We start from the raw sequence: 56,814 nt of genomic DNA on the forward strand, positions 1-56,814 counted from the left end.
ACGCTGTCGATCACCGGCCGGATGCGGCCGCCCACGGCCAGCCCCACGAGGGTTTCGAGATCCTCGCGCCGTTCGTCGGCAGGTCCCGAAATGGCCCGCCGTCCCTGCCAGGGCCGCGCGATCATGTCGCCGATGCCCCCCGCAATGGCAAGAAACCGTCCGCCATCCTTGAGCAGGTGGCGCGTTGTCTTGAAGCTGGTCGCGCCCACGCAATCGGCGATGATGTCGAACCGGTCGGGCAGGGCGGCGAGATCGGTCTGGGCATAATCGAGCGTCCGGCTGGCGCCCAGCCCCGCAACGAGGTCGCGATTGCCGGCGCTGGTCAGCGTCGTCGTCGCAAGACCTCCATCCACCGCCAGTTGCAGCAGCAGCGATCCCACCGCGCCCGAGGCGCCGATGATCAGCATGGTCTCGCCCGGCCGGGTCTCGGCGCGCCGCATATAGGAGAGGGCGGTGCTGCCGCCAAAGGGCAGGGCGGCCGCTTCGGTAAAAGAGAGCGCCTCGGGCAGCCGCACGATCCGCCCGTCGGCCGGCATCAGGCGAAACTCGGCATGGCAGCCCATCTCTCCGCCCGGAAAGCCCAGCACCCTGTCGCCGACCTTGAACCCTTTAACGCCATCGCCCAGCGCCGCCACCTCGCCGGCAAAATCGGTGCCGAGCACCCCCTTGCGCGGGCGAAACAGCCCCAGCGCCGGCCGTCCGAACACGCCCATGCCCGGCGGCAGGATCAGCGAGCGCACCCGCCAGTCGCCGGCCGATACGGTGGTAGCGCGAATGCGCACCAGCACCTCGCCACGCCCGGGCCTTGGCGTTTCGCGCTCGATCAGCTCAAGCACCTCGGGCCCGCCATAGCCCTTTGCGATCCACGCCTTCATCTTGGCTCCTCGCCCTCTGCGGGCCGGTATGAAAACACCGCGGTCAGCGGCACCCCGAAGGCTGCGGCGATGCGGAACGCCACTTCGAGCGAGGGCGAGTAGCGCCCGGCCTCGATGGCGATGATGGTCTGGCGCGTCACGCCCACGGCGTCGGCCAGCGCCTGCTGGGTCATTTCGCCATGGCTGAAGCGCAATTGCCGCATGACGTTCTCGATGCGCGGTTCGCCCTTGCCCATCGTGTCACTGCGTCCGGTAATAAAGGAGCAGCGAGGCCGCCTCGGTGCCCCCCGCGAGAAGGAGCGCCCCGAACAGCCCGTGGATCGCGAGAACCGGCGAAACCCCGAGCGCGATGGCCAGAAGCGTCAGCGCTCCGCCGGCCGAGGCGATGTAATAGGCATTGCGCATGGCCTTGGCGGCAATCAGCAGGTCGCGCTCGTCGGCCTTTTCGTCACGCAGCTTTTCGCGCGTCGCGATGCCGACCCCGATCACGGCGGCGATGATGCCGACGATATTGACCCCCACCAGCACCCCGATCGCGATCACCATCTGCATGGCGGCCGGGGCCAGTTCCGCGGGCAGGCCGGCCAGAACCGTGAAGGCCAGCCAGCCGAGCCCGGCGAGCGTGCTCACCAGCGCCACCACCGCATTCCACTCCCGAAACCCCATGGGGCACCCTCCATCCCTCGGGGAATGGATATCGAGGCACTGGACGGAGATGTAAAGTATTCCTTACATCGTGTCGGGTTTTTCTGACGCTACCCCCGCCGCCCCGCTGGGCTCTCCTCGGGCCGGAGCAGAAGCCGCCAGATCGCGGCGCCGAGCGCGCCTCCGGCGAGGGGGGCGAGGAGGAAAATCCAGACCTGCCCCAGCGCCTCGGTCTGCGCAAAAAGCGCGGCCACGAGCGAACGCGCCGGGTTCACGCCCGTCCCGGTCACCGGCAGGAGCACGAGGTGGATGGCAATCAGCGCGCCGCCCACCGCCAGCGGCGCCGCGATCCGGCTCTCGCGCCAGCAGGCGGAGAGGAAGACCAGCGCGAGCATCGCGGCGCCCGTCATCTCGGCGATCACCGCAGACGTCAGCCCATATCCGCCGGGCGAATTGATGCCATAGCCATTGGCGGCAAAGCCCCCAGCGACGAACCCCGGCGTACCCGATGCGATGAGGTAGATCGTCCCTGCGCCGGCCAGCGCCCCCAGCGATTGCGCCGCCCAATAGGGCAGCAGCCGGTTGCGCGGCAGGTGTCCGCCTATCGTGGCGCCGAGCGAGAGCACGGGGTTGAAATGCCCGCCCGAAACTTGCCCCAGCGCCAGCATCGCGCTCATCTGCGCCAGCCCGAAGGCCAGCGCGATGCCGCCATAGCCGATGCCGATCTCGGGCAGGGGCGCGGTCAGTACCGCTGCGCCGAGCCCGATGAAGATGACGAAAAAACTGCCCAGCCACTCGGCCAGAAGGGCCCTGAACATCGCGTTCGCCCCTCCCGGCGCCGCCTCAGCGCAGCCCGGTTTCCTCGAGCAGGCCGAGCCGCTTGGCTTCGTAATAATAGCCCCGCGAATAATGCCGGATCGCGGCATTCTCGTTCTTGCCGCCCACCAGCCACGCCCCGCGCAGGTATTTCACCGCATAGCGCAGGTTGGTGTCTGCATCGAGGAGCCCGCTCGCCGGCCCGCTATAGCCCATCGACCGCGCCGTATCATGGCGGATCTGCATCAACCCCCAATAGGGGCCGTTGCGCGCCTTGGGGTTGAAGGTGCTTTCGCGCTGCACCACCCGGCGCACCAGCGAGACCGGCACGCCATAAAGATGGCTGTAATGGCCGATGAGCCGGTCGATCTCGCCGCGTCCGCTCGTGGAGGGCGTGGCGGCGAAGGCCAGCGGTTCGGCCGATCGCGTTGCCGGCGCGGGCGCCAGCGATGCCGTGGCGATGCGGGCGGCGCCCGGCCCGAGTGCGGCCGTCTTGCCCTGCGGCATGGCAAAACCCACCGGGAAACTGGCCGAACTGCAGCCCGAAAGCACGATGGCAAGGCCGCAAAGGGCCGCCAGTGTCGCCCTGGACGAGCGCTTTGCGCGGGACTGCGCTGTGGATAACGAAGCAGAAACCATGCTGCGTTGTAGCAGAGGCCGAAGCGGACGAAAACTGTGACAGAATCGCAGCACTGCCGTTGTGCCCATGGGCGCGATTTCCCAATGGCGGCAACCTCGTGTATGAGTGTCCAGACCTCTCGTCTCAAGAACCCCTACCTCTTGTTTGAAGAAACAGTGTGCGACGCATCAGGACCGGACCGGGTTTGAACGTTTTGGGATGGGCCGGCCCGCGCCTCAGGGGTAGCCTCGGCAAGGCGCGCGGCTTTCTGCCCGCCCCGCGCCGCCCCCGCGAGCATGCCCCGGGTGCCGGTCCGCTCCTGATCGTGGGCTGGTCCGAGCTCGTGCCGGCGCTGCTGCGCCAGTTTGCCGGCAATGCCCGCCCGGTAACCCTTCTCGCAGACCGTCCTGCCGCCGAGCTGCGCGACAGCCTTGCGCTGCGCCTTCCGCCGCGGCTTCTGGCGCAGGTGCAGCTGGCCTCGGGCGATCCGGGCGATCCCGCCATCCTCGCGCATCTCGATGTCGAGGCGGCCGAGACCATCCTCCTCCTTCGCCCCGTCGCGCGCGATCCGCTCTCCACACAGTTGCGCACGCTTCTGGCGCTCTTGCCCTTGCGGCGCGGCAAGGCCGGCATCCTCGCCGAAGTCGATGGCGCCGCCGCCTCCGATGCGGTGCGCGGGCTGGGGCGCGGCACGGTGCAGCCGGTGCGCGCCCGCGCCCTTGCCGCCCGCATCGCCGCCCATGCCGGCAGGGTGCCGATGCTGGGCGAAGTCTACCAGACCCTGCTCGGTGCCGGCCTGCCGGCCATCAGCGTCGGCGATCATCCTTCGCTCGAGGGCATGCCCTTTTCCGAGGCGACGCTGGTTTTTGGCGAGGCGGTGCCGCTGGGCATCCTCGATGCCTCGGGCCGCGCTTTCCTCAATCCCTCCCCCGGCACGCCGCTCGGCGATGGGCTCAGGCCCATCCTGCTGGCCTCGGGCGAGGGCGATGCGCATGTCTCGGCCCTGCCGCTCGATATCGACCGGGCTGCGCTGCGCGCCCAGTCCACCGCCCCGCGCGATCCCGAGCGCATCCTGCTCCTGGGTTGGAGCGATGATGTGCCAGCCATTGCGCGCGATCTGCGCCGCGCCGTGCCGCCGGGCTCGGTGCTGACGGTTGCCGCCGATGTCGAGGGCCTGGCCGACAAGGTCGCCGCCCTGCCGCTCAGCGACGGGCCGCTCTCGGTCGAATATGGCCGGCTCGATCCCACCGATCGCAGCGTGGTCGCGAGCCTCTCGGCGGGCGGCTACAGCCGCATCATCGTGGCGAGCGAAGAGGGCACCGCCGATGCCCGTGCCCTTGCCACGCTCCTTGCACTGGGAGCCCGGCCGGCGCCCGGCGTCGTCGCGCTCTTTGCCGAGGAGCGGCACGAGCCCCTCGTCGAGGCCACCGGCTCGCCCGCCGAGCGCATCTATCGCGATCGCCTCGCAGCATTGGCCTTTGCCTTTGCCGCAAGGCCCGGCCCCGCTGCCGCCATTCTCGATGATTTGCTTGATGCCCATGGCATGCAGATCGCCCTGCGCGATCCGGCCGAACTGCTCGATCCCGACCGCCCGGTCAATTTCTTCACCGTCACCGAAGCCTGCCGCCGGCGCGGGGAGCTGGCCATCGGCCATTTCATCCACCGCGATCCCGATCCCGATGTGCCGCCCACCCTCGTGCTCAACCCGATCAAGGCGCGCCGCGTCAGCTATCGGGCCGGCGACCGCATCGTGGTCTTGCTTCAGGGCTCGGTATAGCCCGAGACCCTGACGCTGAGCCCATCGGTCGGCGCGGGGAAGACGAGGATCACCGGCTTGCTGCCGCCCGCGGGCAGAAAGTCGAGCGTCGCCGTCGCCGTCGTCTCCCCGAGCGTGCCCTCGATCTCCACCCCGATGGCCGCCTTGCGCCCGATATTGTGCGCCTCGACCGTCACCGCCTCGCCGGCAGCCGTTTGCGTCCGCTCGGTGATCGCAAGGCTGATCGAGGCATGCCCCTGCCGCTGCATCAGCCCCTCATGGATGAGGTGAGAGCAGAGCCCCAGCACCAGGAGGGCCGAAAGCGCCGCCGCCACCCATTCGATCCGCCGCCCCATCCGCCGGGCGCGGTCGTCGGTCGATCGGGTCGCCTTGTTGTCGGTACCGCCTGCCATCATCGCCTCACAGGATCAGCCGCGCCGCCGCCGCCCCGATGGCGGCGGGAAAGCCCAGCACCACCACGGCGCGGATCGTCGCGTCGAGCCCCAGCCCATCGATGCGTCCGAAGGTCCAGAGCACGTAGAGGGAAATGGCGAGCGCCAGCCCGTAGCCCACGAGGGTGAAGCGCAAAAAGGCGCTCCACCAGGGCGTCTCGGGCGCAATCTCGCTGCCGCCCTTGAAGCCTGTGGCAAACACGAAGCCATGCATGGCCAGAAGCGACACCCCCACCAGCACCAAGAGGTGCCAGGGGCTCATGGTGATCGCCAGCATCTCGATCTCATCGGTCGGGGCGACGTTGAGCCCCAGGAACAGCGCGCCCACGGCCATCACCACCAGTTCCCCGCCATAGCTTTCCGAGGCCCGGTCCTCGCTTTCGCGCACGCTGTCGTCGCCGAGCTGGCTGCGCCCCAATAGCGCCCCGAGCGCGGCGGGCAGCACCTGCACCGCCACCTTGCCGATGATTTCGTTGGGGCTCATGCCCGGCCCGATCATCGCCAGCACCAGCAGCACGAGCGTGCTGACCGTAATCCCCAGCCCCAGCGCGATCAGCACGTCGCGAAAATCCTCGCGCCAGCCCCGCGTGCGCTCGAAGCCCGAATAATGCGACAGCACGAGGAGCAGCGGCAGCGACAGCCCGATCAGCAGCAGCAGGCGGAAGCGGTCGGCAAGGAACCCCAGCTGCCACATCTCCATGGTCATCAGCATGGGCAGGCAGAAGATCAGCGCCCCGCCGGCCGCGCGCCCAAGCCCGGCCAGCACCGGATCGGCAGATGCTGGGCCCTCGCTCTCGGTTCTGCCATGCACGCGTCTGGCTCCCGGCCTTATGCCAGATCCTCAAACGCGGCCCTGATCGCCGCGGTTCCGGCCCCTCAGGCCAAGGGCACCAGCATGTCGCGATCGGCCAGTTCCATGCCGAAGCCCGGGGCGTCCGAAACCTTCAAAAGCCCGTTGCGGGGCAGGTCCTCGCCGGTGAACAGCTCCCCGAACACCGGGCCGATGGCGCGGCCATCGGGCGATGCGGCGACATATTCGCAAAAGGCCGGGCCGGTCTGGCTGGCGATGAAATGATAGGAATAGGGCCCGCTGCCATGGGGCACGACCGGAATGTCATAGGCCGCCGCATGGGCCGCGATGCGCATGAGTTCGGTCAGCCCCCCGACCCACATCACATCGGGCTGGAGGATGTCGATGGTGCGCTCCTCGATGAGGCGGCGGAACCCGTAGCGCGAATATTCGTGCTCGCCGGTCGTCCATTTGAGCGTCGGGTGTGCCTGGCGGATCTGCCGGAACCCCTCGACATCCTCGGGGCTCAGCACTTCCTCCCACCAGTGGATGTCGAGCCCCTTGCAGGCCTCGGCGAGCGCGATGGCGTAGGAGACGGTGAGCGACATGTAGCAATCCACCATCAGCGGATAGCCGGGCCCGACGCTCTCGCGATGCGCGGCGAGAAAGGCGACGTTCTTTTTCAGCCCCTCCTCGCCCTCGAAGGGGCTGTGGGGCAGGGGCACCTTGGCGCCCCAGAAGCCCATGGATTTGACCGCATCGGGAGCGGGCGAGGTGCAGTAAAAGCTGATCTCGTCCCGGCTGAGCCCGCCGATGAGATTATAGACCGGTTCGCCCCGAACCTTGCCGACGAGGTCCCAGAGCGCCAGGTCGACGGCGCTGATCGCCATCACCGGCAGGCCCTTGCGGCCATAGGGCAGCGAGGCGCGATACATCTGGTCCCAGAACCGATTGATGTTGCGTGCGTCCTCGCCCAGCAGGAAGCGCGAAAAATGGTTGGCGATGAGCCAGGCCGCCGGATGCCCGCCCGATCCGGTGGCGATGCCGACATGGCCGGCCGCCGTCTCGATCTCCACCACCAGCGAGCCCAGAACACCGATGCCCCAGCTCGTGCGCCGCTCGCGATATTTCGCATAGCCCGACATGGGGTTCGAGATCAGGCTGTCCACCAGCCAGTGCGTCTGCCCGCCCTGCTGGAAATAGTCCCCCCCGCGCCGTTTCTGCGACACGGTGAAGACGCGGATATCGACGATGCGGAAGGGGTCGCTCACTTGAGGTCGAACACCTTTTTGAGCTGCACCTGCACCGGCATGTTGTCGGGGTGGGTGGCCATGATGTCGGCCATGAAGGCCCACCATTTCTTCATGATCGCCTGGTCGGGCAGGCGGTCCATGCCATGGTCGTCGGCGCGGATCAGCGTGCCGAACAGATGGTGGCTCTCGGGGTCGAGCCAGATGGTGTAGTCCGAGATCCCGGCTTCCTTCAAAGCCGTGACGAGTTCGGGGAAGATCTCGTCATGGCGCTTTTCATATTCGGCGGCCTGGCCGGGGTTGAGGGTCATGCGAAAGGCGATGCGTTCGGGCATGGATCAGCTCTCCTTCTGGCCTTGCTGCATGGCGAGGATGGTGGTGTCGCGCACATGTTCGAGGTGGATGGCATAGGCGGCAACCGCCGCCTCGGCCTTGCCCGCCATCACCGCCTCGGCAACATCGACATGCTGGGCGACGCTTTTTTCGATCACCCCCGGCAGCGTCGAGGCGAGCCGCCGCACATCGAGCCCCACGTCGTAAAGGCTCTGTGCCAGCGTTGTCAGCAGCCGGTTATGCGCGCCGTCATAAAGGGCCTGGTGGTATTCGATATCGAGCAGGCGGAAGGCCACCGGGTCGGCATGGAAGGCGCGGCCGTCGACGGCGAGCTTCAGGATGCGCTGCCGGTGCTCGGCGCTCGCCCGTTCGGCGCAGCGGCGCACGAGGTCGAGATCGACCACGGCGCGCGCCTCGAAATGTTCCCCGACGTCATAATCCTTGACCGAGAGCATGACGTTGAACGGCGCCACCAGCCGCGAGGGCGAGAGGTCGGTCACCGTATAGCGCCCGCCCTGCCGGCTTTCGAGCACCCCCATCAGCGTCAGGGCCTTCAGCGCCTCGCGCAGGGGCGGCCGCGAGATGCCGAAGGCGATGCCCATCTGCGCCTCGGTCGGCAGCCGGTCGCCCGACTTCAGATTGCCGCTCTTGATCATCGAGAGGATGCGGCCCGCCACCTGCTCGGAGATCGAGCGCCGTTCGAGCGCCGGGCCGGCAAAGCCCGCCGGCGCGCTCGTCCGGTTCGCCTCGAGCAGGAGGCTGGCAAAGGCATCGCCTTCGCTCACCAGTTCCCCCATGCTCGCGGCGCGCTTCTTCATGGCGGTGCTCAGAGCCCCAGCCGATAGAAGCGGTTGGCGTTGTCGCGATAGATCATGCGGGTCTCCCCTTCGGTGAGGCCGAGAGCGGCAAAGGCGTTGTCGAGCACCTCCACCCATTGGGTCATGGTGGTGGCCGACAGGCAGATGGGATAGTCCCCGGCATAGATCGTGCGTTCGGGCCCGAAATGCTCCAGGGTGGCGGCGATATAGGGCCTGAGGTCGGCTTCCGTCCAGCCCGGCCCGGCATAAGGGGGCAGGTCCGAGAGCTTCACATACATGTTGGGAAAGCGCGACAGGTCGGCCATGTCGGCCTTGAACTGCGCCAGCGCCCCCTGCTTGATCCCCGGCTTGCCGCAATGGTCGAGGATCATCGGCACCCCCGGGCTCACCCGCGGCACGAATTCGCGGATGATGTCCATCTGGGTGTAGTTGGGGTTGATGTCGAAGCTCCAGCCGAAGCGTTCGAGCAGGTTCACCCCGGCGATGAAGTCGGGCGAGAGCGTCAGCGCGCGGGGGTCCTTGTCGAACTCCATGATGCGGCGGATGCCTTTGACGGCGGGGTGCCTGTCCCGCATCGTCTCGAGCATTGGCAGGGCCTTCTCGCCCCATTCGAGCGGCGCCATCGGCACGATGCCGCGGATGCGCGGGTCGCGCCTGGCTTCGTCCTCGACAAAGGCGATCTCATCGAGATACTGCCCGCCGCCGTCCCAGAAATCGGCATAGCATTCGAGGAACACCATCGCCTCGATCTCGAGGTCCCCGCAGGCGGCATGGTAGTCCTCGACATGATAGGGATGCCCGAAAAGCTCGCTGCCCTCGAAGGCAGAATAGCGCAGCCGGGTCTGGTCCCACACATGCAGATGCGCGTCGATGATGGGGAAGGCGGGCATGGCTTGTCCTCAGGCGGTGAGCTTGAAGTTCTGGTCGGGGGTCTTGAGGGTGAGCCCGAAGCCGGGCCGGTCGTCGGCAAGGTCGATGCTGCCATTCTCGGCGATCGGTTCGCCATCGAAGATGTACCAGAAGAGCTCGTTGCCCACCTCCACCGGCACCTTGGGGAAATATTCGGCGATCGGGCCGGCATAGGTCGACATGGTCACATGGTAGTTGTGCATCTGCCCGGCATGGGGGATCACCACCACGTCATGGGCCTCGCAGAGATCGGCGATCTTCTTGGCGGCGGTGACGCCGCCCACCCGGTTCACGTCGAACTGCACGATGTCGTAGGATTTGAGGTCGAGCGCCTGGCGGAACCCGTAAAGGGTGTATTCGTGCTCCCCGCCCGAAATCGCCACCAGCCCCATCGCCTTGAGCTCGGCATAGCCATGCAGGTCGTCGGCGATGACGGGTTCCTCGACCCAGCGCAGGTTGAAGGGCGCCACCGCGCGCAGCATGCGGCGGGCATATTCGAGCGTCCAGCCCATGTAGCAATCGGCCATGATGTCGACATCGGGGCCCACCGCCTCGCGGGTCGTGCGCACCAGATCGACATTCTTGGCTATGCCGGCCGGCCCGTCCTTGGGCCCCCAGCCAAAGCGCAGCTTCACCGCCGGAAAGCCTTGCTCGGCATAGGCCTTGGCCTCGGTGTAAAGCGTATCGAGCGGCTGCGAATAGAGCCGGCTGGCATAGACGGGAATGCGGCTCTTGGTGCGTCCGCCCAAAAGCTTGAACACCGGCTGGCCGAGCAGCTTGCCCTTGAGGTCCCAGACCGCGAGATCGACCGCGCTGATCGCCGTCATCCCGATGCCCTTGCGCCCGAAGGGCAGGGTGCGCCGATACATCGACTGCCAGATATATTCGCTGTCGAGCGGGTCGGTGCCGATCAGCAGCGGCTTGAGATAGGTATCGATCGTCGCCTTGGTGGCATGGGGCGCAAGCGCGGCATTGCCGATGCCCACCGTGCCATCGTCGCAGGTGATCTCGACCACGAGCCAGCCCAGGAACCGGAACCCCGCGATCGAGCCGGTGACATCGGCGACCAGATCGCTGGCCGTGGTGCAGAAATGCGGCGGCATCGGAGCCACGGGGCCCACCCATTCCCAGATGGTGGTCTTGACGTCGGTGATGCGGGCCATGAAGGGCGGTCCTTGTCTTTGTCGAATGGGGTCAGGGCAGGGGGCCGAGGGCGTCGGCGAAGCGCTTCGCCCAGGCGATCCCGCGCGGGGTCGGGGCATGGGCCGGTCCGCGCTGCGGGCCGGGGTCGAGCCCCAGCCGCGCCGCCGCGATCAGCTTGCCATAGGTCAGGTAGAGCGGCAGGGTCTGCATGATGAAGGCGACCGAGGGCAGAAGCCGCTGATAGGCCGCTTCGGCCACCGCCTCGTCGCCCCGCGCCATCGCCTGTTCCACCATGACCTGCAGGTCGATGGTGTCGAAGCCGGGGATCATGCCCACCGCGCCGGCGCGATAATTGTCGACCAGTTCCAGCCCCGCCCGGCCGTTGAACACCGCCATCCGGCCTTCGAGCCGGTCGACGAGTTCGCCCACCGTCACCGCCGCGCTCTCGGCCTTGACCACGCTCACATTGGGGTGCGCGCGGTTGAGCGCCACGAGTTCATCGGGCGTAAGGCCGATCCCGAGGAATTCGGGCGCATTCTGGATGCCGACGGGCACCGATACGGCATCCGCGATGGCGCCGAAAAACGCGATGATGTCGGCTCCCGAAGCCGGCGGGCGCGGGGGTTGCAGGATGATCCAGCCGGCGCCCGCCCGTTCGGCAAAGCGCGCCATCTCGATCATGTCGGGCAGGTTGGTCTCGCCCAGCGTCACCGCCACCGGCCGCCGGCCGGCCGCGTCAGATATGGCCCACTCGATCACCGCCCTGCGCTCCTCGCGCCCCAGCTTGATCGCCTCCTGCCCGAGCCCCAGCACGGCGACGCCCGAGGCGCCGACGGCCACCGCCGCCTCCACCTGGCGCTTGACCGCGTCGCGGCAGAGCCGGCCGTCCTTCGTGAAGAAGGCCATCAGCATCGGGTATGTCCCGGCAATGCGCATGGGCGAAATCGGGCTCCTCCCTCGCGCCATCCTCTTGTCATCGGGCGCTGGGGCCCGCCGGAATGGTCGCGTGATGGAAAAAGGAATGGCGAGCGAAAGGGAACTTGTCAAACTAATTTTTGTCTGACAAGTTACCGCTCGTTCGGAGCCGCCACCAAAGAGCGGCCCGGCCAAATGGGAGGATCGGACCGCAATGGCCATCTCGCGCTCAACGCGTCGCCGCATCGGCAAAACCGCGCTCGACCTGCCGGTCTTCGGCTTCGGGGCCGCCCATATCGGCGAACTCTACGGCACGGTCGACGAGGCGGACGCCCGCGCCACGCTCGATGCCGCCTGGAAGGCCGGCGTGCGCTATTACGACACCGCCCCCTGGTATGGCCGCGGCCTCTCCGAACACCGGCTCGGCGGCTTCCTGCGCACCAAGCCGCGCGCAGAGTTCCAGATCACCACCAAGGTGGGCCGCACCCTGCACCGACCGAAGGACCCAAAAACCTTCGATCGCGCGCCCTGGACCGGCGGGCTCAATTTCGAGGTCCGCTTCGATTACTCCTATGATGGCATCATGCGTTCCTACGAGCAGGCGCTGCAGCGCCTCGCGCTTGATACCGTCGATGCCCTCGTCATCCACGATCTCGACGCCGCCTATCACGGCGAGCATTTTTCGGCCCGGCAGAAGGATCTGCGCGAGAGCGGCATCAGGGCGCTGGTCGAGCTCAAGGCCTCGGGCGACATTGCGGCCTATGGCATGGGCATCAACACAAGCGAGGCCTTCGATACGGTCGCGACGCAGGTCGAGCTCGATTTCTGCCTCGTCGCCATGCCCTATACCCTGCTCGACCAGTCGAGCCTTGAGACCGGCATGGCGCGCTGCCTCGAAAAGGGCATGAGCGTCATCATTGGCGCGCCCTTTGCTTCGGGCATCCTCGTCACCGGCTCGGGCGGCTCGGCCAAATATGGCTATGCCAATGCTTCACCTCAGGTGCAGCAGAAGGTCAGGGGCCTAGAGGCCGCCTGCGCCGAGCATAATGTCGCGCTGCCGGCCGCGGCCTTGCAGTTCGTCCTCGCCCATCCCGCCGTGGCCTCGGTTATCCCGGGCGCCGCCCGCCCGGCCGAGGTCGAGCAGAACCTCGCCCATCTCGAAACCGCGATCCCGTCCGGCTTCTGGGCCGATCTCAAGACGAGGGGGCTGATCGATCCGGCCGCCCCCGTTCCGGCCGAGCGCTAGGACAGGGCCGATGACCGGACCAGCAGCACTCTCGCAGACCCAAGTGCCGCTGATTTCGGCGCGCGGCATCTCCAAGCAGTTCGCCGGCGTCGAGGTGCTGCGCGATGTCGATCTCGACCTCAGGGTCGGGGAAATCCACGCGCTTCTGGGCGAAAACGGCGCCGGCAAATCCACCTTCGCCAAGATCCTCGCGGGCGTTCACCGCCCCACCACCGGCACCATCGCGCTCAATGGCGAACAGGTGGAGGTCGCCAACCCCGTCGTCGCCCAGCGCCTGGGCATCACGCTCATCCATCAGGAGCCGATCTCCTTTCCCGACCTCTCGGTGGCCGAAAACCTTGTGCTCGGCCGCTCCGAGGATGGCTGGTTCTCCCCCGTTCCCTGGGCGAAGATGACGCGCGACGCCCGCGCGCTCATGGATTTGCTCGGCGTCGACATCGACGTCACGCAGCCCATGCGCGGCCTCTCCATCGCCGACCAGCAGATGGTCGAGATCGCCCGCGCCCTCGCCTCCGACAGCCGCCTCATCATCATGGACGAGCCCACCGCCCCGCTCACCCCGCGCGAGGTGGAAACGCTGTTCGGCATCGCCCGCCGCCTGCGCTCGGAAGGCCGCACTATCGTCTTCATCTCGCACCGGCTCGAGGAGGTGCGCGCGCTCTGCGACCGGGTCACCATCTTCCGCGACGGCAACAAGGTCGGCACCCACACCATCGATGAGCTGACCGATGCCGACATCATCCGCCTGATGATCGGCCGTCCCTTGAAGGAATATCTCCACAAGCCGCGCACCGAGATCGGCGCCGTGGCGCTCGAAGTCGAAAACCTCACGCTGCCCGGCCGGTTCGAAGCCATCAGCTTTTCGGTCCGGCGCGGCGAGATCGTCGGGCTCGGCGGCCTTGTCGGGGCCGGCCGCACCGATGTGGCGCGCGCCATCTTCGGGGTCGCGCCGGCCCTCTCCGGCACCATCCGCATTAATGGCAAGCAAGCCACCATCCGCGAGCCCGACGACGCCATCGCGCTCGGCCTCGCCTTCGTGCCCGAGGATCGGGCCCAGGCCGGCATCTTCCGCTCCCTCTCGGTCGAGCAGAACATCACCGCCGCCGTCCCGGCCCGCATCGCCCCGCGCGGCTTCATCCGCCGCTCGGTCGAAAAGGCGCTGTCGAGCGAAGCCATCCGCTCGCTGCGGGTGCGGCTCGCCTCGGCCCGCCAGCCCATCGGCGAGCTTTCGGGCGGCAACCAGCAGAAGGCCATTCTCGCGCGCTGGCTCCTGACCGATCCCACCGTGCTCATCCTCGACGAGCCGACACGCGGCATCGATATCGGGGTCAAGGCCGAGTTCTACGATCGCATCGGCGAGCTTGCCGCCAGCGGCCGCGCCATCCTTCTGATTTCCTCCGAACTGCCCGAATTGCTGGCCCTGTCCGACCGCATCCTCGTCATGTCCGAGGGGCGGCTGACCGCCGAATTCCCGCGCGCCGAAGCCAGCCAGGAAAAGATCATGAAGGCCGCCGTGCCCCGCTCCGCCACTCTGGGAGAAGCCGCATGAGCGCCCTGCGCAGTCTCCTGCTCCGCCGCGAGGCCGGCATCCTCGTGATGATCATGCTCTTCTGCCTCGCCGTCGGGCTCTACAAGCCGCAATTCCTGACCGGCAACAATCTCCGCGTCATCCTTCTGCTCACCCCGCTGATCATGATCGCGGCCATGGGGCAGATGCTGGTGCTGGTCGCCCGCCATGTCGATCTCTCAATGGGCTCGATCCTCGGGCTCTCGGCCATGGTCACCGGCATGATGTTCCGCGACATGCCGCAGATCCCGTGGATGCTGGGCTTCGCCGTCGCCATCGGCACCGGCGCCCTGCTCGGGCTCATCAATGGCGCGCTCGTCACCCTCTTCAGGCTTCCCGCCATCATCGTCACGCTGGGCACGCTCAACCTTTATCGCGGGCTGACCTTCATCATCTCCAATGCGCGGCAGGTCGACCGGCAATATATTCCCACCGAACTGAAGGCGATGAGCCAGACCTCGCCGATCTTCGGGGTGCCCTCGATCATCTTCATCGCCTTCGGGGTCGCCATACTCGCCTACTACTTCACCATGCACACCCGCGTCGGGCGGCAGGTCTTCGCGCTCGGGTCCAATCCCGTGGCGGCGCCGCTGCGCGGCATCAAGGCCAATCAGGTGACGCTCTTGGTCTTCACCATCTCGGGCGCGCTCGCTGGGCTCGCCGGCATCCTCTATGCCAGCCGCTGGGGCTTCGTTAATCCCTCCAACACCGGGGCGGGCTTCGAATTCCAGGTCATCGCCGCCGTCGTCATCGGCGGGGTCTCGATCAATGGCGGGGTCGGCTCGGTGCCCGGCGTTGTGCTCGGCGTGCTGCTGCTCGGCTGCGTCTCGGCCGCCCTGCCGCTGCTCGGCATCCCCGGCGCGGCGCAGAATGCCATCTACGGCACCGTCATCCTCATCGCGCTGCTGATCGATCGCACCGTGCGCCAGCAGGGCGTCCTCGGCCTCAGGAGGCTGCCGGCATGAGCGCCGCCGAAACCTCACCCCCCGCCAACGTCGCCGGCCGCGAATCCGCCCCGCCGCGCCCCCTGTGGCATCTCGTGCTGGTTCGGCCCGAAACCCTCACGCTCGTGCTCCTCATCCTCGGGGTCATCGTCGCGAGCCGGCTCTCGCCCTATTTCCTCGATATCGGCTACATCCTCAGGAGCTTTGCGCTCTCGGCCGAAATCGCGCTCGTGGCGCTGGTTCTGACCATGGTGATCATCGCGGGCGAAATCGATCTGTCGCCCGCCGCCAACATGGCGCTCTCGGCCTGCATCTTCGCCTGGGCCCAGGCCTCGGGCGTGCCCATCCCGCTCGCCGTACTGCTCGGGCTGCTGGCCGGGCTCGCCATGGGCGGGGTCAACGCCTTTTTCGTCATCGTCATGCAGCTGCCCTCGATCATCGTCACCATCGGCACGCTGATCCTTTATCGCGGGCTGGCGCAGATCCTTGCCGGGGATCGCTCGATCCGCATCGCCGAAGGTTTCATCGGGGTCGACCGCATCCTCGTTCTCGGCGTGCCGCTGCCGGTCGTCGTCTTCGTGCTCGCCGCCATCGTTCTGGCGCTGGTGCTCGGGGGCACCATCTTCGGCCGCCAGATCTACCAGATCGGCACCAATGAGGTGGCGGCCCGCCATGCCGGCATCCGCAGCCGGCGCATCAAGCTCATCCTCTTCCTCATGATCGGGGTGGTCGCGGCCATCGCCGGCATCATGACGGCCTCGCGCCTTGGCTCGGTGCGCTACGACCTCGCGCTCGGCAAGGAGCTCGAGATGGTGCTGATGGCCATGCTCGGGGGCACCTACATCTTCGGCGGGCGCGGCACCATTCCGGGCACCTTCCTCGCCGCCTGGCTGCTGGTGGTCGTCTCCACCGGCATGACGGTCGCCAATCTCCTGCCCGCCATCCAGATGACGGTGCTGGGCATCCTGCTCATCGTCTCCATCATCGCCACCAATTTCATCTATTCCCGCACCCAGAGGTAGCGGGCGCATACCCCGGATCAACCGGGCCGAACGAGTAATCAGGAGGACTGAATGAAGACCACTCTCGCCATCCTCGCCGCCGGGCTCATGCTCGGCACCGCCGGGGCCACCTATGCCCAGGATGCGTTCTCGATCGTCTATATCGGCAAGAACACCGGCAACCCCTATTTCGACAGCATCACCGGCGGCTTCGTCGATGCCTGCGTCGAGATCGGCTGCCAGTTCGAGTTCGTCGCCCCCGCCACTGCCGAGGCCACCTCGCAGATCCCCTTCATCGAGGCGCAGATCCAGCGCGGCGTCGATGTCATCGCCATTGCGCCCAACAGCCCCGACGCGCTCAACCAGGTGCTCGATTCCGCCAAGGCCGCCGGCATCCTCGTCATGACCGTCAATGGCGATCTCGTCGGCAACGAAGAGCATCGCGACGCCTCGATCCTCCCCGTCGATTTCACCAAGACCGGCCCCAACCAGGTCGAGCTCGCCGGTTCGCTGATCGGCTATGAGGGCGAGATCGCCATCCTCTCGGCCACTACCGAGGCTCCCGACCAGAACACCTGGATCGCGGCGATGAACGACACCCTCGCCAACGATCCCAAATATGCCAACATGAAGCTGGTCGCGACCGTCTATGGCGATGACCAGCCCGAGAAGTCAACCGCCGAGATGGAAGCGCTCCTGGCCAATTATCCCAACCTCAAGGCCGTCATCGCTCCCACCACTGTCGGCATCGCCGCCGCCGCCCAGGTGGTGCAGTCGCGCGGCATCGCCGATCAGGTCGCCGTCACCGGTTTGGGCCTGCCGAGCGAGATGCGCGACTTCATCAAGGACGGCACCGTCGAGGCCTTCCAGCTCTGGTCGCCCTATAACGAAGGCGTGCTCGCCGCCTACTTCGCCAAGGGCGTGCTCGATGGCTCGATCAAGAACGAAGTCGGCGAGACCTTCGAGGTTCCCAACCTCGGCACCATCACCATCGACCCCAACAACATGATGAATACCCAGGCCGAACTGACCACGTTCAACGCCGAGAACATCGACGACTTCGATTTCTGATCGAAATTCACGTGTCCGGCACCCGTTTCGCGCGGGAACGGACAGGATTTCACGGTGCTGCGTGTGGAAGAGGCGGGGAAACCCGCCTCTTTTCGCATCGATGAAACCGCACGGGGGTATGGCACGTACTGCGAAGGTGCGGTCAGCATCGCGCCGTTCTTGCATACGGGCATAAAAGCCCTATCTGCCGTCTGTACTGGAGACTTTCCCGATGTCCTCTGCCGTCGTCGAAGCCAGGGGCGTCGGCCTCGTCCTCCCGGGCGCCGAGGGCCACCCGCTCACCATCCTCAACGACGTCTCCTTCACCCTCGGGGCAGGGGAGGTCGGCGCCGTCGTCGGCCCCTCGGGCAGCGGCAAGACCTCGCTGCTGATGATCCTCGCCGGGCTCGAACGCCCGACCTCGGGATCGGTCCGGATCGCGGGCACAGACCTTGCCGGGATGGACGAGGATAAGCTGGCTATCTTCCGGCGCCGCAAGCTCGGAATCCTGTTCCAGAACTTCCATCTCGTGCCCTCGATGACCGCGCTCGAAAATGTCGCGCTGACCCTCGAGATCGCTGATCCGACCCGCTCCTGGACAAGCGTTGAGACCGAAGCGCTGGCCGCCCTCGACGCCGTCGGCCTCTCCGCCCGCGCCGGGCACCGCCCCTCCGCGCTCTCGGGCGGCGAGCAGCAGCGCGTCGGGCTCGCCCGCGCCATGGTCGCCAAGCCCCCGCTGCTCCTCGCCGATGAGCCGACCGGCAATCTCGATCAGGAGACCGGCGCAAAGGTCGTGTCGCTGATGTTCGACCTGGCGCGCCGCAACGGCACCGCCATCCTGCTCGTTACCCATGATCCGGCTTTGGCCGCCAAGGCCGACCGGCGGTTTGCCATGAGCCTGGGCGTCCTTGCCGAGGATATCCCCGCATGAGCGTTCTTGCTGGCTGGCTCAGGATCGCGCTGCGCGACCTGCGCGGCGATGTCAGGCGCTTCGGCCTCCTGCTCGCCTGCCTCGCCCTCGGTGTCGCGACCATTGCCGCCGTCGGCTCGGTCGGCACCGCGCTGCAGGCCGCGCTCGATCGAGACGCGCGCACCGTTCTGGGCGGAGACATCGAGGCCCAGCTTTCCTGGCGCCGGGCCGATGCGGCCGAGCGCGCCCTCTTTGATGAACTGGGGCAAGCGAGCGAAGTCATCGAGGTCAGCGGCCGCGCCTCGGCCGAAGGCGGCACCGCCTTCCTTTCCATCCGCGGCGTCGATGGAGCCTGGCCTCTCTTGGGCGCGGTGGAAACCCGACCGGCACAGCCTTTGCAAGAGCTTCTGGCGCAGCGAGCGTTTTCAGGCGAAGCGGGGACCGGTTCGCCGTCCGGAAACGCGGCAGAACAACGACTTGGCGAAAATGCCTTCGGGCTGGTGGCCGGCAGCCTGCTCGCCGATCGGCTCGGCCTTGCCATCGGCGACACCCTGACCGTCGGGGGCGCCAGCTTTGTTCTCACCGGTCTTCTCGACCGTGTTCCCGATCAGGTCAGCCAGGGCATCCAGATCGGTATTCCGGCCCTCATGTCGGTGGAGGCGCTCGAGGCCACCGGCATTCTGGCGCCCGGCGTTCTGGCGCGCTACCGCTACAAGATCCTGCTCGAAACCGAAAATCCCGTTGTCGCGTCGGCACTTGTGCAGTCCCGCTTTCCCGAGGCGCGCTGGCAGATTCGTACCCCGCGCGAGGCGATCGGCGATCTGGCGCGGTTCTTCGACATCTTCTCGCGCTTCCTCGTCATCGTCGGTCTCGCTTCGCTTCTCGTCGGTGGGGTGGGGGTATCGAACGCGGTAACGGCCTATCTTGCCGAACGCCGCCGCTCCATCGCGACACTCCGTGCCATCGGCGCCACCGGGGCGCAGGTGATGGTGCATTTCCTCGCGCAGGTGATCATTCTGGCAGGTCTGGGCATCGGTTTGGGTCTCGTGCTTGGTGGTCTGCTCAGTATCGTCGCATTGCCCATCGTCGGGGATTTGTTGTCCATCCCCCTGGATGCAGGGCTTTATCCGGGCCCGCTGCTGACCGCTGCCGCCTTCGGCGCGCTGATCGGGCTCGGCTTTGCCTGGCTGCCCCTGCAGGCGGCCCAGCGGATGAAGCCGGCCATGCTCTTCCGCTCCGCCTCTGGCGGCGACATGCCGTCCATCGCCTGGCGCGACCTGCTGCGGCCCGCCGTCGCCATTCCCATGATCATCGCTGCCGCGCTGACCTATCTGCTGGCCGCCACCACCCTCGGCCGCCCGCTGCTGGTGTTGTGGTTCGGCGTCGGTGCGGCGCTGAGCTTTGCGCTCCTGCGCGCTGCCGCGGCTCTCCTGCAAATGGGGCTGCGCCGCGTTCCGCCGCTGCCGGGCGCCCGCCTGCGCAATGCGCTCAAATCCATCCACCGCCCCGGCGCGCCGGCCCCTACGGTCGTGCTGTCGCTAGGGCTCGGGCTGGCGCTCTTGCTGATGATCGCGCTGGTGGATTCCTCCATCCGCAACCGGCTTGCCGGCGAAATCACAGCCGATGCGCCGAGCTTCGTGCTGATGGATCTTTTCCCCGATGAGGCTGATGCGGTTGCACAATTTGCCGCCACCGAGCCATCCATCGAGAGCTTCCAGTCCTCGCCGATGCTGCGCGGCGCGGTGACCGCCGTCGATGGCCGTCCGGTCGCCGAACTGCGGCCCCTGCCGGACGAGGTGTCCTGGATCTTCGAGGGCGAGACGCCGATGACCTGGGCCCGCGCGCAGCCGCAAGGCACCGAGCTGGTCGCCGGCGACTGGTGGCCCGAGGACTGGTCCGGCGAGCCCCTGGTCTCGGTCGGGCGCATGCTTGCCACCCCGCTCAACCTCGAGGTCGGCGATACGTTGAGCGTCAGCCTCTTCGGCGAGGAGATCACCGCCCGCATCGCCAATATCCGCGACATGACGGCCGCCGCCGGGCCGATGAACATCAACATCATGCTCTCGCCCGGCCAGGTCGAAAACTATCCGCAAAGCTATCTCGGGCTCGTCAAGGCCGTGCCGGGACAGGAGGACATCGTCCAGGGGCTGCTGGTCGACCGCTTCCCCGAGATCATCTTCCTCGCCATTGGCGATGCGCTCGAGACCGTCACCAATATCGTCTCCAGCCTTTCCGATGCCGTTGCCGTGGTCGGGGGACTTGCCGTCATCAGCGGCATTCTGGTGCTGGCCGGTGCGATGGCGGCGGGGCGCCGGCAGCGCGAGGCCGATGCGGTGATCATGAAGGTCTTGGGTGCGCGGCGCGGCGACATCATTCTCGCCTTTCTTGCAGAATACGGGCTTCTCGGCCTTCTGGCGGCAACGCTCGGCACCGGCATCGGGGTTGGCGCCGCCTGGGCGTTTCTCACCTATGTGCTTGAAAGCCCGTTCAATCTCGACATCGGCCTCATCGCGCTCGTGCTCGCCGTGGCGATGATCATCAGCATCGGGGTGGGCATGGCCACCACCTGGTCGGCCCTCTCGGCCCGACCCGTGCGGCACCTCCGCACGGCCTGAAGCCTCTCAGTTTCGGGTCTGGAGAGCCGCGCCTTCGGGTGCGGTTGACCGTTGACCACGTCGTACCTTTTGACATATGTCATATGTCATCAGAACCGGGACCCAGAGAAGGCCATCAACACAATGTCGGACCTGTTCAGCGTTAAGGACAAGGTGATCATCGTGACCGGAGGGCTCGGCCAGCTTGGCCGCTCCTTCGTCACCTCCCTGCTCGAAGCAGGCGCCAAGGTTGCCATCTATTCGCGCCGCGCCGTCGAGGAGGCCCAGCTCGCCGAGCTGTTTCCCGCCAATCGCGATCGCCTGCGCGTTTATGTGGCGTCAGTCACCGACAAGGAAGCGCTTCAAAAGGCCACCGACGCGCTGGTTGCCGAATGGGGCGTGCCGCATGGCCTCGTCAACAATGCCGGTATCGATTCCAAGCCCTCGGGCTCGGCCGACCAGAACGGGCCGTTCGAGACCTATCCCCAGCACTACTGGGATGACATCATCGACACCAATCTGACCGGCGTCATGCTCACCACCCAGGTGGTGGGGGCGAAGATGGCCGAGGCCGGCCGCGGCTCGATCGTCAATATCGGCTCGATCTACGGCATCGTCTCGCCCAACCAGGCGCTCTACGCCTATCGCGAGGCGCGCGATGGCGTGCCCTTCATCAAGGCGGTGTCCTACGCCGCCTCGAAGTCCGGCCTCGTCAATCTCACCCGCTATGTGGCGACCTATTGGGCGCCCAAGAACGTACGCTGCAACCTCATCTCGTTCGGCGGCGTGAAGACGGGCAATTTCGACAAGGAATTCGTCGACAATTTCATCGCCCGCGTGCCGCTCGGGCGCCAGGCGGAAGTCGCCGAGTATAATGGCGTCATCCAGTTCCTGTGCTCGGATGCCTCGACCTACATGACGGGCTCGAACGTCGTGGTCGATGGCGGCTTCACCGCATGGTGACACGCACCGCCCAGCCTCCGGCGGACCGCAGCCGGCTCTACGTCTCGGTCGTCTCCGACATCGAGGCGCAGATCCTGTCCGGTACGCTCAAGGTGGGCGATCGCCTGCCGGCCGAGGCCGAGATCGCGCGACGGTTCGCGATCTCGACCCGTTCGGTGCGCGAGGCCTTGCAGATCCTCGAAACCAAGGGGCTGGTGCGCCGTCGCCATGGCGAGCGGGCTGAAGTGGTGCGCGACGATGTCGGGCAATATCTCGATTCCCTCGCCTCCACGGTCAGCGCGCTGGCCTCGCGCGAGCCGGCCTATTTGAAGAAGCTGATGGACGTGCGTGCCATGTTCGAGCTCGAGGTGGTGGGGCGGCTGGCGGCAGGCGAGGGGACGCTGGGCGGGCCGATCGACCAGGCGCTCGCCGACATGCGCGCCTCGGTGCCCGATAATGACTTCCTCACCTTCACCGCCGCCGACGCCGCCTTTCACCGTGCCCTGGTGCAGGCGCTGGGCAATGAGGTGATGTCGACGCTCCATGCCAATCTCCACGGCATCGTCGCCGAGGTCATCCGCGTCTCGTCGAGCGTGCCGCGCAAGACCTCGAGCGAAGGTCTCGCCGAGCACGAAGCCATCTATGAGCGCATCCTCGCGCGCGATGTCGAAGGCGCGCGGGCGCTGATGGCCGAGCATCTCGAAAATTCGGGCAGCTATCTCCAGCGCGCCATGGCGGCCGCGCATCCCAATTCCGAAGCACAGGAAAACTGAAATGTCCTATGACTACAGCGCCGTCGACTGGGACGCGATCCGGCGCCTCTCGAAATGGTATTCGGGCGACATCCATGACGTCATGGATCCCTTCGGCTTTTACGGCTATCTCGAGGGCATCTCGCTTTATGGCGTTCTGAAGCCCGGCCAGGTCGTGGTCGGCCCCGTCTCGACCGTGCTCTACGAACCCTCGACCCGCACCGGCCAGCCGCAGGATGTCTATCACGGCGCCATCGACCGGGTGGTCAAGGGCGGCATCCTGTTTGTCGACAGCTCCTGCGCCGAAGGCTCGGGCACGGGCGAATTGATGTCGACGGGCGCCAAGACGGCAGGGGCTGTCGCCACCATCGTCAACGGCACCGTTCGCGACCTCGCCGAAGTGCGCAAGCTCGACTATCCGCTCTTTGCGCGCGGCATGAGCCCGGTGGGCGTGTCGGGCCGCATGGAGCCCGCCAAGGCGCAGGTCGAGCTTAACGTGAAGGGCGTGCGCGTCCGGCCCGGCGACGTGGTCTTTGCCGACATCACCGGCTGCGTCGTCATTCCCCACGAGCTGGTGCGCGAGGTGGCCGATGCCGCCGACCGGAACGGCGAGGGCGAGGCCCGCTGCCGCGAGCGCATCCTTTCGGGTGAAAAGCTGCAGAGCGTCTGGCCCGTGGGCTCGACCGGCCCGGTCTGAAATCAAGCGGCCGGCGCTCCTTGCGGAACGCCGGCCTGTCGCTCGGGAGGAGCGTTTTCGTGGCGGTTCTATTGCAGCATCGACGGATCGATGATGCGCCGGTGCCCCCTCATCCGGCGCTGCGCGCCACCTTCTCCCCGCGGGGGAGAAGGCAGAGCGGCTGTGGCGCGATGGTGCCACATCGCCCTCTCCCCTCGGGGGACTGGGAGGCGGTGGCGCAGCCAGTAATCGCTCCAGTGGAGCGATTACAGCCGAACCAGGTGCCCGAAGGGCGGGTGAGGGGTCTGGCCGCGCTCACCGCCCCAGCGGGGATCACCTCAAGCCGCGTTGGCGCGGATGTCGACCAGCTCGAGCACCGGACCGAGGGCGGCGTCCATCTTGGCCTTCTGCGCATCGGTGACGCGCTCCATCGGCGCGCGCGGGTGGAAGAAGGGCAGGCCCTGGCGGGAATGCACATACTTCACGCAGGCCGGCAGGTTGTCGTGGCGCATCGAATTCCACAGCGCGTTGAGGCGGAAGTGGATGTCCTTGGCGGTGGCGTGGTCGCCACGCTGCACGGCATCGAAGAGCTTTACGGTGACGCCCGGCACGGCGCAGGTGAGGGCCGAGATGGCGCCATGCGCGCCCAGCGAGAAGGCCGGGTAGAGCAGGGCATCGATGCCCGAAAGCACGAGATTGTCGGGCTTGGCGGCGAGCATCAGGTCCGAGACCGACTTGAGGTCGCCCGAGCTCTGCTTCATGCCGACGACGCCGGGCACGCGGTCCATGATCGTCAGCATGGCGTCCACCGAGAGGTAGTTCCACGGAATGACGTTGTAAATCAGGATCGGCGTCTGGGTCTCTTCCCAGATGGCGCGGAAATGCTCGACGGTGGCTTCGAGGTCCGGCTTGAACAGGTAGTGGACCGGGGTCACCTGCAGTGCGGCGATCTCCATGCCCTTGAGCATGTTGACGCGGTTGATGGCCTCGCGGGTCGACTGCACGATGAGGCCGGCGACGAACGGCACGCGGCCGGCGGTGACGTCATAGGCTTCGGTCATGGCCGAAACGAACTCGTCGGTGGAAAGCGTATGCCCCTCGCCGGTCGAACCGCCGACCACGAGGCCGCGCACGCCCGAGGCGATCATCAGGTCGACCTGCGGCTTCAGCGCGCCCTTCACCAGGTTGCCCTTCTCGTCGAACGGCATGGCCAGCGGCGGCAGGATGCCGGTCAGGGTGTCGCGCACCTTGCGTGCGATGGGGTTGCTCATAGTCTTTGTCCTCCTGCGGTCGCCGCGCCTTCGCGCCCACACCGCCATGCCTTGGCCCGACGATGTCGGCCCGCTGTTGCCCGCGCAGCCGCGACCAGCTGTCGCGCGCTGCCATTTATCCCGAAATGCGGAATGCACTTCCATCCGATCTATACGGTCGGGCATCGCGTGCTGTCAAGCGGACGGGCCCGTTACGAACGTAATTCCGGTGCTTTTTACGGCAGTTTCAGCGTGAATTGGCCGCGTCCGATTGGGCGTTGCCACGCTCTGTCCGCCATGATAGTTCCGAAATGTGGTATATGCAGCCCATATGCCACCCCCATCACCGAGGCCGCGTCAGTCGGCAATATCTGGGAGGTTTGACATGAACATTTTTGCCAAGGCCGCGCTTGCCGCGCTGGCCGTGACCATCAGCGCCGGTGCCGCGCTGGCGCAGTATCCGGATCGCCCGATCACCATGATCGTGCCCTTCGCCGCCGGCGGCGGCACCGATGCGACCGGCCGCATCATCGCGACCCTGCTCGAGGAAAAGCTCGGCCAGCCGGTCAATGTCGAGAACCGCACCGGTGCGGGCGGGCTCGTCGGCCATGAGGCGCTCAAGGCCGCTGCCCCCGATGGCTACACCATCGGCATCCTCACCACCGAGCTTTCGATGTTCCAGCCGGTGGGTTCGGGCCAGATCACCTATGAGGACTTCACCCTCATCGGGCTCTACAACGCCGATCCGTCGGCGGTTTATGTAAAGGCGGATTCGCCCTACCAGACGATCGCCGACCTCGTGGCGGCCGTGAAGGACAACCCGACCCCGCTCCGCGCCTCGGGCGCCACCTATGGCGGGCTCAACCACGTCACCTGGGTGAGCCTCGTGCAGGCGGTCGGCGCGCCGGTCGAGAAGGCCATGTGGGTGCCCACCGACGGCGCTTCGGCCTCGCTGCAGCTGCTCGCTTCGGGTGCCATCGATGTGTCCGTCTCGCAGCTGCCTGAAGCGCAGGCGCTGGTCGATGCCGGCGAAATCCGTCCGCTGGTCTATCTGGGCAGCGAGCGCAACGCCAAGGCCGCCGACGTTCCGGCCATCACCGAAGCCCTTGGCTTCGAATTCGCCATCTCCGGCTGGCGCGGCCTGGGCGCTCCCAAGGGCATTCCCGATGACATCCGCGACCGTCTGGTCACCGTGTTCGAGGAAATCGTCGCCAGCCCGCAGTTCAACGAAGTGATGGACGGCCGCAATTACGGCGTCGTCTTCGAGGGTGGTGCCGATTTCGACGCCTATCTCAAGACCCGCGCCGAGGCCTTCAACGCCGCCATCTCCTCGGCCGGTATCAAGGCCAACTGATCGCGAACGCAATCGTGACCGGCCGCCCATGCGCGGCCGGTTTTCCCAAGGAGCATTCCATGCCGAAACCGGGCAGTCGCGCCGATGTGGTGCTGGGCCTCATCTTTGCAGCATTGGGCGTAGCGGTCTTCACCCTGGCGCTCAGCTATCGCAACATGCCTGGCATGCCGGTGGGGGCGGGGCTGTTTCCGCGCATCGTGGGTGGCGGAATGGTCGTGTTCGGGGCCGTACTCGCGCTGCAGGGCTGGTTCACGCGGCCCGCGCTGGTCGCCGCCGACGCCCCGGCAGAGGATGAACATGCGCGCACTGGTACGCTCGACTGGACCTATGTGGGTCTCGTTCTCGGCGCCATCGTCGCGACCATCTTCCTGATGCCGGTGCTCGGCTTCCTGCTGACCTCGTTTGTCTTCTGCATCTTCATCGTCAGGCTCTCAGGCGGCAGCTGGCTCAGCGCCATCATCTTCTCGCCGGTGATGACCTATCTCACCTATCTCGCCTTCTATAACGGCTTCCGCGTGCCCCTGCCGCGCGGACTTCTGGGGTAAGCCATGGACGCCATGCTCGCCGCTATGGGTCTCGTCTTCAATGTCGAGACCCTGTTGACCATCCTCCTGGCTTCCATCTTCGGCCTGTTCGTGGGCGCCCTGCCGGGTCTGACCGCGACCATGGCGACGGCGCTGCTCGTCCCCATCACCTTCTACCTGCCGCCCATCCCCGCCATCGCCACCATCATCGCCTCGACCGCGATGGCGATCACGGCGGGCGACCTCACGGGCACGCTGCTGCGCATTCCGGGCACGCCCGCATCGGCGGCCTATGTCGAGGACAGCTACCGCATGGCCCAGAAGGGCGAGGCGGGCATGGCGATCGGCATCGGCATCATCGGCTCGGTGCTGGGCGGGCTCTTCGGCTTCGTCGTGCTGCTGTTTTCAGCCCCGGCACTGGCCAAGTTCGCCCTCAATTTCTCGAGCTTCGAGTATTTCTGGCTCGCGGCGCTCGGGCTGACCTGTGCTGCGCTGATCTCTTCGGGGGGCATGGCCAAGGGCGCGCTGTCGCTGCTGCTGGGCCTGTTCATCGCCCAGATCGGCGTTGATCCGCTGATGGGCACGGCGCGCTTCACTTTCCAGGTCACGGAGTTGGCCGGCGGCATCAGCTTCATCCCCGCCATGATCGGCATGTTCGCCTTGGCCGAGATCATGCGCACGGGGCGCAATTTCAACGTCAACGTCCCGCAGATGAACATCCGCAACCCCTTCAAGGGGGTGATGGCGATGCTGTGGAAATATCGCAAGAACCAGGTGCGTGGCTCGATCATCGGCAGCCTGCTGGGCGCGCTGCCGGGCGTCGGCGGCGATCTTGCCGCCTGGATCACCTATTCGCTTGCCAAGCGCACCTCCAAGACGCCCGAGAAATTCGGCACCGGCCATCCCGAAGGTCTCGTGGAAGCAGGCGCCACCAACAACGCGGCGCTCTCGTCGTCGTGGATTCCGGCCATGGTGTTCGGCATTCCCGGCGACGCAGTGACCGCCATCGCGGTGGGCGTGCTGGTGATGAAGGGCATGGAGCCCGGCCCCTCTCTGCTCACCGTCAACCCGCAGAATTTCTACGCCGTGATGCTGGTCTTCGTCATCGCCAACATCCTCATGCTGCCGCTGGGCTGGCTCGCCGCAAAGGGTTCGCGCTGGATTTTCGAAGTGCCGCGCGCGCTGCTCAATGCCGGCATCTTGCTGTTCTGCATCGTGGGTTCGTTTGCCATCAACAACACGATGTTCGGGGTCGGCATCATGGTGGCCATGGGCATCATCGCCTATGTGCTCGAGCGCTATCGCTTCGCCATCGCGCCCATCATTCTCGGCATCGTGCTGGGGCCGCTGCTCGAGAACAATTTCCTCACCTCGATGATCATCACCAACGGCAATCTGATGGGCTTTTTCTCGCGTCCCGTCGCGGCCTTCCTCGGCGTTGCGACGCTGCTGATCTGGGGGATCGCGATCTTCGGCGCCCTGTGGAGCTATCGCAAGACGCGGCTGGCCGCTGCCTGACAGCCTGACCTGCACCGGCCCGCTCTCTCGTCGGGCCGGTTCGCTGGCGAGTTGGGCCCTGAACCAAAGTGGCGGTTGCGGCGCTGCCGCCACTCATATATCAGATGCCAGTCATGCGCATCGATCGCCCCAAATCCCTGACCCAGCTCGTCGTCGAGGAGCTTCGCACCCGCATCATCGAGGGCCGGCTGGCGCTTGGCGCGCCGCTTTCGGAAAATGTGCTGGCCGCCGAGCTCGGCATGTCCAAGACCCCGGTGCGCGAGGCGCTGCTGCAATTGCGCAGCGAGGGGCTGATCGATGTGCTGCCGCAACGAGGCAGCTACGTCTTCCGCATTTCGACCCTCGATGTCGGCGCGATCAGCGAGCTGCGCCGCATTCTCGAAATGGCGGCCGCCGAACTTGCCGTTGTGCGCAATGGCCCGGCCTTGGCCGCCCGCATGCAGGATCTTCTCACGCGGATGGGCCCGGCCCTCGAGCGCGACGATCGCCTCACCTATCACCGGCTCGATGGCGAGTTCCACGAGGCCATCGTGGCGCTTGCGGGCAATGTCTTTCTTGCCGAAGCCTATGGCCAGATCGCGTTCCGCATCCAGGCCCTGCGCTCGCGGCTTTCGAGCCATGCCGATCTCAACCGCTCGTCGCTCGAAGATCACGGCGCCATGCTCGCGCTTGTCGAGGCCGGCGACGGCGCCGGTCTGGCGGCAGTGCTGGCTCGCCATGTGGCGGCGACCGAACAGGCCTATCTGAAGCTGCTTGAAACGCGAAACCTGCTCGAGGAGGGTCCCGATGGGGCGTGAGATGGATGCCGCCGGACTCAAGGTCATGGCCGAGCCGCTGGAGCAAGCGGTGACGGCGGCCTTGCGCGATGCGGGCGCCAGCGAGGCATCCCTATTCGACGCCACCAAGGCGATGATGCACGCCTCGCGCCACGGCGTCGACAGCCATGGCGTGCGCCTGACCGAGCACTATTGCAACATGCTGCGCGGCGGCCGCCTCAAGCGCGACCCCCAGCTCACCGTGACCCGCAGGGGCGCCAGCAGCGCCATCGTCGATGGCGATGACGGGCTCGGCCATCACGCCGCCTATCGGGCCATGGCCGAGGCCGTGGCGCTGGCCCGCGAGGCCGGCATCGCCGGCGTCGGGGTCAGGCGGTCCTCGCATCTGGGGGCGGCGGGCGCCTACGCGCTGGCGGCGGCGGAGGCCGGATGCATCGGCTTTGCCACCACCAACACCGATTCCATGGTGGCGCTGTTCGATGGCGCGGCCCGCTTTCATGGCACCAATCCCCTGGCCTATGCGGCGCCGGTTCCGGGCAGCCGGCCCTGGCTGCTCGATATGGCGACATCATCGATCCCCATGAACCGGGTGCTGCTGCATCGTTCGCTCGATGCGCCGCTGCCCCAAGGCGTCGCGGCCGATGCGCAGGGCGCCGTCACCACCGACCCTCATGCCGCCGAGATGCTGCTGCCGCTTGGGGGCACCGATTATGGCTACAAGGGCGCGGGGCTGGCGGGGCTGGCGACGCTGCTTTCCGCCGTGCTGATGGACACGACCCTCGATCCCGATTTCATCCCGATGTATGGCGGCAGCGATATCTCGACGCCGCGCAATATGGGACACTTCTTTTTCGCCATCGATCCTGCGCGCTTTGCCGGCAGCGATGTGTTCGCCGCCAACATCACCCGCTATCTCGGCGCGCTGCGGTCTGCCCCGACGCGCGAAGGCGGGCGCGTAATGGCGCCGGGAGATCGCGAATGGGACGAAGCCGATCGGCGTGTGGTCTCAGGCATTCCGGTCGACCCAGATACGGTGCGCTTCCTCAGGCTCTGAAGGCCTGCGCTCAGACCCTTGGCCTCAGCGCGCTCCAGATGCCGACCGCCGTGCCCACGAGCCCGAAGGTGAGCAGCACGGCGCTGAGCGGAAAGATATCGCCGCCGATGCCCATCGACATCGCGCCGAGCGTCGCGCCGCCGAAATTGGCCGAACTCCACCAGGTCAGCACGCGGGCGCGGTAGGCATCGTCGACCGAGACCTGCACGATGGTCTGGCTGCCGATGCCGATGATGGTGGTGAAAAACCCCGAGGCCACGAAGAGAATGGCCATCACCCAGTTCGATTGCGCCAGCCCGAGCGCCATGATCGAGAGCGTGTTGAGCGGCAGAGACAGCGCCAGCCAGAGGCCGATGCGCGTGGGTGCGGGCGAAAGAAAGCTGTAGAACAGCGATGCGGCAACCGCTCCGCCCCCCGCCAGCGAGGTGAAGAAGGCGAGATCGCCCGCAGTGCCGCCCAGGAGCTTGCCAACGATGGCGGGCATGATCTCGACGGCGCCACGGCCCACCAGCGATGAAATGACCGCGATGCCGATGGCCCACCAGATCAGCCGCTGGCCGCGCGCATAGCGCAGCCCGGCCATCAGCTGTGCGGCAAGCCCGCCCATGTCGCCGGTCGGCCGTGCGCGCACGAGCAGGGGCAGGAAGGGCAGCACGATGGCGATGGGGAGGTAGGTGCTGGCATTGACCAGAAACGCTGTCTGCGTGCCGGCGGCGGCGATGACGATGCCGGCAAGGGCAGGACCAACCACGCGCGAGGCGTTGTAGGCCATTGCGGTGAGGCTGACGGCGCTGACGAGGAATTGCCGCGGCACCACCTGGCTCACCAGCACCAGCCGCACCGGATGGTAGAGCGCGCTCAGGACGCCGATGACGAGCGACAGCGCCGCCACCGGCAGGATGCTGACGCCATCGAGGCTCGCGAGGATGAACAGCCCCACAGAGGCGCAGCCGAGCATGATATTGAGGATGATCGAAGCGCGACGGTGATCCCAGCGCTCGGCCAGAACCCCGATCAGCGGCCCGAAAAGTCCGGTCGGCGCCGTCACCGCCACCGCGACGAAGCCGGTCCAGAAGCTTGAATGGGTCAGCTCCCAGGCGAACCAGCCCAGCGCGACCTTTTCGAACCACATGCCGAGATAGGAGACCAGTCCCGCCGCGAAATAGATACGGAACGGCTTGTGGCGCAGTGCCGATTGCGGTTTCAGATCCGGGGCGGGCGTGGTCATGCCGGAGCAAACTCCTCTGCTCTGGCTCTAACTCCCGCCGCGCCCCAAGCGCCAGCACAATCGTGAAAAAACTGCGTTGCCCGGCGCGGTTGCCGGCCTCGTGTCAGACCTCGCCCCAGATGGCCTCTGCCGTGCGGACAACGAGGTCGAGCTTGCGCTTCTGGTCGTCCTCGGTGACGTTGTTGCCCTCTTCGGTCGAAGCAAAACCGCATTGCGGGGCGATGCCGAGCTGGTCGAGATCGGCATACTTGCCGGCGAGTTCGAACTTGCGCTTCAGATCCTCGAGGGGCTCAAGATCGGGCACCTTGGTGGTGATGAAGCCGGGCAGCACGCGCTTCTTGCCCTTGGGCAGGAGCCGCAGCGGCTCGAGCCCGCCGGCGCGGTCGGTGTCGTATTCCATGAAGTAGATGTCGACGCCGGTCTGGTTGAAGATGGCGTCGGCCGCCGGATCATAGGCGCCTTCGGCCACCCAGGTGGATTTGAAATTGCCCCGGCACATATGCATGCCGATCAGCATGTCGTCGGGCCGGTCGGCAATCGCTTCATGCATCATCCAGGCATATTTGCCGATCAGCCAGTCCGGGTCGATGCCAGCCTCTTTCTTTGCGGCGCGGATCTTGGGATCGCACAGATAGGCAAAGAAGATGTCGTCCATCTGCAGATAGCGGCAGCCGGCGGCATAGAAGGCCTTGACCGCCTTGTTGTAGGTCTTGGCGATGTCGGAAAAATAAAGCTCGATGTCGTCGCGATAGGCCTTAACCTCGACATCCTCGGCCGCGACGCGGAAATGCACGCAGGAGGGGCCGGGGATCGAGATCTTCGGGGTGACCGCGGTATTGGCGGCGACGAAGCGGAAGTGCTCGAGCATCGGATGGTTGTCGGGAAAGTCGAGGCGGTCGGTGATGACCGGTACGTCGGCCTTGGTCACCACGCCGTGGAACTGGATGCCGCCGCCCTCGCGCTGGATGATGTCGAGCCCGTCCAGCATGCCCATGAAGTCGAAATGCCACCAGGCCCGCCGGAATTCGCCATCGGTCACGGCCTTCAGGCCCGCATCCTGTTGCAGCTTGATGGCGCCCTTGATGGCCTCGTCCTCGATCGCCTTGAGCTCGTCGGGGCCGATCTTGCCCTCCTGAGCCTGCTTGCGGGCCGCTTTCAGAGCGGAGGGGCGGAGCAGGGAGCCTACATGGTCGGCGCGATAGGGGGGCGGTGTGATGGCCAAGGTCGATCCTCCTGATGTTTGCGCCATCTGCCCTGCGATTCCCCGCCATGGCAAGGCTTGACAGAGAGAATGTATACAGCTTGTACTGGTGCGAGCCGATCTGGGAGGAGACGCGAGATGGTGAAGCCGGCCTTTCCGCTCAACGCATGGTATGCCGCCGCCTGGGACGTGGAGGTGAAGCGCACGCTGCTCGCCCGCACGCTCTGCAACAAGCCGGTCGTTCTCTATAGAAAACAGGATGGTAGCGCAGTCGCACTCGCTGATGCCTGCTGGCATCGCCTTCTGCCGCTCTCGATGGGCGAGCTGCATGGCGACAATGTCATCTGCGGCTATCACGGGCTGGAATATGACGACACCGGCCGCTGTGTATACATGCCGTCTCAGGACACCATAAATCCATCGGCCTGTGTCAAATCCTATCCTCTGGTCGAAAGGCACCGCTTCATCTGGCTGTGGATGGGCGACCCGGCGCTTGCCGATCCCGCGCTGGTGCCGGATCTGCACTGGAACGATGATCCGGAATGGGCGTCGGATGGCAAATACATCCATGCGCGCTGCGATTACCGGCTGGTGGTGGACAACCTCATGGACCTGACCCATGAGACCTATGTCCATGGCTCCTCGATCGGCAACCGCGCCGTGGCCGAAGCCCCCTTCGATGCTACCCACACCGATACGACCGCCACCATCACCCGCTGGATGATCGATATCGATGCGCCGCCCTTCTGGCGCGGGCAACTGGGCAAGCCGGGCAATGTCGACCGCTGGCAAATCATCAATTTCGAGGCGCCCTCGACCATCGCCATCGATGTGGGCGTCGCCCCGACCGGGACGGGCGCGCCCGAGGGCGATCGCAGCCAGGGCGTCAACGGCATGGTGCTCAACACCATGACGCCCGAAACCGACAAGACCTGCCATTATTTCTGGGCCTTCGCGCGCAACTACAAGCTCTCGGAACAGGCCCGCACTCATGGGCTGCGCGAGGGCGTATCCTCGATCTTCCGCGAGGATGAGCACATCCTCGAGGCCCAGCAGAAGGCGATCGACGCCAATCCCGACCATGTCATCTACAATCTCAACATCGATGCTGGATCGATGTGGGCGCGTCGGCTCATCGACCGGATGATCGCCGAGGAAACCACGCTGCGGCAGGCCGCCGAATGAGCGCCGAACCCAGCGAGCGCGCCAGCCAGTCGCACCGGGCCTTGATGGGCGTACGCGACCTCGTGATTTCGGGCGAGATCAGGCCGGGCGCGCGGCTCTCCGAAATCGCCGTTGCGCAGCGGCTGGGCCTGTCACGCACGCCGCTGCGCGCTGCGCTGGCGCGTCTGGAGCAGGAGGGGCTCGTCGAGCAGATCCCATCGGGCGGCTATGCGGTGCGCAGCTTTTCGCGCGAGGAGGTGATCGACGCCATCGAGCTGCGCGGGGTGCTCGAAGGGACGGCGGTGCGCCTTGCAGCCGAACGCGGCGTGGCCCCGGCGCGAATGACCGAGCTGAGGCGGCTTCTCGTCGAGATCGACCGGGCTTTGGCTGGCGATCTGGCTGACATGCAGTTCGACCGCTATGTCGAGCTCAATGCCGCCTTCCACGACCTGCTCTCCGGCCTTGCGAGCCTCACCATCAGGCGCGAGATCGAGCGCGTGACGCGCCTGCCCTTTGCATCGCCGTCGGCTTTTCTCGACAAGCAGGCCGATGTGCCCGAGTTCCGCCGCTCGCTCTATGGCGGGCATGCCCAGCATCGCGCCATCGTCGCTGCCATCGAGTTGCGCGAAGGCGCGCGGGCCGAGGCGCTGGCGCGCGAGCATGCGCGGCTGGCGCGGCAGAATCTCGAATTCGTGCTCGATCAGGACCGCAGCCTCATTCGCCGCGTTCCCGCGCTCGCCCTCGTTTCGCTCTAGCTGGGAGCCGATCATGCGCAATCGCATCGAATGGCGACAAGGCAGAGTGGTCTCCACCGATCTCGTGGCCGAGGACGTGCGTCGCATCGTCTTTGCGGTGGATGGATCGCTGCCGCGCTTCGATCCCGGATCGCATACCAATCTCAAGGTGACGATAGCCGGCGAGCCCGCGATCCGCACCTATACCGTGGTGCCTGCCGGCCCCGGCCATCTTGCCGTCGCCGTCAAGCTTCACCCGCAAAGCCGGGGCGGGTCACGCTTCATGTGGGGCCTCGCCACAGGTGACGCCATCGCACTGACGGTGCCGGAGAACCGCTTCGAACTCTCGTGGCGGGCGGACCATTACCTGCTGCTGGCGGGCGGTATCGGCATCACGCCGATCTACGGCATGGCCAAGGCGCTGGCCGCGCGCGGAGCGTCCCTGCGCGTCGTCTATGGGGCACGCTCGCGCGGGCTGATGGCCTTTGCCGAGGAGCTGCAGGGTATTCTGGGCGACCGTCTCGTGCTGCGCAACAATGCCAAGGGCGATCATATCGACCTCGCTGCCGAGTTCTCCGCCCTGCCGGCCAATGCCGAGTGCTATCTCTGCGGCCCGATCGGGATGCTGGAGGCCGCCAAGGCTGTCTGGGCGGCCTCTGGTCGGCCGGTGAGCCGCCTGCGCTACGAGGTGTTCGGGGACAGCGGGCTACATCTCGAAAAACCCTTCACCGTCGAGATCGCCAATCGCGGCCTCTCGGTTGCGGTGCGTCCGGACCAGACGCTGCTCGATGCGCTGCTCGGGGCAGGGGTCGATATGATCTATGATTGCCAGCGCGGCGAATGCGGGCTCTGCGCGGTCAAAGTGCTCGAGCGCGAGGCCGCGATCGACCATCGCGACGTCTTCCTCAGCCCCGAGGAAAAGGCCGAGAACCATCGCATGTGCGCCTGCGTCTCGCGGCTCACCGGCGGTCGCGCGGTCATCGATATCGGTTATCGCACGAGCCCCTGAAGCGGTACTGCGCAGGAGGGTGCCTGCGGCGCGGCTTCATCTTGACCCCGGCAGCGATCCGGGCGAGACAGGCGGTCAGGTTCATTCTTGCCGGGAATGACATGGCCATACCCCGCCGCTTTCTGCCACCCACTTCGTTGCTGGTCTCGTTCGAGGCCGCGGCCCGGCTTGGCAGCTTCACCGCTGCCGCTGCCGAGGTGAATCTCACCCAGAGCGCCGTCAGCCGGCAGATCCGCCAGCTCGAGGAGCAATTGGGCGCCGAGCTCTTCGTGCGCGAACGCCAGACGGTGCGGCTCACCTCGCTGGGCGCTACCTATGCCGGACATATCCGCGATGCACTCAACCGCATCAGCTCGGCGACGCTCAATCTCAGGGCCAATCCCGGCGGCGGCATGCTCAACCTTGCCATTCTGCCGACCTTCGGCACCCGCTGGCTGGCGCCCCGCCTGCCGAAATTTCTCGAAGCCAATTCCGGCATCACCATCAATCTATCGACCCGCATAGCGCCCTTCGATTTCGATCGAGAGCCCTTCGATGCCGCCATCCATTTCGGCGCGAGCGACTGGCCCGGGGCCCAGCATTTGCGGCTGAGGGGCGAGACCGTGGTGCCGGCCTGCTCGCCGAGCCTCAAGGAACGCTATCATTTCGAGCAGCCGGCCGATCTGCGCGCCGCGCCGCTGCTGCACCTCACCACCCGCCCCGACGCGTGGGAGCGCTGGCTGGCGAGGCACGGCGCGCCGGCCGACAATGTGCATGGCATGCTGTTCGACCAGTTCGCGACGGCCGCGCAGGCCGCCATCGCCGGGCTCGGCATCGCATTGCTGCCCGATTTCCTGATCGAGGCCGAGATGGCGCGGGGCGATCTCGTCAAGGCGCTGCCGCTGCCGATGGAAAGCGCGGAAAGCTATTTCCTCGTCTGGCCGCTGGAGCGCGCGCTGCACCCGCCGCTGGTCGCGTTCCGCCGCTGGCTCGCCGCCGAAACGGGGCAGGAAATCTAGCCTGGAGCGTTTCGAGGCGCGTTGATACCGGAAGGGGGCAATCATGGCGGCACGCATCCTGATCACAGGCGGACGCGGCAATCTCGGCACCAAGCTCGCCGCGCATCTGCGGTCTCACGGCTATTCCGACATCATCGCCTTCGACAAAGCCGAAGGCGCCGATCTGTCGGGCGATATTTCGATCTATGACGAGGCCTGGGCCCAAGGCTTTGCCGGGGTCGACTGCGTCTTCCATTTTGCCGCCGCCGGTGCCCCGACCGAGGTGTGGGAGGATGTGCTGCCGATGAACATCATCGGCACGCAGAACGTGCTCAAGGCGATGAAACGCCACGCTCCGGGTGCGCGGATGGTGTTTGCCAGCACCAATCACGTGATGGGCGGCTACCGGTTTCGGCAGGGGCCGGTGACCGAGGCGATGCCGCCGGCGCCCTTCACGCCCTATGGCGTCTCCAAGCTGATCGGCGAGCAGCTTTGCCGCGCCTATGTCGCAGAGGGGCACGGCTCGGCCATCGCGCTGCGCATCGGCTATTGTCAGGTTGGAGAGAACATCCCCGGTCCGCACATGCATATGGGCAGCTGGGGGCAGCAGATGTGGCTCTCGAACCGCGACATGGTGGCCGCCATGCAGGGGGCGCTGGACGCCGCGGACCCCGGCTTTGCCATCCTCAACCTCACCTCCAACAATCCCGGCATGCGCTGGGATTTGTCCGAGGCGCGTCGGGTCATCGGCTATGTCCCGCAGGATGGTCATGACCTCGTGATGACGCCCGAGGTCGCCGATGACGATGCGCGCAGCCGGGCGGGCGTGCTGCACTCATGGCAGGCGCTGGTCGACCTCAAGCCTTGGCTCGGATTCTGACGCAGGCTTTTCGATCATCAGGTTCAAGACTTTGGGCGGGGTCTCTCGACACGGTGACCGCCCTGCATCGTTATCGCCGGCTTGCCGGACAGCAGAAGGACTAAGCCGATGAGCCGCTATGTCAGCGAGACCAAGACCATCCTGGAACGGCTCGGCGTTCCGGCCGGCGCGCTGGGCGGCCAGCTCGTCGCCCGCTCGCCGCTCGATGGCGGGCCGATCGGCGCGGTAAAGCCGACGACGCCGGAAGCGGCCGATGCCATCATCGGCAAGGCCGCCGAGGCCTTCGCGCTCTGGCGCAAGGTGCCCGCGCCGCGCCGGGGCGAACTCGTACGGCTTTTTGGCGAGCAGTTGCGGGCCAACAAGGACGATCTGGGACGGCTGGTTTCGATCGAGGTGGGCAAGGTGCCCTCCGAAGGCCTGGGCGAAGTGCAGGAGATGATCGACATCTGCGACTTCGCGCTTGGGCTCTCGCGCCAGCTTTATGGCCTCGTGATCGCGAGCGAACGGCCCGACCACAGGATGATCGAGCAATGGCACCCCGCCGGGGTGGTGGGCATCATCTCGGCCTTCAATTTTCCCGTCGCGGTCTGGGCCTGGAATGCGGCGCTGGCGCTTGCCTGTGGCGATGCCATCGTCTGGAAGCCGTCCGAAAAGGCGCCGCTGACGGCGCTCGCCTGCCAGGCGCTGCTGATGCGGGCGATCGCCCAGTTCGGCGACGCGCCCGAGGGGCTCTCGGGGCTGATCATCGGGGAGCGCGACCTGGGGGAATTGCTGGCCGAGGATCACCGGGTCGCGGTGGTCTCGGCCACCGGTTCGACCCGCATGGGACGCGCCGTGGGCGAAGCGGTGGCGCGGCGCTTCGGGCGCAGCATTCTCGAGCTGGGCGGCAACAATGCCTCGATCGTGGCGCCTTCGGCCGATCTCGACCTGGCGCTGCGGGCCATCGCCTTTGCCGCCATGGGCACGGCGGGGCAGCGCTGCACCACGCTGCGCCGCCTGGTCGTGCATGAAAGCGTCTATGACGCGCTGCTGCACCGGCTGCGCACGGTCTATGGCGCGGTGGCAGTGGGCGACCCGCTCGCGGGCGAAACGCTGGTGGGGCCGCTGATCGACCGCTCGGCCTTCGAGGGCATGGAGCGGGCGCTCGATACGGCGCGGGCGGCCGGTGGCACGGTGACAGGGGGCGGACGCGTGGCGGTGGAGGGGGCGGAAGCCGCCTTCTATGCCCGGCCGGCGCTGGTGGAAATGCCGGGCCAGACGGGCCCGATGCTCGAGGAGACCTTCGCGCCGATTCTCTATGTGGTGCGCTACAGGGATATCGAGGAGGCCATCGCGCTCCAGAACGGGGTGCCTCAGGGCCTCTCCTCCTCGATCTTTGCCACCGACATGCGCGAGATCGAGCAGTTCCTGTCGGCTGCCGGGTCCGATTGCGGCATCGCCAATGTCAATATGGGGCCATCGGGTGCCGAAATCGGCGGAGCCTTCGGGGGCGAGAAGGAAACCGGCGGCGGACGCGAATCCGGCTCGGACGCCTGGAAGGGCTATATGCGCCGCCAGACCAGCGCCATCAATTATGGCCGCACCCTGCCGCTGGCGCAGGGGGTGAAGTTCGATATCCCGGGGTAGGGGGCCTTGAGCGTCGAGATGCTTCTCTCGTGGGCCGGGAAGCTTCGCAAACGGACGTCCCTGCTTTCGTAGGGACGGCCAGTGGGGATGAGCTGTCGGCGCGGAGAACCGTGCCCTTAGCCCCGCTCGATGCAGAGGGCGATGCCCATGCCGCCCCCGATGCAGAGGCTGGCGATGCCGCGGTTTGCGTTTCGCCGCTGCATTTCGTGGAGCAGCGTGACGAGCACCCGGGCGCCCGAGGCGCCGATGGGGTGGCCGAGCGCGATGGCGCCGCCATTGACGTTGACGCGGGCCGGATCGATGTCGAGATCGCGGGTGACCGCGAGGCTCTGGGCGGCGAAGGCCTCGTTCAGTTCCCAGAGCTCGACGCTGTCCGTGCTCCAGCCGGCGCGGGCGATGGCGCGGCGCGAGGCCTCGATGGGCCCGAGCCCCATGACCTGCGGATCAAGCCCGCACTGGCCGAAGCCGGCGATGCGACCGAGGCTCGAAAGCCCGCGCGCGGCCCGCTCATCGGCGCTCATCAGGATCAGCGCCGCGGCGCCATCATTGACGCCAGAGGCATTGCCGGCCGTCACCGTGCCATCGGCGGCAAACGCGGGGCGCAGGCGCGCGAGGCCGGCAAGATCGGTTTCGGGGCGGGGATGTTCGTCGGCGGTCACTGCCACGTCACCCTTGCGGCCCTTGACGGTGACGGGCGCGATCTCGGCTGCAAAGCGGCCGGCGGCGATGGCGGCGGCGGCCTTCTTCTGGCTCGCCAGCGCGAAATCATCCTGGTCGGCACGGCTAAGGCCATAGCGGGCAACGATGTTTTCCGCCGTGATACCCATGGGATAGCCGTAAAACGCATCGGACAGCCCATCGCTCATCACGGTATCGACCAGCGTCATGTCGCCCAGCTTGCGGCCGGGGCGGATGAGGGCGGCGTGCGGGGCCTGGCTCATGCTTTCCTGCCCGCCCGCGACGACGATGCGCGAGAGCCCCGTCATGATCTGCTGGGCCCCGAGCATCACCGCGCGCAGGCCCGAGCCGCAGACCTGGTTGACCGACAGGGCTGGGGCGGCATCGGCGATGCCGGCAAGGCGCGCCGCCTGCCGGGCCGGGTTCATGCCGGCCGCCGCCGTCAGCACCTGCCCGAGGATGGTTTCGTCGATATCGGCGCCCGAAAGCCCGGCATCGGCGAGGGCGGCAGCAATGGCGGTGGCGCCGAGCGCATGGGCGGGCAGGCTGGCGAGCGCGCCATTATGGGCCCCGATGGGGGTGCGGCGGGCAGCGACGATCTCGATTTCGGGCAGGCTCATGAAAGTGGCTCCGGGCGCGGCGGAAGAGGCTGACACTCATCTAGCCGCTCGCGCGGCGCGCCGAAACCGGTGGCGCTTTCCACGCTGCCGTATTTCTACGCATGGCCTCATGCATTTCCCGTCGCGGCGGGCTGAGGGCGCGCCGTGGCCGGCTTGCGCGCAGGCCCCGGCTCGCGCATGGTTCACCTCAACAACAGGAGAGGAGACGCGCAATGAGCGACGCGCCCGCAGGCTTCAAGCCAAAGAAATCCGTGGCCCTTTCGGGCGTGGTTGCCGGCAACACCGCGCTCTGTACGGTGGGGCGCAGCGGCAATGACCTGCATTATCGCGGCTACGACATCCTCGATATCGCCGAAAGCTCGGAATTCGAGGAAATCGCCTATCTCCTCGTGCATGGCACGCTGCCGACCGAGGCTGAACTTTCCGCCTATCGCGACAAGCTGATCGCGCTGCGCGGCCTGCCCGATGCGGTGCGCCGCGCGCTCGAAACGCTGCCCGCTTCGGCCCACCCGATGGATGTGATGCGCACCGGCGCCTCGGTGCTGGGCTGCGTTCTGCCCGAGGCGGAAGCCCATGATGCGCCGGGCGCGCGCGACATTGCCGACCGCCTGATGGCCTCGTTCGGCTCGATGCTGCTCTACTGGTACCATTTTTCCCATAATGGCCGGCGCATCACCATCGAGACCGACGATGCCTCGATCGGCGGGCACTTCCTGCATCTGCTGCACGGCAAGGCGCCCGATGCCGAGGCGGTGCGGGCGATGCATACCTCGCTCATTCTTTATGCCGAGCACGAATTCAACGCCTCGACCTTCACCGCGCGCACCATAGCGGGCACGGGCTCGGATATGTATTCGGCCATCACCGGGGCCATCGGGGCGCTGCGCGGGCCCAAGCATGGCGGGGCCAATGAATATGCCTTTGCCGTGCAGAAGCGCTACGCCACGCCCGACGAAGCGGAGGCCGATATCCGGCGCCGGGTGGAGGCAAAGGAAGTGATCATCGGGTTCGGACACCCGGTCTATACCGTCTCCGACCCGCGCAACGAGGTGATCAAAAAGGTGGCGCGCTCGCTCTCGGAAACGCGCGGCTCAATGCGCATGTTTGAGATCGCCGAGCGCATCGAACAGGTGATGAAGGCGACCAAGACCATGTTCGCCAATCTCGACTGGTACAGCGCTGTTTCCTACCACATGCTGGGGGTGCCCACCGCGATGTTCACCCCGCTCTTCGTGGTGGCGCGCACTTCGGGCTGGAGCGCCCATGTGATGGAGCAGCGGGCCGACAACAAGATCATCCGTCCCTCAGCCAATTATGTCGGGCCCGAAAACCTCGCCTTCGTTCCCCTCGACCAGCGTGGATAGCCACGATATTGGCATGACCCTAAAGGCGGGGCCGCATCGGCCTCGCCTGTTGTTAGAGAGGATATCGGCATGGATGCGGCTGCGCTCAGACTGGCAATGATCGGCACCGGCCATTTCGCCCGCCGCCACCTCGAGATGATCGGGCGCGACAGCGATGTGGCAGTGGTCGCCCATCTGGGCACTGGCGGGCCATCGGGTCCTGCACTGGCGGCCGATTACGGCGGAGAGGTCTTTTCGGACCTCGATACGCTGATCGCGACGGCGCGGCCCGATATTGCCATCGTCACGGTGCCGCCCCACCAGCACGGGGAGATCGAGGCCAGGCTGATTGCGGCCCGCATTCCCTTCCTTGTCGAAAAGCCCATCGCCACGGACCGGCAGACCGCCGAGACCATCGCGGCGGCGATCGAAAAGGCCGGGCTGGTGGTGGGGGTGGGCTATAATCTGCGCGCCATGGATGTGCTGGGCGAAGTGCGGCAGGCGCTCGCGGCGCATCCGGTGCGCATGGTGATCGGGGAATACCTGACGCGGACGCCCGGGCCACTCTGGTGGCGGCGCAACGCCACGAGCGGCGGCCAACTGGTGGAGCAGGCGACCCATCTGGTCGATCTGGCGCTGCACCTGCTGGGGCCGGCGGTGCCGGTGGCCCATCGCGCCAATCCCGCGCCGACGCGACATTTCGAGGATGCGGACGTCGCTTCGGCGCAGGCGATGCTGGTTGAGTTTGGCGATGGCACGCCGGGCGTCTTCACCACGGCCTGCGTGCTCGACAAGACCGAAAGCCTGAGCCTGCGGTTCATCGCCGAACACCTGCTGGTCTCGATCGACCTGACGGGCGCGACGCTGACCGAAAACGGCGAGACGCGGCGGCTGTCGCTGGTGGAAAACGCCTATCGCATCCAGGATCGGGCGTTTCTGGCCGCGGTGCGGGCCAACGATCCCTCGATCCTCACCTGTTCTTATGCCGACGCCCTGCGCACCCACAGGCTGCTGATGGATGCCACAGGGCGGTAGGGGCTGCGTTTTTCCTTCTCCCCTCGAGGGGAGAAGGAAGAGGCCTTAGCCGATCTTGTAGAAGCTGTCGGCGTCGATGCCCAGGCGCTCGAGGTCGGCGCGAGCGGGGCGGCGGCGGCCTTCGATGGCACCGGCAACAGCGAAGAGCGACTCGGCGCTGGCCACGAAATTGCGGGCGCGGTTCATGAAGCCGTTCGACTTGGTGCTGGTCATTTCATCTCTCCTTGCGTGTGCCGTTTATTTGGGCCCTTATGGCCAAAGGACAAGGGATGACGGTGCAAGGGAGCCATGCAGCGGGGTCAGGATTGGCGTGAGAGGGTACTGCTGGGGCTCCCTGATCTCCTCGCGCCTTCATGGTGAGGAGCGCCAAAGGCGCGTCTCGAACCACGAGGGCGGAGAGGATGGGGCCCGGACCTCGCCCTTCGAGACGCCTCTGCGAGGCTCCTCAGGGTGAGGTCCTTTGATAGTCCCCACATGTCGGCTTTTGCACCATTCCGCCACAACCACGGTGTCATTCCCGCGCAGGCGGGAATCCAGCTTGCGATGGCCAAGATAGCGCTTGGACGTCAAGAGAGGCTGGATTCCCGCCTGCGCGGAATGACACCGACGACTTTCCATCTCTACTGCCGCGCCGACGCCTCGAGGGAGAGGCGGGCCGATGCGATGTGGCGGCGCATGAGGAATTCGGCGAGTTCGCCATCGCGGTCGGCGATGGCGCCGACGATGCGCTCATGCTCCTGAAGGGCACGCAATGCGCGGCCCGGCACGATGCGGTGCTGCATGCGATAGAGCCGGAAGAGCGTGTAATACTCGTTGCAGAGTAGATCGAAGAGCTGGTCGTTGCGGGCCAGCCGCGCGATCTCGAAATGAAAATCGGAATTCGCGGTCGCCTGCCAATAGACCATGGCATCGGGCCGCTCGAGCGCCGTACGGTGTTCGGCCATCATGGCTTCGAGCCCGGCGACGTCCGAGGGCGTGGCCCGCTCTGCTGCCTCGCGCGCCGCCAGCCCTTCGAGCACCTCGCGGATCTTGAAGAGCGCGACGGCCGCCGGCAGCGATGGGGTGACCACCCGCACGCCCTGGCGCGGGGCGCGCTCGACGAGCTTGCGCTCCTCGAGCCGTCTGATCGCCTCGCGCAAGGGTCCGCGGCTCACCCCGAAACGGGCGGCGAGGCGGGGCTCGGAGAGTTTTTCGCCCGGGCCGAAATCGCCCGAGACGATGGCTTCGGAGAGGCGGGCAAAGAGCGCATCGGCGAGCGAGCGCTCCTCATCGACGAGCGCCGCGCCCGCCTCGCCGGTCATGTCAGCGCCCGTCTCCGGCATAGCGCTTCTCGAGGGCGTCGAATTCGGGCTTGCGCACCAGACGCTGCCGCTCCTTGAAGCTGGCCACCGGCCCATCCTCGCCCAGCCGGCCATCGGCCTTGAGCTGGCCGAGCGCCGCCTGCATGCCGTAGATCGCGCCCTGGAGCGCGACATTGGCATAGAGCACGAGCGAAAAGCCCATCTGCCCGAGCTCGTCGAACCCGATGATCGGCGTACGCCCGCCCACCACGAGATTGACCAGTTGCGGCGTGCCGGTGAGCCGGGCCGGGATGGCGCGGATCTCATCGACGCTTTCGGGGGCCTCGACGAAGGTGATGTCGGCGCCATCCTCGATGAAGGCCTGGGCCCGCTCGATGGCCGCGTCAAAACCTTGCGTCGCGCGTGCGTCGGTGCGGGCGAGGATCAGGAGGTTCCCGTCCTCGCGCGCATCCACGGCCGCCTTGATGCGGCTGCGTGCCTCGGTGAGGTCGACCACGTCCTTGCCCGAGAAATGCCCGCAGCGCTTGGGATTGACCTGGTCTTCAAGCTGCACGGCCGTAGCGCCGGCCCGCTCCAGCGTGCGGATGGTGTGCCGCACATTGAGCGCATTGCCAAAGCCTGTATCGGCATCGACGATGATGGGCAGGTTGGTGGCATCGCGGATGGTGGCCACATGCTGGGCGATCTCGGGGAGGCTGACAAAGCCGAGATCGGGCATGCCCAGATAGGTGTTGGTGAGCCCGGCCCCCGAGAGATAGATGGCCTCGAAGCCCATATCCTCGATGATGCGGGCCGCCAGCGCATTGGCCGCGCCCGGCAGCAGTACCGGCCCGCCACCGAGGCGGGCGCGGAACGCCTTGTTGATCTCGCGCGCGCCCATGGCCTACTCCAGCCCGCGATCGAAGATGCCTTCACCGGTCGGCCGGCTGGGGCTCACCTGCCCCTCGGGCAGCGACGGCATCAGGGCATCGAGTTCGGTACCCTTAAGGCCGGCCACGCCGCGCACGGCGGCATAGAAGGCTTCACGCGCCTCGGTGGGCAGCATGTCGCTCGCCAGCGTTTCGAACTTGCCGCGATAGTCGGGCCAGGTCCAGGGATGGGCGCCATTGGGATGGGCATCGGCAACGCCCCGCTCCTCGGCGATGACCGTGCCGTCTTCGAGCGTCACCACGATGCGGCCGCCAAAGGCTCGCTTGTCCGGATCGGGATCGAGATAGCGGGTCGTCCAGTCGGGCTTTTCCACCGTGGTGATCTTGTGCCAGAGCCCGGTCTCGGCGGCCCGACGGGCGCGCTCGCGGGTGTAGCTGTCCACATGGTGCCAGCGGCGATCCTCGAGCGCGACGGCGAGGATGTACATGATCGAGTGGTCCAGCGTTTCGCGGCTGGCCTCGGGATCGAGCTTTTGCGGATCGTTGGCGCCGGTGCCGATCACATGATGGGTGTGGTGGCTGGTTTCGAGCAGGATCGACTTGACCTTCGAGAGATCGCCGATACGCGGAGCCAGGTCGATGGCCAGATCGATCAGGGCCTGCGCCTGGTACTCGGCCGAATGTGCCTTGGTGTAGGTTTCGAGAATGCCGCGCGGGCTCTCGCCATCGGCGGGCAGATAGACCGAATAGGCATCGGACTTGCCGCCCAGCATCCAGGCGATGACCGAATCCTCGCCTTCATAAATGGGCGAGGGCGAGCCTTCGCCGCGCATGGCGCGATCTACCGCCTCGATGCAGAGCTTGCCCGAATGGCCCGGCACATAGGCCTTCCACGACGAGATCTCGCCCTTGCGCGACTGGCGGGTGGAAAAGGCCAGGTGCACCGTCTGGTTGACGGCCTGGAAGATCTGCTCGACCGGCAGGCCCAGCATGGCGCCGATGCCCGCCGTGGTGCCGGGCGCGAGATGGGCGATGTGGTCCTTCTTGTATTTGTGCAGCGAAATGGCCTTCACCAGCGCCACATGCACCTCATAGGCGACCGCGATGCCGCGCACGAGCGCCTCGCCATCGAGCCCCATCTGCTGGGCCACGGCCACGAGCGGGGAGATGGCATCGCCGGGATGGGCATAGTCGGCGGCAAGGAAGGTGTCGTGATAGTCGAGTTCACGCACGGCGGTGGCATTGGCCCAGGCGGCCCATTCGGCATCGACGCGGATCGAGGGCGACAGCCCGTAAAGCGTTGCGCCCTTCTTTCTCGGATGGGCCAAAGCCATGGCGCGCGCGGAGGCGACGGGCCGGCGGTTGATGGCGGCGAGCGCCACGCTGGCATTGTCGACGATGCGGCACGCAATCATCTCGCGCACATCATCCTCGATGGGCCCGACATTGGCGGCGAAGCGGGCGATGGCCCAGGCCAGCTGCTTGTCGCGGGGCAAATTATCGGCCGAGGGGTGGACCTTGACGTCGTGCTTGATCATTGAACTCAACATAGGCTGCAAGGAAAGGGGCGTGCGGCTCCGGCACGCAGCCGGAGCCATCCGTCAGGCGTCGGCCTTGAGCCGCTTGAGGAGCGGCGGCAGGGCGAAGATCAGGACGGCGATGGTCATCACCGTCGCAGAAACAGGGGTGGAAACGAGCGCGACCGGATTGCCCTGCGAGGCGGCAAGCGCGGTGCGCAGATAGCCCTCGGCCATCGGCCCGAGGATGAGCCCGATCAGCACCGGAGCGATGGGGAAATCATAGACGCGCATGACGTAGCCCATGAGCCCCACCAGCGCCATGATGGTGAGATCGACCCAGGACTGCGCCAGCCCCCACACCCCGATCATGGCAAACACGAGAATGCCGGCATAAAGCTGCGGGCGCGGAATGCGCAGCAGCTGCACCCAGAGCCCGACCAGCGGCAGGTTGAGTACCAGCAGCATGCAGTTGCCGATATAGAGCGAGGCAATCAGGCCCCAGACCAGCGCCGGATTGTTGGAAAAGAGGTTGGGGCCCGGCTGCAGGCCATAATTCTGGAAGGCGGCGAGCAGCACCGCGGCGGTGGCCGAAGTGGGCAGGCCGAGGGTGAGGAGCGGCACGAGAATGCCGGCGGCAGCAGCGTTATTGGCCGCCTCGGGACCCGCCACGCCTTCGATGGCGCCCTTGCCGAATTCGCCCGAACGCGAGAGCTTACGCTCCAGCGTATAGGACAGCATGGTGGGAATTTCGGAGCCCGAACCCGGCAGCGCCCCGAGCGGGAAGCCGATGGCGGTGCCGCGCAGCCATGGCGCCCAGGAGCGCTTGAAATCATTGCGGGTGAACCAGGACTGACCCTTGATCGAGACCATGGTGCCCGGCACCGAGCGATAGCGGCTCGCCACATAGAGCATTTCGCCCACGGCAAAGAGCGACACCAGAACCACGGTGAGCTCGATGCCTTTCAGGAGCTGCATCATGCCGAAGGTGAGGCGCGGCTGGCCGGCCATGGCATCGATGCCCACGACCCCGAGCGCGATGCCGATAAAGAGCGAGATGAAGCCACGGGTGCGCGAGCGGCCCATGACGACCGCGACCGAGCAGAAAGCCAGGACGGTGATGGCGAAATAATCGGCCGGGCGGAAATAGAAGGCGAGCTCTGCGATCGCCGGGGCGATGAAGGTGAGCGCGAGGGTGGCGATGGTGCCGGCTACGAACGAGCCGATGGCGGCGGTGGCGAGCGCCGCGGCGCCGCGCCCGGCCCGGGCCATCTTGTTGCCCTCGAGCGCCGTCATCATCGAGCCGGCTTCGCCCGGGGTGTTGATCAGGATCGAGGTGGTGGAGCCGCCATACATGGCGCCATACAGCACGCCGGCGAACATGATGAAGGCCGATTCCGGGGCCAGCGTGATGGTGACGGGCAGGAGCAGCGCGATGGTCAGCGCCGGGCCGATGCCGGGCAGGATGCCGATGGCGGTGCCCAGCACCGAGCCGATCAGCGCCCACATCAGGTTGACGGGCTGCAGCGCAACCCCGAAGCCCTGCATCAGGAGTTCGAATGTCGACATCGATCAGAACCCCAGAAAGGCAAAAAGCGTGTTCGACCGCTGCCCGAAGAACGGGCCCAGCTGCAGGCCGAGGCGGCTGAACAGGAACCAGGCGAGCGCCCCGATGATGGCGCCGGTGATCAGATTCACCACCCAGGCGCGCGAGCCGAAGGCGCGGCAGACCAGCGTGAAAGCGATCATGGCGGTGATCGGCAGGCCGAACGGCCGCATGATGATGATGGGCAGAACCACAGCGAGCAGCGCGATGAGGAACGCGTTGCGGTCCATCGGCGCATCGGCGGCGGCATCCTCGGCATCCTGCGGCTCGAAGCGCTCGCCACGATGGATCTGCACCATGAGGATGATGCCCAGGATCAGGAGGCCCGCGCCCGCGATCGTGACGAAGAGGCCCGGCCCGATGGCGGCATAGCGCGCGCCCTGGGGCAGGAAATAGGCGTTATAGAGCCAGAGCGCGCCCATGGCGGACACGAGCGCACCCAGCCAGTAGGGGCGGCGATAGGGGGCAGCCTTGCGGCCACCCCCCTCATTTGTCGTCTGGCCTTCAGTTGACAAGGCCGGCATCCCGCAGGATCTGGCCCTGGGTCTCGGTCTGCTCGGCGATGAAGGCGCCGAACTCTTCCCCGCCCAGATAATAGTCGTCCCAGCCCTGGGTCGCGAGCACCTGCTTCCAGGCATCGGACTCGGCGAGCTTGGCGAAGTTCTCGACCCACATGCTGTAGTTGTCGTCCGGAGCGCCCGGAGCGGCCAGGACGCCGCGCCAGTTGGCGAGCTCGACGTCATAACCGGCTTCGGCGAAGGTCGGCACGTCGGGCAGGCTCTCGCGACGCTCGGCCGAGGTGACGCCGAGGATCTTGATGCGGCCCTGCTCGGCAAACTGGCTGAACTCGGAGGTGCCCGAGATGCCGGCGACGAGCGTGCCGTTGACGATGCCGGTCACCGTCTCGGCGCCCGAGGTCTGCGGAATGTAGTTGAGGTCGGCCACCGGCACTTCGGCCGCCTGGGCAAAGAGCGCGAGCGCGATATGGTCGACGCCACCGGCCGAGCCGCCGCCGACGGGTGTGCCGCCCGGATTGGCCTTTAGGGCCGCAGCCAGCTCTTCGAGCGTATCGATGTCGGAATTGGCCGCAACCGCGATCACCAGATACTCGGCGGTGAGGCGCGCGACGGGGCGGAATTCGGCGAGGTTGATGGGCGAGCTGTTGAGTTCGATGGCGCCCACGGTGATGGCGCCGAACACAGCCAGCGCATCGGCCGAACCGGTCGAGGTCGACAGGAACTCGGCGAGCCCGATGGTGCCGCCGGCGCCCCCGGTATTGGTGAAGTTGACGCCGCCCGTATAGATGCCGGCCGCGTTCATCGCCGCGAAGGCCTGGCGGCCCGTGGTGTCCCAGCCGCCGCCGGTGCCGGCCGGCAGCATCACATTGACCTGCGCCTGGGCGGCGCCGGTCAGAAGGCCGAGCGCCAGGGCGGCCGGCAGGACTGCGGATTTAAGGTTCATCGTTTTCCTCCTTGTGCGCCCGCACGCTGCCCCGCCGCATTGCATCGGCCGGGGTGGCAGGCGCTGTCTTGGTCCAGCCGCCGCCATGCCATTAGGGGCATTGTGTCGACAGAACTGGTGGCAGACATGACCAAATCCGCTAAAGCCTGTCAATAAGGCGCGCGCTGGAAACGAATGTGTCGACAGATTTCTCGGGTCAGGCCGTCGGCGGCCGGGTGCGAAACCCCAGCGGGCCGGCGACCAGCGCGGCGCCGGTCGAGACCATCAGCACGCGCACGAGGTGGTGCACGATCACGAAGGCGACCTCGATGTTGAGGGCGAGGGCCACGAGCCCCATCTCCATCAGTCCGCCGGGCGAATAGGCCAGCAGCACCTGCACCGGATTGAGCCCGAAGAGCGCGCCCATGCCCCAGGCGAAGATCATCGTGACCGTCAGCATCACCGCGGTGGCGCCGATCGACGTCAGGATCATGCGCAGCAATTCGCCGGCTCCGACGCCGATGAAGCGGCAGCCTATGGCGCAGCCCATGACGATCTGGGCAAAGATCACCAGTTCCACCGGCGGCTTGAAGGTGGTCCATCCCGCCAGATGTACGATGAGGCTGACGATCATCGGCCCGAGCATGTAGGGGGCCGGAATGGGCGCAAACCGCGCCACCACGAGCCCGAGCGCGGCGGTGATGAAGAACCAGAGGCCCGCCATCGGCGTCAGATCGGCAAAGGTGGCGGCATCGGCAGCCGGGCGGGCAAGGTTGGCGCCCGTCATCATCTGCACGATGAAGGGTACAGCGAAGATCACCAGCATGACGCGTGCCGCATGCACGAGCGCGACCTTGCGGGTGTCGGCCCCGGCGCTCTCGCCCAGAAGCACCATTTCGACGAGCCCGCCCGGCATGCCGCAGAAATAGGCGGTGCGCATGTCGTAGCCGGCCACGAAGCGGAAATAGGTGATGGTCACCGCCCCGGCCGCCGCGAGGAAGAAGGCGAGCCCCACCAGGCTCGGCAGCCAGCCCAGGGCGCCGGCCATCATCTGCGGGGTGAAGGTTGAGCCCAGCATCACCCCGATGATCACCGACATCGGCGGCCGCACCTTTTCGGGCATGCGGATCGGCAGGTTGAGCAGCGCGCCGACGACGCAGGCGGTCAGGGCGCCCAGAAGCCAGGGCAGCGGCACGTGCAGGAGAAAGAACAGCGCGCCGCCACCGGCTCCGAGCCCGAGCGCCAGCGCCATGCGCGGCAGGAGTTTCGACATCGGCAGGGCGGGCTGGGTCGTTGGAGCGGGCAAGAGGCGGCCTTCGGAATAGCGAAGCGATTTCGCCTTCTAGAGCGTTCCAGCCGAAGTGGAAACCGGTTCGCCCGGATCGGCCGCTTGCCTCAGCCCGAAAGCGCCACCGTACCCTCGCGCTTGAGCGTGCCCCAGCCCACCATGCGGCCGCGAATGGCGAGGATGATGGCCTTGGCGAGCGCGAAGTTGAGCAGATGCCGGTAGAACAGCCGCTGTACCGGCAGCATCAGCATGAGCTTCTTGTCTTCCTTCCATTCATCGACATAGGCGGCCAGGCCATAGATGCCGTCGAGCACGGTATAGAGCAGCCAGGACTGGATCATCATGAGATTGTGGTCGGGCATCGACTGGCCGGGGTTCATCCCCATGTGCCAGAGCCCGGTGGAGACCGCCCAGATCAGCGCCAGATCGAGCAGCGGAGCGAGGAAGGGCAGCGTGAGCTGGAAGAGCACCATCTGCGGAATGACCAGCCAGCCCACCGCCTTGTTGGGCGAGGTGACGAGCAGCCCCTTGTTCTTCCAGATGACCTGCAGGGTGCCAAAGGACCAGCGGAAGCGCTGCTTCAGAAAATCCCTGAGCGAGGCCGGCGCTTCGGTGAGCGCGATGGCGCGCGGCTCATAGACGATGCGATAGCCCTCGCAAAGGATGCGAACGGTGAGGTCGGCATCCTCGGCCAGCGTGCGGTCGCAATAGCCATCGACCGCCAGCACCGCATCGCGGCGCCACGCCCCGACGCAGCCGGGCACCACGGTGATGGCGTTGATGACCTCGAAACCGCGTTTGTCCAGGTTCTGCGAGGTGATGTATTCGATCGCCTGGCATTTGGTGAGGATGGTGTGCCGGTTGCCCACCTTGGCATTGCCCGCCACCGCCGCGATGTCGGGCGCGGTGAAGCCGGCGATCAGCCAGGAGATGGTGTCGCGGCCGAACTGGGTATCGGCATCTAGCCCGATGAAATAGGCGCCATTGGCGCGCGCGATGCCCAGATTGAGCGCCGAAGCCTTGCCGCCATTGGGCTTGGTGAGCGCCACGACGCGGGGATGGCCGGCATAGTGCCGGGTGACGAGGGCAAAGGTGTTGTCCTTCGAGCCATCGTCCACCACGATGATCTCGAGATTGGAATAGTCCGAGGCCAGCAGCGAGCGCAGCGTCGCAAGGATCACCGCCTCTTCGTTATAGGCGGGCACGATGACCGAGACGAGCGGGGCCGGGTCGGGCAGCACCAGCCTTCGCTGGGGCCGGGCGAAAGCCGAGAGCGCCAGCACGACCACCATGCGGCCGATACCGATGATCATGGTGACCCCGATGATGGCAAAGAACACCCCGCCGGCCCAGTGATAGGTGCCCACGACCGGCATTACGAGCGCGCGGTAGAGCGGGTGGGTATCGGCCCCGACCGGCCGGTTGAGCGCCTCGGGCGGCACTCCGAAATAATCGGCCAGCGAGACGAATTCATAGCCCTCGGCGCGGGCTTGGTCGATGATTTCGGGCAGGGCGGCGATGGTCATGGAGCGCGGGCCGCCGCCATCATGCATCAGCAGCATGTGGCCCTCGCCCGAGCGGATGGCGGCGAGTGTGCGGGCGACGATACGGGCGGGGCTGTCGGCGGCCCAGTCGACGGAATCCACCGCAGCGTTCACCGAGATGTAGCCGGCTTCGAGCAGCAGATCGAAATTGGCCTGCTTGATCGGGCTCGGCGGCTCGCGATTGATGAGATAGGGCGGCCGGAAGAGGCGCGAATGCACCCCGCCGGCGCTTTCGATCAGCTCCTGCGTGCTGTTGAGTTCGAGCCGGAACTGCTCGGATGAGATCTCGGCCATGTTGACGTGGCTGAAGGTGTGGTTGCCCACCTCATGGCCGGCGGCAATGATGCGCCGGAGGCCCTCGGGGTGGCGCAGCACCGCATCGCCGACGACGAAGAAGACCGCCGGCACCTGTTTTTGCGCGAGGATATCGAGGATGGGCTGGGTGTTGGCCGGGCTGGGGCCATCGTCGAAGGAGAGGACGATGCGGCGGTCCCTCGGGCTCTCGAAATTGTGCAGGGTCTGCCGGGTGGGGAAGCGGGCGACGCGGACGTCGCTGATGAGCCCGTCCTCGCGCGCATGGGCGATCTGGCGGGCGCCGATGCTGGCGGTGCCTGAGATATAGGCCAGCTCGCCGCTCCCCTGCGTTTCGGGGACGGAGGCATAGGCGAAGGCCTCGGCGGCGTGGCTCGACAACTCGCCGCGTGCGTGGAGGGCGGCGGCCAGCGTCCAGACCTGCGGGTCGCCCTCGCCAAGCCGGTCGATGCCGATACGGCGGGCTCCGGCGGCATCGAGAATGGCGAGCTGGTTGAAGAGCGTCGCGGCATCCGAGAGCCAGACGCGGCTGGTGGTGCCGTCCCCGGCACGGAAATCGAAGCGGCCAGTGCGGCTCGCGGCATCGAAAAGACTGGTGGCGCCCACCGATTCGGCCAGAGCGACGGCGGCTGAGAAGTCGAGCTGTTCGGGCGCTGCGGCCTCACCGCGCCAGAGGGTGGCGTGGCCGGGGAGGGTGAAGACGAGGCGCCCGGGCGCCACTGCATCGAGCCAGCGTTCGGCGTTAGCTGCCAGCCAGTCGAGCGGGGCGATGGGTGCGCCGCCTGCGGGAACCGGAGTACCGAAGGCATCGAGCACGATGAAATCTGCGGAAGTAATCAGGGACGGTTCGGCGCCATCGCCCAGATTGCGCCTGACCCCGATCTCGGCGCCCTCGGGCAGGGTTGAGCGCAGGATGTCGAGAAAGGCGGCGTGATCAGCCGTCGCGGCATCGGGCAGGGCGGTGAAATCGATGAGAAGGCCCGCAAGGTCTTCGGCCGCGAGCGCCGCTGCGATTTCGGTGGCGAGCGACTGCCGGCCCGCAAGGGTGGAAAGGCGGGTAGCGAGTGCCGCACCATCCCAGGGCGCGAGGAGCGGCAGGATGGCGAGGCGCGGATTGAGGCGCAGGAGTTGGTCCCGCGTGGCGCGCGCTTCGGCGCCGAGTGCCAGGTGCAGCGGCTGTGCGGGATCATCGAGCCGCAGCCAGCCCGGATGCAGCACATCGATATGGCTGGCCTCGGCCATGGCGGTGGCAAGCCCGGCCTGGGTCGCCTCGGGCCAGAGCGCGTGAATGCGGCGGGCGCCGGCACCATCGGCGCCGAGCCCGAGCGCGCGGACAGGACGGCGGCGCAGGGTTTCGGGCCCGACCGGTTCGAGCGCGCCGCGCACGGCATCGGGCAGGGCCGAAGGGGTCAGCGGCAACGGCACGGCCGTTCCGGCAACCGCCGGCAGCAGGGGGCCGCCCATGGCTTTTTCTTCGGAGGCCGGGGCGGTCACTTCCGCCACAGACTCCCTACGTGAATTAGCTACGAAATGGTCAGCCATCATCGCGCGATCGAAGTCGAAAACGCGATCGACCGGGCCATTGGCCAGTATCCGGCTCGAAAAGACCCAAGCGGTTGCGCCGACTACGACGAGAATGACAAGGGATATGAAAAGGAAGAGGCGCCAGCGCAGGCCGGTCTCGTTGTAAAAGATTGGGCGATCGGAAGCAGGCGCAGCTCTGGTCACAGGACGACTTCGCAAAGGTTACGGTTCTGGCAATGAGTAACCTTTCATTAACACTGTCGTTCTGGGCGCGCGCTGGTAACCCTTTTTTAACCCTAACTGATAAAAGGCAATGGAATGGCAGCGCCCGCGTCTCCGGGGAGCGCGGGCGGTAAAAGGCTTTGGAAAACAGTGGTTTAGACGGCCGTAGCCAAGGGCTGTCGCTCACGCATCAGGCGCTCGGCTGCCGCCATCATCAGCGGGCCGACCCCCTTGGAATCGTCGGCGACTATGGGCTCCGAGAGATAATAGCCGACGCTGCCATCGCGATTGCGACCCGAAAAGCCGCCGAGCCCTGCCATGTAGCAGATCTGCTGAAGCTCCGTGCGGCCCGAGGGCGAGGGGGCAAGGGCATGCCGTTCGAGCCCGGCCAGCGCCCTGAGCCCCGGTTCGGCTGAAAGACCCCGAAGTCCCAAGCGAGTTCCCGCGATGTAGAAATAGGCGAACATCGCAGTGGCTGAGGATTCGGGATAATTGCCCTCAAGATCGGGCAGGTCGGTGACCTGCAACCAGCGGCCATCGGGCTGCTGATGCTGGGCAAGGATATCGGCCAGATCGGTGCAAGCAGCGGTGATCGCCCCGGCATCGGGGCCAGCCAGTTCGGCGACATCGACCAGCGCCATGGCCAGCCAGCCCATGGCGCGCGACCAGTAGGCACGCGAGAGCCCAGTGACCGGATCGGCCCAATCCTGCACTCTGCCCGCATCGTAGCCATGGCGATAGAGGCGGGTGCCGGCATCGCGCAGAAGGATTATGGCGCTCTCCATCTGCGCGATGGCGTCGCGGTAAAGCTGCCTGTCGCCGACCAAGAGGGCATAGTCGAGCTGGAAGGGCAGCGCCATATAGAGCCCATCGAGCCAGACCTGCTGGGGATAGACCAGCTTGTGCCAGTAATTGCCGCCGGGGGTGCGCGGCTGGAGGGGCAATTGCGCGGCCAGAGCGTCGGCGCCGATGCGGTAGCGAACATCGCCCAGCCGGCGATGCAGAAAGAGCAGGGCGCGACCGGCCTGCACATTGTCGAGATTGAAGTCCTCGGGGCGATAGCCGGCGAGATGCCCATCGGGGTCAATTTGCCCATCGACGAGGCGCTTGAGATGGGCAAACCACGGGCCGCCCGGATCGGCGGCATCGAGCAGGGCGAGGCCGCGATAGATGCAGCCATCCTCATAGCACCAGGCGCCGCCCTTGTAGTAACGATAGTCCCGCGCGAAGGCGTCGAAATAGGCCATCATCATGGCGGTGTCCCGGAAGGCTCGGAGAGGAAGGTGACGCCGGAAACCTCCGGCGCCGTGGCATTGGCGATGACGATGCCGGCATGGCGCAGATCGGGCAGGTCGCTGGCCATGTCGGGCGGGCCGGCCTCGGCCTCGGGGGCGAAGGCGACGACATAGTCGGCGATGACGAGACGCTCGACCGGCGCTTCGGTCAGCCCCAGCACATGGGCGGCGGCGTGGTGGACGTTGCGTGCCGAAACGCGGGTGAAGCTTATGTCCGAGATCGCGGGCGTATCCTCGCCGATCGGGGCGGGCGTGCGGGACTGGACCTGGGGGCTGCGGCCATCGGGATCGCAGAAATAAAAGCCGTTGATCGAAAGGGGGGTCAGAACCCCATCCATCTCGACATCGGCGAAGCTGACATGGCGCACATGGCCGCCCCGGCCGCGCCGCGTCTTGATGCGCAGGCCGCGATCGGTGTTGACGAAGCGGCAATTGGCGACGCGCACATCCTCGACCCCGCCGCTCATTTCCGAGCCGATGACGACCCCGCCATGGCCGAATTCCATGAGGCAGCGACGGATCTCGACATCGCTGGTCGGGCGGTGCGGATAGGCATGGCTGCCGCGCTTGCCGGCCTTGATGGCGATGCAGTCATCGCCGACTGAAAAATGCACGCCCAAGATACGGATATGGCGCGAACTCTCGGGATTGAGGCCGTCCGTATTGGGGGACTCCTTGGGGTTCTCGACGAGGAGATCGGCGGCGAGCACGCCTTCGCAGTCGAGCGGATGGATGGTCCAGGAGGGGGAGTTGCGCACCGCGATGCCGGTGATGGTGATGTCGCGGCAGCCCGAGAAGAACAGGGTGCGCGGGCGGCGCAGGCCGTTGCGCGTCTCCTTGGGCCAGTCCCACCAGTCACCGGCGGCGGCATTGCCGTCGATCACCCCTTCCCCCGTGATCGTAAGGTTTGTGGCCCCGATGGCGGTGAGGAGGCTGGCATAGGTCGCGGCCGGTTCGCCTTCCCAGCTGCCGAGCATGCGGCCGGAGGCGTCGTAGGCAGGCAGGGCCGGATAAAGCCTGCGGTCGGCGAGGCCTTTGAGCGTTGCGCCCTTTTCGAGCAGCAGCGTCAGATGGGATTTGAGGAACAGCGGACCGCTCGCCCAGGGGCCGGGCGGGATGACGACAGTTGCGCCTTCGGGCGCCGCGGCGATAGCAGCCTGGATGGCTGCGCTGTTGTCGTCGGCATCGGGATTGGCGCCATGGTCGCGGATCGAGACCAGCGCGGTTTCGGCCATCGTGCGCAGGGGCAGGGGCTCGTATTCGTGGCTGGCGAGGAGATAGGGGGTATCGGGCGCAAGGCCGCAGAGCGTGAAGACATGGCGGTCCGTATGCCCGCGCGCCGCCACGACGCCATCGCGATGAAGCGTCCAGTCAAGGGGCGACGGCAGGGCATAGGTACCGCCTTCGCGCATGAGTTCCACCACGGCCGTCCGCGTTGCCGCATGGACGAGCCTCAGCCGATCAGGTTTCGTCATGATGCAGGGGACCGGAGCCTTGCCGCTCCGGCCCGCTCTCCTTTGAGGGTCAGATGCGTGCGAGCACGCCGTTGATGCTGTCGATGATCGTCTCTCCGGCCTCGTCGGCGGAGAGGAGGCCATAGGCGAACTCCTCGAGCGTCGACTGGAAGATGTCGCGGATCTCGGGATGCTCGTTATAGGGCGAGACGGTGGGGCCTTCGGCCTCCATCACGAGGCGGTTGGCGGCCACCACGTTCTCGTCGATGCCGCCCGAGGCCAGAAGCTGCTCGGCCGCCGCCGCATTGGCCGGCAGTCCGCGATGGCCGGCCATGATGGCGATCGCGCCCTCATCGTTGACGAGGCAGTTGAGAATGGTCGCGGCCGCTGCGGCATTGGGGGTGCGGGCCGAGATCGACCAGACCATCGAAGGCTTGCGATAGACCCCGTCGGTCAGCGCGTCGGAGA

Annotated in this window: 52 protein-coding genes and 1 pseudogene (2 of these 53 running past the window's edge); 24 read left to right on the top strand and 29 right to left on the bottom strand. The window is 66.6% G+C overall.

From position 1 onward, the window contains the following. The 5 genes and pseudogenes from BT183_RS19520 to BT183_RS21305 form a co-directional block, all read right to left on the bottom strand. Window positions 1–875, bottom strand: partial view of an NAD(P)-dependent alcohol dehydrogenase gene (locus BT183_RS19520; protein WP_072346730.1) — the 5' portion only. Its footprint begins 82 nt before the window's first position; the window shows 875 of its 957 coding nt (coding positions 1–875); its start codon is at window positions 873–875; the stop codon falls past the left edge of the window. Next, a complete protein-coding gene (locus BT183_RS19525) occupies window positions 872–1,111 on the bottom strand; it encodes a helix-turn-helix transcriptional regulator (protein WP_072346732.1) in 240 nt (79 codons plus the stop codon). Before BT183_RS19525 ends, BT183_RS19520 begins: the two co-directional genes overlap by 4 nt. Window positions 1,112–1,115: 4 nt before the next feature. Beyond that, window positions 1,116–1,541 (bottom strand): hypothetical protein, encoded by a 426-nt coding sequence (locus BT183_RS19530; protein ID WP_072346733.1) that lies wholly within the window; start codon window positions 1,539–1,541, stop codon window positions 1,116–1,118. Window positions 1,542–1,630: 89 nt separating this feature from the next. Then, a complete protein-coding gene (locus BT183_RS19535) occupies window positions 1,631–2,338 on the bottom strand; it encodes an aquaporin (protein ID WP_072346735.1) in 708 nt (235 codons plus the stop codon). Between the two features lie 25 nt (window positions 2,339–2,363). Next, window positions 2,364–2,813 (bottom strand): annotated as a pseudogene (locus tag BT183_RS21305) (transglycosylase SLT domain-containing protein); the annotation flags it as partial. A gap of 347 nt (window positions 2,814–3,160) precedes the next feature. On the opposite strand from BT183_RS21305, the gene BT183_RS19545 reads away from it, so the two are divergent. After that, window positions 3,161–4,732 (top strand): CASTOR/POLLUX-related putative ion channel, encoded by a 1,572-nt coding sequence (locus tag BT183_RS19545; RefSeq protein ID WP_143145915.1) that lies wholly within the window; start codon window positions 3,161–3,163, stop codon window positions 4,730–4,732. Here BT183_RS19545 and BT183_RS19550 read toward each other — a convergent pair. From BT183_RS19550 to BT183_RS19585, 8 genes are all read right to left on the bottom strand, one after another. Beyond that, a complete protein-coding gene (locus BT183_RS19550; RefSeq protein ID WP_143145916.1) occupies window positions 4,717–5,124 on the bottom strand; it encodes a hypothetical protein in 408 nt (135 codons plus the stop codon). The genes BT183_RS19545 and BT183_RS19550 overlap by 16 nt on opposite strands. A 7-nt stretch (window positions 5,125–5,131) precedes the next feature. Further along, a complete protein-coding gene (locus tag BT183_RS19555; RefSeq protein WP_072346741.1) occupies window positions 5,132–5,974 on the bottom strand; it encodes a TIGR02587 family membrane protein in 843 nt (280 codons plus the stop codon). A 65-nt stretch (window positions 5,975–6,039) separates the two neighbouring features. After that, a complete protein-coding gene (gene rhmD, locus BT183_RS19560; protein WP_072346743.1) occupies window positions 6,040–7,224 on the bottom strand; it encodes an L-rhamnonate dehydratase in 1,185 nt (394 codons plus the stop codon). Then, window positions 7,221–7,538 (bottom strand): L-rhamnose mutarotase, encoded by a 318-nt coding sequence (gene rhaM, locus BT183_RS19565; RefSeq protein WP_072346745.1) that lies wholly within the window; start codon window positions 7,536–7,538, stop codon window positions 7,221–7,223. The genes rhmD and rhaM overlap by 4 nt, the downstream gene beginning before the upstream one ends. Window positions 7,539–7,541: 3 nt before the next feature. Further along, window positions 7,542–8,354: a FadR/GntR family transcriptional regulator gene (locus tag BT183_RS19570; RefSeq protein WP_072346747.1), complete on the bottom strand. Its 813-nt coding sequence runs from the start codon at window positions 8,352–8,354 to the stop codon at window positions 7,542–7,544. Between the two features lie 8 nt (window positions 8,355–8,362). Beyond that, a complete protein-coding gene (locus tag BT183_RS19575; protein ID WP_072346749.1) occupies window positions 8,363–9,244 on the bottom strand; it encodes an amidohydrolase family protein in 882 nt (293 codons plus the stop codon). Window positions 9,245–9,253: 9 nt separating this feature from the next. After that, window positions 9,254–10,426 (bottom strand): L-rhamnonate dehydratase, encoded by a 1,173-nt coding sequence (locus tag BT183_RS19580; RefSeq protein WP_072346751.1) that lies wholly within the window; start codon window positions 10,424–10,426, stop codon window positions 9,254–9,256. Window positions 10,427–10,457: 31 nt separating this feature from the next. Beyond that, complete coding sequence (locus tag BT183_RS19585) at window positions 10,458–11,318, bottom strand: dihydrodipicolinate synthase family protein (RefSeq protein WP_177282653.1); 861 nt, start codon at window positions 11,316–11,318, stop codon at window positions 10,458–10,460. A 217-nt stretch (window positions 11,319–11,535) separates the two neighbouring features. Between BT183_RS19585 and BT183_RS19590 the strand changes: the two genes are divergently transcribed. The 10 genes from BT183_RS19590 (at window position 11,536) to BT183_RS19635 (ending at window position 23,024) form a co-directional block, all read left to right on the top strand. Beyond that, window positions 11,536–12,567 carry an aldo/keto reductase gene (locus BT183_RS19590; RefSeq protein WP_072346755.1) on the top strand — a complete coding sequence of 344 codons (1,032 nt, stop codon included), beginning with the start codon at window positions 11,536–11,538 and terminating at the stop codon, window positions 12,565–12,567. A 10-nt stretch (window positions 12,568–12,577) separates the two neighbouring features. After that, window positions 12,578–14,116, top strand: a complete 1,539-nt coding sequence (locus tag BT183_RS19595; protein WP_072346756.1) for a sugar ABC transporter ATP-binding protein — start codon at window positions 12,578–12,580, stop codon at window positions 14,114–14,116. After that, window positions 14,113–15,099: an ABC transporter permease gene (locus BT183_RS19600; RefSeq protein ID WP_072346758.1), complete on the top strand. Its 987-nt coding sequence runs from the start codon at window positions 14,113–14,115 to the stop codon at window positions 15,097–15,099. The genes BT183_RS19595 and BT183_RS19600 overlap by 4 nt, the downstream gene beginning before the upstream one ends. Beyond that, complete coding sequence (locus BT183_RS19605) at window positions 15,096–16,100, top strand: ABC transporter permease (RefSeq protein WP_084603714.1); 1,005 nt, start codon at window positions 15,096–15,098, stop codon at window positions 16,098–16,100. The genes BT183_RS19600 and BT183_RS19605 overlap by 4 nt, the downstream gene beginning before the upstream one ends. A 51-nt stretch (window positions 16,101–16,151) precedes the next feature. Beyond that, complete coding sequence (locus BT183_RS19610) at window positions 16,152–17,150, top strand: substrate-binding domain-containing protein (protein WP_072346760.1); 999 nt, start codon at window positions 16,152–16,154, stop codon at window positions 17,148–17,150. 211 nt (window positions 17,151–17,361) lie between these two features. Then, on the top strand, window positions 17,362–18,060 hold the full coding sequence (locus tag BT183_RS19615) for an ABC transporter ATP-binding protein (protein WP_072346762.1): 699 nt from the start codon (window positions 17,362–17,364) through the stop codon (window positions 18,058–18,060). Continuing rightward, window positions 18,057–20,654, top strand: a complete 2,598-nt coding sequence (locus BT183_RS19620; RefSeq protein WP_072346764.1) for an ABC transporter permease — start codon at window positions 18,057–18,059, stop codon at window positions 20,652–20,654. Before BT183_RS19615 ends, BT183_RS19620 begins: the two co-directional genes overlap by 4 nt. Before the next feature lie 123 nt (window positions 20,655–20,777). Continuing rightward, on the top strand, window positions 20,778–21,596 hold the full coding sequence (locus BT183_RS19625) for an SDR family oxidoreductase (RefSeq protein ID WP_072346766.1): 819 nt from the start codon (window positions 20,778–20,780) through the stop codon (window positions 21,594–21,596). Continuing rightward, entirely contained in the window at window positions 21,590–22,348 is a 759-nt protein-coding gene (locus tag BT183_RS19630; protein WP_072346768.1) for a FadR/GntR family transcriptional regulator, read from the top strand. The genes BT183_RS19625 and BT183_RS19630 overlap by 7 nt, the downstream gene beginning before the upstream one ends. A 1-nt stretch (window position 22,349) precedes the next feature. Beyond that, window positions 22,350–23,024 (top strand): RraA family protein, encoded by a 675-nt coding sequence (locus BT183_RS19635; RefSeq protein ID WP_072346770.1) that lies wholly within the window; start codon window positions 22,350–22,352, stop codon window positions 23,022–23,024. A gap of 317 nt (window positions 23,025–23,341) precedes the next feature. Here the strand turns inward: BT183_RS19635 and BT183_RS19640 are convergent, their stop codons facing one another. Continuing rightward, window positions 23,342–24,274, bottom strand: a complete 933-nt coding sequence (locus BT183_RS19640) for a dihydrodipicolinate synthase family protein (protein ID WP_143145917.1) — start codon at window positions 24,272–24,274, stop codon at window positions 23,342–23,344. A 364-nt stretch (window positions 24,275–24,638) separates the two neighbouring features. On the opposite strand from BT183_RS19640, the gene BT183_RS19645 reads away from it, so the two are divergent. From BT183_RS19645 to BT183_RS19665, 5 genes are all read left to right on the top strand, one after another. Continuing rightward, entirely contained in the window at window positions 24,639–25,607 is a 969-nt protein-coding gene (locus BT183_RS19645; protein ID WP_072346772.1) for a tripartite tricarboxylate transporter substrate binding protein, read from the top strand. 59 nt (window positions 25,608–25,666) lie between these two features. Then, complete coding sequence (locus BT183_RS19650; protein WP_072346774.1) at window positions 25,667–26,152, top strand: tripartite tricarboxylate transporter TctB family protein; 486 nt, start codon at window positions 25,667–25,669, stop codon at window positions 26,150–26,152. Window positions 26,153–26,155: 3 nt separating this feature from the next. Beyond that, window positions 26,156–27,649, top strand: coding sequence for a tripartite tricarboxylate transporter permease (locus BT183_RS19655; protein ID WP_072346776.1), 1,494 nt, complete (start codon window positions 26,156–26,158; stop codon window positions 27,647–27,649). Window positions 27,650–27,762: 113 nt separating this feature from the next. After that, the gene (locus BT183_RS19660; RefSeq protein ID WP_177282655.1) at window positions 27,763–28,446 is read left to right on the top strand and encodes a GntR family transcriptional regulator; all 684 of its coding nucleotides are present in this window, start codon (window positions 27,763–27,765) and stop codon (window positions 28,444–28,446) included. After that, the gene (locus BT183_RS19665; protein ID WP_084603716.1) at window positions 28,436–29,479 is read left to right on the top strand and encodes an Ldh family oxidoreductase; all 1,044 of its coding nucleotides are present in this window, start codon (window positions 28,436–28,438) and stop codon (window positions 29,477–29,479) included. The genes BT183_RS19660 and BT183_RS19665 overlap by 11 nt, the downstream gene beginning before the upstream one ends. Before the next feature lie 10 nt (window positions 29,480–29,489). On the opposite strand, the gene BT183_RS19670 is transcribed toward BT183_RS19665, so the two are convergent. After that, window positions 29,490–30,707, bottom strand: a complete 1,218-nt coding sequence (locus tag BT183_RS19670) for an MFS transporter (RefSeq protein ID WP_072346782.1) — start codon at window positions 30,705–30,707, stop codon at window positions 29,490–29,492. A gap of 103 nt (window positions 30,708–30,810) precedes the next feature. After that, window positions 30,811–31,929: a 5-methyltetrahydropteroyltriglutamate--homocysteine S-methyltransferase gene (locus BT183_RS19675; RefSeq protein WP_244545400.1), complete on the bottom strand. Its 1,119-nt coding sequence runs from the start codon at window positions 31,927–31,929 to the stop codon at window positions 30,811–30,813. 117 nt (window positions 31,930–32,046) lie between these two features. On the opposite strand from BT183_RS19675, the gene BT183_RS19680 reads away from it, so the two are divergent. From BT183_RS19680 to amaB, 6 genes are all read left to right on the top strand, one after another. Then, window positions 32,047–33,093, top strand: coding sequence for an aromatic ring-hydroxylating dioxygenase subunit alpha (locus BT183_RS19680; RefSeq protein ID WP_072346786.1), 1,047 nt, complete (start codon window positions 32,047–32,049; stop codon window positions 33,091–33,093). Then, entirely contained in the window at window positions 33,090–33,827 is a 738-nt protein-coding gene (locus tag BT183_RS19685; RefSeq protein WP_072346788.1) for a GntR family transcriptional regulator, read from the top strand. Before BT183_RS19680 ends, BT183_RS19685 begins: the two co-directional genes overlap by 4 nt. Window positions 33,828–33,840: 13 nt before the next feature. Next, the gene (locus tag BT183_RS19690) at window positions 33,841–34,815 is read left to right on the top strand and encodes a PDR/VanB family oxidoreductase (RefSeq protein WP_072346790.1); all 975 of its coding nucleotides are present in this window, start codon (window positions 33,841–33,843) and stop codon (window positions 34,813–34,815) included. Window positions 34,816–34,916: 101 nt separating this feature from the next. Further along, window positions 34,917–35,813 (top strand): LysR family transcriptional regulator, encoded by an 897-nt coding sequence (locus tag BT183_RS19695; RefSeq protein WP_072346792.1) that lies wholly within the window; start codon window positions 34,917–34,919, stop codon window positions 35,811–35,813. A 43-nt stretch (window positions 35,814–35,856) separates the two neighbouring features. Beyond that, window positions 35,857–36,672 carry an NAD-dependent epimerase/dehydratase family protein gene (locus tag BT183_RS19700; protein WP_072346794.1) on the top strand — a complete coding sequence of 272 codons (816 nt, stop codon included), beginning with the start codon at window positions 35,857–35,859 and terminating at the stop codon, window positions 36,670–36,672. A gap of 108 nt (window positions 36,673–36,780) precedes the next feature. After that, window positions 36,781–38,298: an L-piperidine-6-carboxylate dehydrogenase gene (gene amaB / locus BT183_RS19705; RefSeq protein ID WP_072346796.1), complete on the top strand. Its 1,518-nt coding sequence runs from the start codon at window positions 36,781–36,783 to the stop codon at window positions 38,296–38,298. 116 nt (window positions 38,299–38,414) lie between these two features. Here amaB and BT183_RS19710 read toward each other — a convergent pair whose 3' ends face one another. Then, window positions 38,415–39,596, bottom strand: a complete 1,182-nt coding sequence (locus BT183_RS19710) for an acetyl-CoA C-acyltransferase (protein WP_072346798.1) — start codon at window positions 39,594–39,596, stop codon at window positions 38,415–38,417. 212 nt (window positions 39,597–39,808) lie between these two features. Here BT183_RS19710 and prpC point away from each other — a divergent pair, with 212 nt between their 5' ends. After that, on the top strand, window positions 39,809–40,960 hold the full coding sequence (gene prpC, locus BT183_RS19715; RefSeq protein ID WP_072346800.1) for a bifunctional 2-methylcitrate synthase/citrate synthase: 1,152 nt from the start codon (window positions 39,809–39,811) through the stop codon (window positions 40,958–40,960). A 69-nt stretch (window positions 40,961–41,029) separates the two neighbouring features. Beyond that, complete coding sequence (locus tag BT183_RS19720) at window positions 41,030–41,974, top strand: Gfo/Idh/MocA family protein (RefSeq protein ID WP_072346802.1); 945 nt, start codon at window positions 41,030–41,032, stop codon at window positions 41,972–41,974. Between the two features lie 45 nt (window positions 41,975–42,019). Here BT183_RS19720 and BT183_RS20885 read toward each other — a convergent pair whose 3' ends face one another. The 12 genes from BT183_RS20885 to BT183_RS19775 all read right to left on the bottom strand — a co-directional run. Then, on the bottom strand, window positions 42,020–42,187 hold the full coding sequence (locus tag BT183_RS20885; RefSeq protein ID WP_177282657.1) for a hypothetical protein: 168 nt from the start codon (window positions 42,185–42,187) through the stop codon (window positions 42,020–42,022). Window positions 42,188–42,594: 407 nt separating this feature from the next. After that, on the bottom strand, window positions 42,595–43,275 hold the full coding sequence (locus tag BT183_RS19725) for a GntR family transcriptional regulator (RefSeq protein WP_072346990.1): 681 nt from the start codon (window positions 43,273–43,275) through the stop codon (window positions 42,595–42,597). Between the two features lies 1 nt (window position 43,276). Next, entirely contained in the window at window positions 43,277–44,155 is an 879-nt protein-coding gene (locus BT183_RS19730) for an isocitrate lyase/PEP mutase family protein (protein WP_072346804.1), read from the bottom strand. A gap of 3 nt (window positions 44,156–44,158) precedes the next feature. Beyond that, complete coding sequence (locus tag BT183_RS19735; RefSeq protein ID WP_072346806.1) at window positions 44,159–45,682, bottom strand: MmgE/PrpD family protein; 1,524 nt, start codon at window positions 45,680–45,682, stop codon at window positions 44,159–44,161. A 63-nt stretch (window positions 45,683–45,745) separates the two neighbouring features. Next, entirely contained in the window at window positions 45,746–47,230 is a 1,485-nt protein-coding gene (locus tag BT183_RS19740) for a tripartite tricarboxylate transporter permease (RefSeq protein WP_072346808.1), read from the bottom strand. A gap of 3 nt (window positions 47,231–47,233) precedes the next feature. Further along, window positions 47,234–47,782: a tripartite tricarboxylate transporter TctB family protein gene (locus BT183_RS19745; protein WP_244545401.1), complete on the bottom strand. Its 549-nt coding sequence runs from the start codon at window positions 47,780–47,782 to the stop codon at window positions 47,234–47,236. Beyond that, a complete protein-coding gene (locus BT183_RS19750; protein ID WP_072346812.1) occupies window positions 47,772–48,728 on the bottom strand; it encodes a Bug family tripartite tricarboxylate transporter substrate binding protein in 957 nt (318 codons plus the stop codon). Before BT183_RS19750 ends, BT183_RS19745 begins: the two co-directional genes overlap by 11 nt. Before the next feature lie 196 nt (window positions 48,729–48,924). Beyond that, a complete protein-coding gene (locus tag BT183_RS19755) occupies window positions 48,925–50,013 on the bottom strand; it encodes an AbrB family transcriptional regulator (RefSeq protein ID WP_143145918.1) in 1,089 nt (362 codons plus the stop codon). Between the two features lie 89 nt (window positions 50,014–50,102). After that, entirely contained in the window at window positions 50,103–53,315 is a 3,213-nt protein-coding gene (locus BT183_RS19760; protein ID WP_143145919.1) for a trifunctional glycoside hydrolase family 18/polysaccharide deacetylase/glycosyltransferase family 2 protein, read from the bottom strand. Window positions 53,316–53,752: 437 nt separating this feature from the next. Then, window positions 53,753–54,850: a glycoside hydrolase family 88/105 protein gene (locus BT183_RS19765; protein ID WP_425290588.1), complete on the bottom strand. Its 1,098-nt coding sequence runs from the start codon at window positions 54,848–54,850 to the stop codon at window positions 53,753–53,755. Further along, the gene (gene pglA / locus BT183_RS19770) at window positions 54,847–56,367 is read right to left on the bottom strand and encodes a polygalacturonase PglA (RefSeq protein ID WP_143145920.1); all 1,521 of its coding nucleotides are present in this window, start codon (window positions 56,365–56,367) and stop codon (window positions 54,847–54,849) included. The genes BT183_RS19765 and pglA overlap by 4 nt, the downstream gene beginning before the upstream one ends. 49 nt (window positions 56,368–56,416) lie before the next feature. After that, window positions 56,417–56,814, bottom strand: the 3' portion of a protein-coding gene (locus tag BT183_RS19775) for an ABC transporter substrate-binding protein (protein ID WP_072346820.1). Its footprint extends 862 nt past the window's final position; only the last 398 of its 1,260 coding nucleotides appear in the window; its start codon lies beyond the right edge, outside the window; it ends in the stop codon at window positions 56,417–56,419.

It is taken from the genome of Devosia enhydra (assembly GCF_900119845.1).
GTDB lineage: Bacteria > Pseudomonadota > Alphaproteobacteria > Rhizobiales > Devosiaceae > FPKU01.

What these genes read in the sequence shown, in the direction of transcription:
- BT183_RS19650 (WP_072346774.1), top strand. Translation starts at nt 25,667, where the DNA reads ATGCCGAAACCGGGCAGTCGCGCCGATGTGGTGCTGGGCCTCATCTTT.
- BT183_RS19530 (WP_072346733.1), bottom strand. Translation starts at nt 1,541, where the DNA reads ATGGGGTTTCGGGAGTGGAATGCGGTGGTGGCGCTGGTGAGCACGCTC.
- pglA (WP_143145920.1), bottom strand. Translation starts at nt 56,367, where the DNA reads ATGACGAAACCTGATCGGCTGAGGCTCGTCCATGCGGCAACGCGGACG.
- BT183_RS19605 (WP_084603714.1), top strand. Translation starts at nt 15,096, where the DNA reads ATGAGCGCCGCCGAAACCTCACCCCCCGCCAACGTCGCCGGCCGCGAA.
- rhaM (WP_072346745.1), bottom strand. Translation starts at nt 7,538, where the DNA reads ATGCCCGAACGCATCGCCTTTCGCATGACCCTCAACCCCGGCCAGGCC.
- BT183_RS19645 (WP_072346772.1), top strand. Translation starts at nt 24,639, where the DNA reads ATGAACATTTTTGCCAAGGCCGCGCTTGCCGCGCTGGCCGTGACCATC.
- BT183_RS19630 (WP_072346768.1), top strand. Translation starts at nt 21,590, where the DNA reads ATGGTGACACGCACCGCCCAGCCTCCGGCGGACCGCAGCCGGCTCTAC.
- BT183_RS19640 (WP_143145917.1), bottom strand. Translation starts at nt 24,274, where the DNA reads ATGAGCAACCCCATCGCACGCAAGGTGCGCGACACCCTGACCGGCATC.
- BT183_RS19710 (WP_072346798.1), bottom strand. Translation starts at nt 39,596, where the DNA reads ATGAGCCTGCCCGAAATCGAGATCGTCGCTGCCCGCCGCACCCCCATC.
- BT183_RS19725 (WP_072346990.1), bottom strand. Translation starts at nt 43,275, where the DNA reads ATGACCGGCGAGGCGGGCGCGGCGCTCGTCGATGAGGAGCGCTCGCTC.
- BT183_RS19680 (WP_072346786.1), top strand. Translation starts at nt 32,047, where the DNA reads ATGGTGAAGCCGGCCTTTCCGCTCAACGCATGGTATGCCGCCGCCTGG.
- BT183_RS20885 (WP_177282657.1), bottom strand. Translation starts at nt 42,187, where the DNA reads ATGACCAGCACCAAGTCGAACGGCTTCATGAACCGCGCCCGCAATTTC.
- BT183_RS19525 (WP_072346732.1), bottom strand. Translation starts at nt 1,111, where the DNA reads ATGGGCAAGGGCGAACCGCGCATCGAGAACGTCATGCGGCAATTGCGC.
- BT183_RS19740 (WP_072346808.1), bottom strand. Translation starts at nt 47,230, where the DNA reads ATGTCGACATTCGAACTCCTGATGCAGGGCTTCGGGGTTGCGCTGCAG.
- BT183_RS19730 (WP_072346804.1), bottom strand. Translation starts at nt 44,155, where the DNA reads ATGGGCGCGCGCGAGATCAACAAGGCGTTCCGCGCCCGCCTCGGTGGC.
- BT183_RS19660 (WP_177282655.1), top strand. Translation starts at nt 27,763, where the DNA reads ATGCGCATCGATCGCCCCAAATCCCTGACCCAGCTCGTCGTCGAGGAG.
- BT183_RS19575 (WP_072346749.1), bottom strand. Translation starts at nt 9,244, where the DNA reads ATGCCCGCCTTCCCCATCATCGACGCGCATCTGCATGTGTGGGACCAG.
- BT183_RS19595 (WP_072346756.1), top strand. Translation starts at nt 12,578, where the DNA reads ATGACCGGACCAGCAGCACTCTCGCAGACCCAAGTGCCGCTGATTTCG.
- BT183_RS19585 (WP_177282653.1), bottom strand. Translation starts at nt 11,318, where the DNA reads ATGCTGATGGCCTTCTTCACGAAGGACGGCCGGCTCTGCCGCGACGCG.
- amaB (WP_072346796.1), top strand. Translation starts at nt 36,781, where the DNA reads ATGAGCCGCTATGTCAGCGAGACCAAGACCATCCTGGAACGGCTCGGC.
- BT183_RS19750 (WP_072346812.1), bottom strand. Translation starts at nt 48,728, where the DNA reads ATGAACCTTAAATCCGCAGTCCTGCCGGCCGCCCTGGCGCTCGGCCTT.
- BT183_RS19600 (WP_072346758.1), top strand. Translation starts at nt 14,113, where the DNA reads ATGAGCGCCCTGCGCAGTCTCCTGCTCCGCCGCGAGGCCGGCATCCTC.
- BT183_RS19620 (WP_072346764.1), top strand. Translation starts at nt 18,057, where the DNA reads ATGAGCGTTCTTGCTGGCTGGCTCAGGATCGCGCTGCGCGACCTGCGC.
- BT183_RS19570 (WP_072346747.1), bottom strand. Translation starts at nt 8,354, where the DNA reads ATGAAGAAGCGCGCCGCGAGCATGGGGGAACTGGTGAGCGAAGGCGAT.
- BT183_RS19655 (WP_072346776.1), top strand. Translation starts at nt 26,156, where the DNA reads ATGGACGCCATGCTCGCCGCTATGGGTCTCGTCTTCAATGTCGAGACC.
- BT183_RS19720 (WP_072346802.1), top strand. Translation starts at nt 41,030, where the DNA reads ATGGATGCGGCTGCGCTCAGACTGGCAATGATCGGCACCGGCCATTTC.
- BT183_RS19625 (WP_072346766.1), top strand. Translation starts at nt 20,778, where the DNA reads ATGTCGGACCTGTTCAGCGTTAAGGACAAGGTGATCATCGTGACCGGA.
- BT183_RS19760 (WP_143145919.1), bottom strand. Translation starts at nt 53,315, where the DNA reads ATGGGCGGCCCCCTGCTGCCGGCGGTTGCCGGAACGGCCGTGCCGTTG.
- BT183_RS19670 (WP_072346782.1), bottom strand. Translation starts at nt 30,707, where the DNA reads ATGACCACGCCCGCCCCGGATCTGAAACCGCAATCGGCACTGCGCCAC.
- BT183_RS19590 (WP_072346755.1), top strand. Translation starts at nt 11,536, where the DNA reads ATGGCCATCTCGCGCTCAACGCGTCGCCGCATCGGCAAAACCGCGCTC.
- BT183_RS19610 (WP_072346760.1), top strand. Translation starts at nt 16,152, where the DNA reads ATGAAGACCACTCTCGCCATCCTCGCCGCCGGGCTCATGCTCGGCACC.
- BT183_RS19550 (WP_143145916.1), bottom strand. Translation starts at nt 5,124, where the DNA reads ATGGCAGGCGGTACCGACAACAAGGCGACCCGATCGACCGACGACCGC.
- BT183_RS19690 (WP_072346790.1), top strand. Translation starts at nt 33,841, where the DNA reads ATGCGCAATCGCATCGAATGGCGACAAGGCAGAGTGGTCTCCACCGAT.
- BT183_RS19700 (WP_072346794.1), top strand. Translation starts at nt 35,857, where the DNA reads ATGGCGGCACGCATCCTGATCACAGGCGGACGCGGCAATCTCGGCACC.
- BT183_RS19535 (WP_072346735.1), bottom strand. Translation starts at nt 2,338, where the DNA reads ATGTTCAGGGCCCTTCTGGCCGAGTGGCTGGGCAGTTTTTTCGTCATC.
- prpC (WP_072346800.1), top strand. Translation starts at nt 39,809, where the DNA reads ATGAGCGACGCGCCCGCAGGCTTCAAGCCAAAGAAATCCGTGGCCCTT.
- BT183_RS19765 (WP_425290588.1), bottom strand. Translation starts at nt 54,850, where the DNA reads ATGATGATGGCCTATTTCGACGCCTTCGCGCGGGACTATCGTTACTAC.
- BT183_RS19615 (WP_072346762.1), top strand. Translation starts at nt 17,362, where the DNA reads ATGTCCTCTGCCGTCGTCGAAGCCAGGGGCGTCGGCCTCGTCCTCCCG.
- BT183_RS19580 (WP_072346751.1), bottom strand. Translation starts at nt 10,426, where the DNA reads ATGGCCCGCATCACCGACGTCAAGACCACCATCTGGGAATGGGTGGGC.
- BT183_RS19665 (WP_084603716.1), top strand. Translation starts at nt 28,436, where the DNA reads ATGGGGCGTGAGATGGATGCCGCCGGACTCAAGGTCATGGCCGAGCCG.
- BT183_RS19635 (WP_072346770.1), top strand. Translation starts at nt 22,350, where the DNA reads ATGTCCTATGACTACAGCGCCGTCGACTGGGACGCGATCCGGCGCCTC.
- BT183_RS19735 (WP_072346806.1), bottom strand. Translation starts at nt 45,682, where the DNA reads ATGATCAAGCACGACGTCAAGGTCCACCCCTCGGCCGATAATTTGCCC.
- BT183_RS19685 (WP_072346788.1), top strand. Translation starts at nt 33,090, where the DNA reads ATGAGCGCCGAACCCAGCGAGCGCGCCAGCCAGTCGCACCGGGCCTTG.
- BT183_RS19695 (WP_072346792.1), top strand. Translation starts at nt 34,917, where the DNA reads ATGGCCATACCCCGCCGCTTTCTGCCACCCACTTCGTTGCTGGTCTCG.